The organism is Rhodococcoides fascians A25f, assembly GCF_000760935.2.
GTDB lineage: Bacteria > Actinomycetota > Actinomycetes > Mycobacteriales > Mycobacteriaceae > Rhodococcoides.
Genome location: NZ_CP049745.1, coordinates 57,672 through 115,342, shown reverse-complemented (window position 1 = coordinate 115,342; position 57,671 = coordinate 57,672). Strand labels below are relative to the sequence as shown.

The 57,671-nt window shown below is 61.1% G+C and carries 55 protein-coding genes and 1 pseudogene (1 of these 56 only partly in view); 16 read left to right on the top strand and 40 right to left on the bottom strand.

The window, feature by feature from the left end; translation table 11 throughout:
* Positions 1-215 precede the first annotated feature (215 nt).
* Both BH93_RS27355 and BH93_RS27350 read right to left on the bottom strand, forming a co-directional pair.
* Entirely contained in the window at positions 216-863 is a 648-nt protein-coding gene (locus BH93_RS27355; RefSeq protein ID WP_037174559.1) for a LysE family translocator, read from the bottom strand.
* Between the two features lie 189 nt (positions 864-1,052).
* Positions 1,053-2,516: an MFS transporter gene (locus tag BH93_RS27350; protein ID WP_155290986.1), complete on the bottom strand. Its 1,464-nt coding sequence runs from the start codon at positions 2,514-2,516 to the stop codon at positions 1,053-1,055.
* 56 nt (positions 2,517-2,572) lie between these two features.
* On the opposite strand from BH93_RS27350, the gene BH93_RS27345 reads away from it, so the two are divergent.
* Positions 2,573-2,935 carry an ArsR/SmtB family transcription factor gene (locus BH93_RS27345; protein WP_347402329.1) on the top strand — a complete coding sequence of 121 codons (363 nt, stop codon included), beginning with the start codon at positions 2,573-2,575 and terminating at the stop codon, positions 2,933-2,935.
* A gap of 372 nt (positions 2,936-3,307) precedes the next feature.
* On the opposite strand, the gene BH93_RS27340 is transcribed toward BH93_RS27345, so the two are convergent.
* The 23 genes from BH93_RS27340 to BH93_RS27225 form a co-directional block, all read right to left on the bottom strand.
* The gene (locus tag BH93_RS27340) at positions 3,308-4,483 is read right to left on the bottom strand and encodes a hypothetical protein (protein WP_155290985.1); all 1,176 of its coding nucleotides are present in this window, start codon (positions 4,481-4,483) and stop codon (positions 3,308-3,310) included.
* Positions 4,484-4,818: 335 nt separating this feature from the next.
* Positions 4,819-5,166 carry a helix-turn-helix domain-containing protein gene (locus BH93_RS27335; protein ID WP_037174557.1) on the bottom strand — a complete coding sequence of 116 codons (348 nt, stop codon included), beginning with the start codon at positions 5,164-5,166 and terminating at the stop codon, positions 4,819-4,821.
* Positions 5,163-6,293 (bottom strand): tyrosine-type recombinase/integrase, encoded by a 1,131-nt coding sequence (locus tag BH93_RS27330; RefSeq protein ID WP_037174556.1) that lies wholly within the window; start codon positions 6,291-6,293, stop codon positions 5,163-5,165. The genes BH93_RS27335 and BH93_RS27330 overlap by 4 nt, the downstream gene beginning before the upstream one ends.
* A 343-nt stretch (positions 6,294-6,636) precedes the next feature.
* Positions 6,637-7,839, bottom strand: a complete 1,203-nt coding sequence (locus BH93_RS27325; RefSeq protein WP_155290984.1) for a phthiocerol/phthiodiolone dimycocerosyl transferase family protein — start codon at positions 7,837-7,839, stop codon at positions 6,637-6,639.
* A 129-nt stretch (positions 7,840-7,968) separates the two neighbouring features.
* Positions 7,969-9,273 carry an NtaA/DmoA family FMN-dependent monooxygenase gene (locus BH93_RS27320; protein ID WP_037174553.1) on the bottom strand — a complete coding sequence of 435 codons (1,305 nt, stop codon included), beginning with the start codon at positions 9,271-9,273 and terminating at the stop codon, positions 7,969-7,971.
* Positions 9,274-9,378: 105 nt separating this feature from the next.
* Positions 9,379-9,960, bottom strand: a complete 582-nt coding sequence (locus BH93_RS27315) for a TIGR00730 family Rossman fold protein (RefSeq protein ID WP_277950850.1) — start codon at positions 9,958-9,960, stop codon at positions 9,379-9,381.
* Between the two features lie 14 nt (positions 9,961-9,974).
* Positions 9,975-11,291, bottom strand: a complete 1,317-nt coding sequence (locus BH93_RS27310) for an FAD-binding protein (RefSeq protein ID WP_037174552.1) — start codon at positions 11,289-11,291, stop codon at positions 9,975-9,977.
* Positions 11,288-12,055 (bottom strand): adenylate dimethylallyltransferase Fas4, encoded by a 768-nt coding sequence (gene fas4, locus BH93_RS27305; protein ID WP_037174551.1) that lies wholly within the window; start codon positions 12,053-12,055, stop codon positions 11,288-11,290. Before fas4 ends, BH93_RS27310 begins: the two co-directional genes overlap by 4 nt.
* A 28-nt stretch (positions 12,056-12,083) precedes the next feature.
* The gene (locus tag BH93_RS27300) at positions 12,084-13,022 is read right to left on the bottom strand and encodes a transketolase family protein (RefSeq protein WP_155290983.1); all 939 of its coding nucleotides are present in this window, start codon (positions 13,020-13,022) and stop codon (positions 12,084-12,086) included.
* A 6-nt stretch (positions 13,023-13,028) separates the two neighbouring features.
* Positions 13,029-13,943, bottom strand: coding sequence for a 4Fe-4S domain-containing protein (locus BH93_RS27295; RefSeq protein WP_080739086.1), 915 nt, complete (start codon positions 13,941-13,943; stop codon positions 13,029-13,031).
* 13 nt (positions 13,944-13,956) lie between these two features.
* On the bottom strand, positions 13,957-15,159 hold the full coding sequence (locus BH93_RS27285) for a cytochrome P450 (protein WP_037174550.1): 1,203 nt from the start codon (positions 15,157-15,159) through the stop codon (positions 13,957-13,959).
* A 95-nt stretch (positions 15,160-15,254) separates the two neighbouring features.
* Positions 15,255-16,106: an SAM-dependent methyltransferase gene (locus tag BH93_RS27280; RefSeq protein ID WP_037174549.1), complete on the bottom strand. Its 852-nt coding sequence runs from the start codon at positions 16,104-16,106 to the stop codon at positions 15,255-15,257.
* 39 nt (positions 16,107-16,145) lie between these two features.
* Positions 16,146-16,997 (bottom strand): SAM-dependent methyltransferase, encoded by an 852-nt coding sequence (locus BH93_RS27275; RefSeq protein ID WP_037174547.1) that lies wholly within the window; start codon positions 16,995-16,997, stop codon positions 16,146-16,148.
* 621 nt (positions 16,998-17,618) lie between these two features.
* Complete coding sequence (locus BH93_RS28345) at positions 17,619-17,927, bottom strand: helix-turn-helix transcriptional regulator (protein WP_165712989.1); 309 nt, start codon at positions 17,925-17,927, stop codon at positions 17,619-17,621.
* Between the two features lie 867 nt (positions 17,928-18,794).
* A complete protein-coding gene (gene argJ / locus BH93_RS27265) occupies positions 18,795-19,955 on the bottom strand; it encodes a bifunctional glutamate N-acetyltransferase/amino-acid acetyltransferase ArgJ (protein ID WP_037174545.1) in 1,161 nt (386 codons plus the stop codon).
* Between the two features lie 32 nt (positions 19,956-19,987).
* Complete coding sequence (locus BH93_RS27260) at positions 19,988-21,454, bottom strand: class I adenylate-forming enzyme family protein (RefSeq protein ID WP_037174544.1); 1,467 nt, start codon at positions 21,452-21,454, stop codon at positions 19,988-19,990.
* The gene (locus tag BH93_RS27255; RefSeq protein ID WP_037174543.1) at positions 21,447-22,190 is read right to left on the bottom strand and encodes a TauD/TfdA family dioxygenase; all 744 of its coding nucleotides are present in this window, start codon (positions 22,188-22,190) and stop codon (positions 21,447-21,449) included. The genes BH93_RS27260 and BH93_RS27255 overlap by 8 nt, the downstream gene beginning before the upstream one ends.
* Positions 22,187-23,242: an asparagine synthase C-terminal domain-containing protein gene (locus BH93_RS27250; protein ID WP_165712987.1), complete on the bottom strand. Its 1,056-nt coding sequence runs from the start codon at positions 23,240-23,242 to the stop codon at positions 22,187-22,189. Before BH93_RS27250 ends, BH93_RS27255 begins: the two co-directional genes overlap by 4 nt.
* A gap of 101 nt (positions 23,243-23,343) precedes the next feature.
* Positions 23,344-24,159, bottom strand: coding sequence for an enoyl-CoA hydratase/isomerase family protein (locus BH93_RS27245; RefSeq protein ID WP_165712986.1), 816 nt, complete (start codon positions 24,157-24,159; stop codon positions 23,344-23,346).
* Positions 24,156-24,734: a formyltransferase family protein gene (locus BH93_RS27240; RefSeq protein ID WP_037174540.1), complete on the bottom strand. Its 579-nt coding sequence runs from the start codon at positions 24,732-24,734 to the stop codon at positions 24,156-24,158. The genes BH93_RS27245 and BH93_RS27240 overlap by 4 nt, the downstream gene beginning before the upstream one ends.
* Positions 24,731-25,918, bottom strand: coding sequence for an argininosuccinate synthase (locus tag BH93_RS27235; RefSeq protein ID WP_037174538.1), 1,188 nt, complete (start codon positions 25,916-25,918; stop codon positions 24,731-24,733). The genes BH93_RS27240 and BH93_RS27235 overlap by 4 nt, the downstream gene beginning before the upstream one ends.
* The gene (gene argH, locus BH93_RS27230; RefSeq protein ID WP_052065188.1) at positions 25,915-27,432 is read right to left on the bottom strand and encodes an argininosuccinate lyase; all 1,518 of its coding nucleotides are present in this window, start codon (positions 27,430-27,432) and stop codon (positions 25,915-25,917) included. The genes BH93_RS27235 and argH overlap by 4 nt, the downstream gene beginning before the upstream one ends.
* A gap of 196 nt (positions 27,433-27,628) precedes the next feature.
* Positions 27,629-28,252 carry a LysE family translocator gene (locus tag BH93_RS27225; RefSeq protein WP_037174537.1) on the bottom strand — a complete coding sequence of 208 codons (624 nt, stop codon included), beginning with the start codon at positions 28,250-28,252 and terminating at the stop codon, positions 27,629-27,631.
* A gap of 75 nt (positions 28,253-28,327) precedes the next feature.
* Here BH93_RS27225 and BH93_RS27220 point away from each other — a divergent pair, with 75 nt between their 5' ends.
* Positions 28,328-29,290, top strand: a complete 963-nt coding sequence (locus BH93_RS27220) for a LysR family transcriptional regulator ArgP (RefSeq protein WP_037174536.1) — start codon at positions 28,328-28,330, stop codon at positions 29,288-29,290.
* A 396-nt stretch (positions 29,291-29,686) separates the two neighbouring features.
* Here BH93_RS27220 and BH93_RS27215 read toward each other — a convergent pair whose 3' ends face one another.
* Positions 29,687-30,355 (bottom strand): winged helix-turn-helix transcriptional regulator, encoded by a 669-nt coding sequence (locus BH93_RS27215; RefSeq protein WP_037174535.1) that lies wholly within the window; start codon positions 30,353-30,355, stop codon positions 29,687-29,689.
* Between the two features lie 104 nt (positions 30,356-30,459).
* Here BH93_RS27215 and BH93_RS27210 point away from each other — a divergent pair, with 104 nt between their 5' ends.
* From BH93_RS27210 to BH93_RS27200, 3 genes are read left to right on the top strand one after another with little or no spacing between them, the layout of a single operon-like run.
* Complete coding sequence (locus BH93_RS27210; protein WP_080739083.1) at positions 30,460-30,945, top strand: nuclear transport factor 2 family protein; 486 nt, start codon at positions 30,460-30,462, stop codon at positions 30,943-30,945.
* A complete protein-coding gene (locus BH93_RS27205; RefSeq protein ID WP_165712985.1) occupies positions 30,942-31,838 on the top strand; it encodes an SDR family oxidoreductase in 897 nt (298 codons plus the stop codon). Before BH93_RS27210 ends, BH93_RS27205 begins: the two co-directional genes overlap by 4 nt.
* A gap of 56 nt (positions 31,839-31,894) precedes the next feature.
* The gene (locus tag BH93_RS27200) at positions 31,895-32,368 is read left to right on the top strand and encodes a nuclear transport factor 2 family protein (protein WP_155290981.1); all 474 of its coding nucleotides are present in this window, start codon (positions 31,895-31,897) and stop codon (positions 32,366-32,368) included.
* A gap of 241 nt (positions 32,369-32,609) precedes the next feature.
* Here BH93_RS27200 and BH93_RS27195 read toward each other — a convergent pair whose 3' ends face one another.
* The 3 genes and pseudogenes from BH93_RS27195 to BH93_RS28080 all read right to left on the bottom strand — a co-directional run.
* Positions 32,610-33,737: an MFS transporter gene (locus BH93_RS27195; RefSeq protein WP_037174648.1), complete on the bottom strand. Its 1,128-nt coding sequence runs from the start codon at positions 33,735-33,737 to the stop codon at positions 32,610-32,612.
* Between the two features lie 250 nt (positions 33,738-33,987).
* Positions 33,988-34,380 (bottom strand): helix-turn-helix transcriptional regulator, encoded by a 393-nt coding sequence (locus tag BH93_RS28085; RefSeq protein ID WP_242459271.1) that lies wholly within the window; start codon positions 34,378-34,380, stop codon positions 33,988-33,990.
* A gap of 175 nt (positions 34,381-34,555) precedes the next feature.
* Positions 34,556-34,681: pseudogene (locus BH93_RS28080) on the bottom strand (HTH domain-containing protein); the annotation flags it as partial.
* Positions 34,682-34,731: 50 nt separating this feature from the next.
* Between BH93_RS28080 and BH93_RS27185 the strand changes: the two are divergent.
* The gene (locus BH93_RS27185) at positions 34,732-35,412 is read left to right on the top strand and encodes an alpha/beta fold hydrolase (RefSeq protein ID WP_165712984.1); all 681 of its coding nucleotides are present in this window, start codon (positions 34,732-34,734) and stop codon (positions 35,410-35,412) included.
* Between the two features lie 387 nt (positions 35,413-35,799).
* Here BH93_RS27185 and BH93_RS27180 read toward each other — a convergent pair whose 3' ends face one another.
* A complete protein-coding gene (locus BH93_RS27180; protein WP_052065184.1) occupies positions 35,800-36,369 on the bottom strand; it encodes a TetR/AcrR family transcriptional regulator in 570 nt (189 codons plus the stop codon).
* 164 nt (positions 36,370-36,533) lie between these two features.
* On the opposite strand from BH93_RS27180, the gene BH93_RS27175 reads away from it, so the two are divergent.
* The 7 genes from BH93_RS27175 (at position 36,534) to BH93_RS27145 (ending at position 46,121) form a co-directional block, all read left to right on the top strand.
* Positions 36,534-38,735 carry an MMPL family transporter gene (locus tag BH93_RS27175; RefSeq protein WP_037174532.1) on the top strand — a complete coding sequence of 734 codons (2,202 nt, stop codon included), beginning with the start codon at positions 36,534-36,536 and terminating at the stop codon, positions 38,733-38,735.
* Positions 38,736-38,790: 55 nt separating this feature from the next.
* Complete coding sequence (locus tag BH93_RS27170) at positions 38,791-39,876, top strand: alpha/beta hydrolase (RefSeq protein WP_037174531.1); 1,086 nt, start codon at positions 38,791-38,793, stop codon at positions 39,874-39,876.
* Positions 39,877-40,151: 275 nt separating this feature from the next.
* Complete coding sequence (locus tag BH93_RS27165; protein WP_052065183.1) at positions 40,152-41,123, top strand: ScbA/BarX family gamma-butyrolactone biosynthesis protein; 972 nt, start codon at positions 40,152-40,154, stop codon at positions 41,121-41,123.
* A gap of 3 nt (positions 41,124-41,126) precedes the next feature.
* The gene (locus BH93_RS27160) at positions 41,127-41,828 is read left to right on the top strand and encodes an HAD family hydrolase (RefSeq protein WP_052065182.1); all 702 of its coding nucleotides are present in this window, start codon (positions 41,127-41,129) and stop codon (positions 41,826-41,828) included.
* Positions 41,825-43,468, top strand: coding sequence for an MFS transporter (locus BH93_RS27155; RefSeq protein WP_052065181.1), 1,644 nt, complete (start codon positions 41,825-41,827; stop codon positions 43,466-43,468). Before BH93_RS27160 ends, BH93_RS27155 begins: the two co-directional genes overlap by 4 nt.
* Positions 43,465-45,126 (top strand): FAD-dependent monooxygenase, encoded by a 1,662-nt coding sequence (locus tag BH93_RS27150; RefSeq protein WP_052065180.1) that lies wholly within the window; start codon positions 43,465-43,467, stop codon positions 45,124-45,126. The genes BH93_RS27155 and BH93_RS27150 overlap by 4 nt, the downstream gene beginning before the upstream one ends.
* Positions 45,123-46,121, top strand: a complete 999-nt coding sequence (locus BH93_RS27145; RefSeq protein WP_037174528.1) for an aldo/keto reductase — start codon at positions 45,123-45,125, stop codon at positions 46,119-46,121. Before BH93_RS27150 ends, BH93_RS27145 begins: the two co-directional genes overlap by 4 nt.
* A gap of 45 nt (positions 46,122-46,166) precedes the next feature.
* Here the strand turns inward: BH93_RS27145 and BH93_RS27140 are convergent, their stop codons facing one another.
* The 10 genes from BH93_RS27140 to BH93_RS27095 all read right to left on the bottom strand — a co-directional run bounded on the left by BH93_RS27140 (position 46,167) and on the right by BH93_RS27095 (position 54,282).
* Positions 46,167-46,805 (bottom strand): DedA family protein, encoded by a 639-nt coding sequence (locus BH93_RS27140; RefSeq protein ID WP_052065179.1) that lies wholly within the window; start codon positions 46,803-46,805, stop codon positions 46,167-46,169.
* A 557-nt stretch (positions 46,806-47,362) separates the two neighbouring features.
* Positions 47,363-47,827 carry a GNAT family N-acetyltransferase gene (locus tag BH93_RS27135; protein WP_242459270.1) on the bottom strand — a complete coding sequence of 155 codons (465 nt, stop codon included), beginning with the start codon at positions 47,825-47,827 and terminating at the stop codon, positions 47,363-47,365.
* A 5-nt stretch (positions 47,828-47,832) separates the two neighbouring features.
* Positions 47,833-48,465: a DUF6461 domain-containing protein gene (locus BH93_RS27130; protein WP_037174527.1), complete on the bottom strand. Its 633-nt coding sequence runs from the start codon at positions 48,463-48,465 to the stop codon at positions 47,833-47,835.
* A complete protein-coding gene (locus BH93_RS27125; protein WP_165712983.1) occupies positions 48,462-49,580 on the bottom strand; it encodes a hypothetical protein in 1,119 nt (372 codons plus the stop codon). Before BH93_RS27125 ends, BH93_RS27130 begins: the two co-directional genes overlap by 4 nt.
* Positions 49,581-49,671: 91 nt before the next feature.
* Complete coding sequence (locus tag BH93_RS27120; protein WP_155290979.1) at positions 49,672-50,109, bottom strand: hypothetical protein; 438 nt, start codon at positions 50,107-50,109, stop codon at positions 49,672-49,674.
* A 374-nt stretch (positions 50,110-50,483) separates the two neighbouring features.
* Entirely contained in the window at positions 50,484-51,095 is a 612-nt protein-coding gene (locus tag BH93_RS27115; protein ID WP_155290978.1) for a hypothetical protein, read from the bottom strand.
* Between the two features lie 35 nt (positions 51,096-51,130).
* On the bottom strand, positions 51,131-51,325 hold the full coding sequence (locus tag BH93_RS27110) for a hypothetical protein (protein WP_037174523.1): 195 nt from the start codon (positions 51,323-51,325) through the stop codon (positions 51,131-51,133).
* A gap of 65 nt (positions 51,326-51,390) precedes the next feature.
* Positions 51,391-52,251 (bottom strand): hypothetical protein, encoded by an 861-nt coding sequence (locus BH93_RS27105; RefSeq protein WP_155290977.1) that lies wholly within the window; start codon positions 52,249-52,251, stop codon positions 51,391-51,393.
* Between the two features lie 77 nt (positions 52,252-52,328).
* A complete protein-coding gene (locus tag BH93_RS27100; protein ID WP_155290976.1) occupies positions 52,329-52,517 on the bottom strand; it encodes a hypothetical protein in 189 nt (62 codons plus the stop codon).
* Between the two features lie 778 nt (positions 52,518-53,295).
* Positions 53,296-54,282: a hypothetical protein gene (locus tag BH93_RS27095; protein WP_037174521.1), complete on the bottom strand. Its 987-nt coding sequence runs from the start codon at positions 54,280-54,282 to the stop codon at positions 53,296-53,298.
* A gap of 464 nt (positions 54,283-54,746) precedes the next feature.
* On the opposite strand from BH93_RS27095, the gene BH93_RS27090 reads away from it, so the two are divergent.
* The 3 genes from BH93_RS27090 to BH93_RS27080 form a co-directional block, all read left to right on the top strand.
* Positions 54,747-55,082: a hypothetical protein gene (locus tag BH93_RS27090; protein ID WP_155290975.1), complete on the top strand. Its 336-nt coding sequence runs from the start codon at positions 54,747-54,749 to the stop codon at positions 55,080-55,082.
* A 648-nt stretch (positions 55,083-55,730) separates the two neighbouring features.
* A complete protein-coding gene (locus BH93_RS27085) occupies positions 55,731-55,943 on the top strand; it encodes a hypothetical protein (protein ID WP_037174519.1) in 213 nt (70 codons plus the stop codon).
* A 208-nt stretch (positions 55,944-56,151) separates the two neighbouring features.
* Positions 56,152-57,671, top strand: the 5' portion of a protein-coding gene (locus BH93_RS27080; RefSeq protein WP_155290974.1) for a hypothetical protein. Its footprint extends 310 nt past the window's final position; only the first 1,520 of its 1,830 coding nucleotides appear in the window; it begins with the start codon at positions 56,152-56,154; its stop codon lies beyond the right edge, outside the window.

Here is a 57,671-nt window from a genome sequence, read left to right as displayed (position 1 = left end):
CAGATTTACTCGTCACTGTTACTGATAGTGCGACGTATCTGACGGTGACCGATTGGCGTCAATCTCCTCCGAGGCGCACTTGTCGATGACGTCGAGGAGAGCCGACCCAACATGGGATACGGCGTGAACGTGAACATGCGTCATTGCCGAAAACGAGCCGGACGACGACCGCACCACCGCGGAAACGTTGCGTCATGTTGGCGGTGCCGTCCGGCCTAATTCGTAATGGCGGGAGCTGGGGCGTCAAAGGCGAGTTTCACGCCGATCGCACCCAGTGCGGTGCCGGTGATCCATTTCTGCCAGCGTATCCATGTCGGCTTGCGGCTCAGGAACGCTGCGACTGAGCCTGCGGCGAGGATGATCGCACCGTTGACGGTCACGCCCACTGCGATCTGGATTGCGCCGAGTTGAAATCCTTGGGACACAACGTGACCGGCTCCAGGGTTGATGAACTGGGGGATGAGTGCGAGATAGAGGATCGCGACCTTCGGGTTGAGGAGGTTGGTGACGAGCCCCATCCGGAAGAGTTTACCGAAGGAGTCGCGAGGCAACGTGGTTGTCTCGAAGAGTGACCTGCCCCCTGGGCGCAGCGTCGTGTAGGCGAGCCACAGCAGGTAGGCGGCACCGACGACCTTGAGGGCGATGAACAGCCACGGGACCACGAAGAAGACTGCAGCCAGGCCCACGTTTGCCATCACGAGGTACACGACGAAGCCGGCTGCGGTGCCGGCCAGGGACATCATCCCGGCGCGCCATCCTTGGCTGATGCTGCGGGAGACGAGATAGAACATGTTGGGCCCGGGCGTGAGTGCCAATCCCAGCTCGACCAGGGCGATGCCGGTGGCGGCAGCCAGTGTGATCAACGATCTGTCCCCCGTTTCAGAGTGCGTCCGAATAGTCGTTCCCGGTAAGTGCTACAGGTTGTGGCGTTGCGGATTAATTAGAGGGTGGGGGCACGTGCGACTGTATCGCCGCCCCTGACGTCGGAGGTGTCCGCGTCATCTCCTGTCGTTGTGGTGTTCGGTAGGCGAGCGGTTCGACGGGCCTAACGGTCAGGGTGCGGGGTTGCGGTGGATTCGGACCAGCTCGGCAGTCAGTAGCGCGGCGAGCGCGGCGAGTGTGGTGCTGCAGATCGCGGCGGCGGCGAGGGCAGCGGCGTAGTGGTCGATGTCGGCGCTCTTGCCAAGGACGGAGAAGAACACGGTACCGATGCCGGCTATGCCGATAGCGCTGGAGAACTGTTGTGCGGTGGTGAGCACTCCGGCGGCGGCACCGGCGTGTTGTGGGGTGATTTTGGCGAGCACGGTGCCGATGAGTGCGGGTACGGAGATGCCGTTGCCGAGACCGATCAGGATCATGGGGCCGATCAACATCGGCGCGGACAGGTCGCTGCCGGCTCCGTAGAGGACGGCGATGAGGGCGAGGAGTCCGGCGACGACGACTCCTGCGCCAACACAGATCACGATGGGCCCGTATGTAGTGATCGATTTTCGGGCCAGGATGGAGGCGGCTGCGAATGTGACACCGAGTGGGGCAAAGGTCAACCCGGCGAGCAATGGCGTGAGTCCCAGCCCGTTCTGCAGCACCAGGGTGAGGGTGAAGACCACACTGAAGAACGCGGCGAACAGTGCAATGGATGCACCGAGGCCGACGTTGAACGCTTTCTCGGTGAACAGCTCGAGGGGAATGATGGGGCGTCCGTCGCGCTGCTCGAGGCGGCGTTCCCGCATCAGGGTGGTGACGAGAGCCGGTACGGATAGCGCGATGCACACCCAGATCCATGGCACCCAGTGTTGGCTGCGGCCTAGGACAAGCGGGATGAGGATCAGTGCGAGGGCTGTGGTGATGCCGAGGGCGCCGGGGAGGTCGAATGATGCTGGGGCGGTGCGTTCGTGCCGGGGCAGGGTGCGCAGCCCGACGGCGACGGTGACCAGTGCGATGGGGACGTTGATCAGGAAGATGACCCGCCACCCCAGTCCCAGGACGTCGGAGTTCAACAGCACACCGCCTAGTACCTGGCCGGCCACAGCGCCGACGCCCATGGTGACCCCGAACCAGGACAATGCCTTCGGTCGTTGCGCCGGTGGAAAGCTGCGGGTGATCAGGGCAAGGACCTGCGGCACGAGGACCGCTGCGGTGGCACCCTGGATCAGGCGGTATGCGACGAGTTGGGTCGATGTTTGCGCGATACCGCACAACAGAGAGGCGAGGCCGAACAGCACCATTCCGGTGAGGAAGACCCGGCGGTGCCCGAAGTGGTCGCCGAGGCGGCCGCCGGTGATCAACCCGGCGGCGTAGGTGAAGGCGTATCCGCCGACGAACAATTCCAGGGCCGCTTCGGAGGCGTCGAGGTCTCGTTGCAGCACTGGCAGTGCAACATTGACGACATACAGGTCGAACTGCGCCATGAACATCGCGACCAGGACGACGGGCAGCATGGACCACCGCAGCATTTGTTCGTTTGAACGTGGCGCGGTGACGCGGGAGTCGAATGCACGGGGGGTGGGCGTAGCCATGAACACTCCTATGTTCGTCGTATATCGAACTATCGAAGACGGTACAACGACGTACGATGAATGTCGAACGGTCGGGGATTCTGGAAAGGGGTTTCATGGTGCGAAGTAGTCAACGGGCACCCCTGCATCACCCTGCGGTCGACGAGCTCGACCTGCTCGAGGTGCTGCACGCGTTGGCTGATCCCACGCGGATGGAGATCGTGTTGACTTTGCTCGCCGATGTGGAGAGGCCGTGTGGGACATTCGATGTCGATGTCGCGCCCTCGACACTGACTCACCATTTCCGGGTTTTGCGGGAGTCTGGTGTCATTCATCAGCGCGAAGAGGGTCGCAGGAAATGGACCACCCTGCGACTCGCTGACCTCGACTCCCGGTTTCCTCACGTTATGACGGCTGTGACCAATGCTTATGCACGGTAGAGCCGTGCGTATCGGGCTCGTTGGCACGAGCATTGGTAGGTGTCGCACCAGCCGCCGCTACGTTGCCTTCGAGGTTGCCCTCGGCGATCTGTTCGCGTTGTGGACGGGTTATGGGGAGCATGCAGTTCCGAGTACCCCTCGCACGAGCGAGGTCGGACTGATGGTCTCCGGACCCTCGGAGCGGATCGACGGGATTTTCAGCAGCTGGGTCTCGAAGGGAGTGCCCGTCGTGCAGGAGCCGCACGACGCTGTGTGCGGCTGCAAGTCGTGGTGGCGGACCCCGAAGGCAACCTCGTCTGAGTTTCCCCACTCGACTGAGCAGCACGCCAGGACACTCTGTACGAGTTCGAGAAAGGCCACCACCAGCAGGCCTCAGTGGCGAGACGCCGTCTGACCTCGACAAGAGCTTTGTCTGACCGGCGCGTACCGGGTCCAGTCGGCACCGGAGCGCTCTGCGTGCTGCATCGCGGTTATGGCGCTGATTCCGAGTGCATCGGCGAGCACTCGTGGTGGTGCTTGGCGGACGAGTTGCTGCCAAGTGCTGTTGCGAACGGCGCGGGTGGGGATGCCGGCGTGGCGGAGTGCTTCGATGACGGTCTGCCTGTTGAGATGCTCGCCGGGCATCGCGCCGGGGAACAACCACCTCGAGGCCGCGTTGCTGGCGGTACTGGTGTTGGGTCTGTTCGTCAGATGATCGCGTAGGAGGTGCGAGATGGGTTCCGGTAGGTCGACCCAGGTATCGGCCAGCTTGACGCTGACAGCACTGATTGTGGCTCGGACGTCGTCCATGGTCAGGGCCACGATGCGTGCGATCGATTGGCCGTAGAGGGTAAGTAGGCATCCTGCGATGCGGTGGACGGCGGGGAGGTCGTCGTGCAACAACAAGGCGCGGATGATGTGCAGGCGCTCGTCTTCACCGACCAGCTCGTATTTGCCCGTTGTGTGGCGGGGAATCGATAGCTGGGGTGTGAGCTTGTTCGAGCGTGCCCAGTAGAGGAATCGTTCCGCGTGCTGGCGGGTGGAGGGGCCGGATGCGTACCAGGCGTCGACGTCATGCTGACTGCAGTCGGCCAGCGTAGTCCCACGCTCGTTCAGCCAGTTGAGGAACGAAATCGCCACAGTCGTCGATTGTTTCGCGCGCAGGAATGGTCCGGTATCCACTGGACCTGTCGCAGCGTGTTCGCGTAATTTCCGGAGATGGTGCCACCGGCCGAACCGTTCGATGATCTTCCTTGAGTCGTCGTCGACGGTAGTTGTGAGTTTGCCGTGAAGCCATTGTTCGTAGGTGGCGAGCAGTCGGTCCCGCGCGGGCAGGACGGAGTGTTCGACCATCAATGCTCGGAGATACTCCACGGTGCGTGTGCGGGGTAGCGCGTCGAGGGCGTCGTGTGTCGGATCCACTGACCCGTCTCCCAGTGCGCCCAGCAGTTCCCGGACCTTGGGGTTCGCACGAATCCAGGTGACGCCACTGTTCGCCCTGGGCATCGCGACGATGGCGGTTGCCAGCGGTTCCAACGACTCGCGGACAACCCCATCCGGGCCAGACAAGAGGCCGCGGACAATGTCGTCGAGCAGGCATCGCCAGCAGGTGTTAGCTTTCGCGAGCCACGTCTCGGTGCCGCACCGGTTGCACGTCAAATCCAGCGGTAATCCGCTGCAGCGCAGACACAAGGGCATGTGGTCCCCGTCCAGACCGGGGACCATTCCGATGTTCCCGCACGCCGTGCATGTGCCCTCGGAACGTTTGGCAGCCTGGTAGCAGTAGGTGCAGACCGGGCCGTCGGGCCAGTGCGCGGCAGTGGGGTAGTGATCCTTGCACCGTGCACAGGCGTGATGCTTGTCGGGATCCGGTGTTTGGCTGCGCCGACGGGGTTTGCGGGTGCTCACGAATCGGGATCCGTGATGCGGGCCCGTTCGGGTCGAAGATCGGGGTTCAGGCTGGTTACGTTCCGCGTAGACGTGTCGCCGGCTGCCTTGGCTCCGCGGGTGCTGATGACTTCGGGTGTGATCAGGTCGTTGGGTGTGCAATCGAAGATATCGCACAGCGCGACAAGCACTTTCATCGACAGGCGTTCCGGTTTGTCGGTGACGAGCCGGTAGATCTGTGCCGCGGAGAGGTCGATTCCGCGCTCACGCAGCAGCGGTGCAAGTTGGGTGGTCTTCCACATGTCGTGGGCGGCCATCTGTTGGCGGAGCTTCCAGTGGAAGTCGAGTCGGCGCCTGCGGGTCATGTGGCGGCTCCGGGATCGGGCAGTGCGAGTGCTCGCTCGATGCTGTTGTCGAGGACGGTACGCAGTGTGCGGGTGCGGAAGTCGGAGGAGACCGAGGTGTAGAGGGCGGTGGTCGATGCGTGGGAGTGCCCGACCTGCTGTTGGACGAAGAGTGGGTCGTACCCGTCTTCGATCAGGTGGGTGACGTACGAATGTCTCAGGCAGTGCAGGGTCAGCTCGTCGGGTAGACCGAGAGCACGGCGGTATCCGGCGAAGCGTGCGCCCAATTTCTCTTTCGACACCCGCGGGGATCGTTCGCTGGGCCACAGCGCGGTGCTGCGAGGTGTGCGGGTGTTCAGGTCGTGGCAGTGCTCGATCCACTGCGTCATCACCCGCACTGACCACGGGAAGACAGTGAGGACGCTGCGGCGCTTCGGTGTGCCTCCCTTGTTGGCTTTGCCCCAGCGCACGTAGAGGACTCCGTGGCCACCGAATTCGGCCGCGTGTGGGTTGGTGCCGAAGTCGGTTGTGTCGAGCATTGCGAGTTCTTGTCGTCGAAGTCCCCAGGCGTAGGCAGTCTTCATCGCGGTCGCATCACGCATCGCGGATAGCCAGCCCTTGTGACCGCTGTGACGAGCGATCTGGACCTGGTCGTCGGCGTAGTCGAAGAGGTCCTGCAGCTCGGTTTTGGTCAGTGCACGCCGCGCTGGCCGGCCCTCGTAGTCGCCGGAGTGGGTGGCGGTGTTCCATTCGAAGCAGGCTTGCGCTGGATGGGTATCGAACAGGTTCTCGCACACTGCAGTCCATTGATAGCGCGGATCTGCGGCGTAGTCGCAGAACAGTCGGAGCGCGTTCTGGTAGGAGCGCAATGTGGACCTTGCGCGGCCCTCACCGCGGAGGTCTGCGAAGAACTCATCGACGTCCAATGGCCGCCAATGCCAAGGGTATTCGTTGGTGAAGCGTTGAAAGCGGTGCACGAGTTCGAGTCGAATCTTGATGGTTTCCGTCGCGAGATTGCGGCTGAGCTGTTGGTCGCGCCATCCGGCCACCATGGCAGCGAAGACCTGCTCGTCGGGCCGCAGCAGCGGCGAGGTTCCTGCCAGGAACAACTCGGGTGCACCGCCGGGGACGTTCCATCGTTCGTCCACGCGATCGCCCCTTGCCTCGGAAATTATGCGCGAATCATGCATCAGATGATCGATGTGTGTCAACGTCCGAGGTCAGGGCCGCTTCGCCGCTCAGGGTTTTGCTACCGTTTCGGTGAGTTCGAGTCGGTACCGGCTGCGTCGTTGGGCCGCATGTCAGAGGCTAAATACGCAGACTGCGACGAGTTGTTGCACAAAATGAAATTCGTCATTCTTCATTGCCGATAATATAGATTATGTCAGGTCAAGTACTGCATGTTGCATCCGATGAATCATCCAGCGCCAGCAAACTGACTTTGTCGCTACCTTGCGTGGCGCGAACTCACGGAACCGGCGTTTGGGTCAATCACGCCAGGGAACGAAGGTGGGATTCGAGCGTTCTGATCCGTTCCCGGGCTCGGCCGATGTCGTGGCGGGAGGCTCCGTTCGGCAAAGCAAATTCGATGTTCAGTCGCCCGTCAAACCCATGGACGATGTAAACAGGAAAAGAAAATCCGGCTGGCGCGGGCCGGCAGTCCTCGAGTTCGAGTCCTGCGGGCGATCGCAATGGTGGAACCGTGCCTCCATTGGTGCAACGAACCTCGTTGGGGTCTGGCAGCAGCACTGCCATCTTCGCGGCTGTCAGGGCTTCTCGTTGGAGGCGGCCGTCGGCGAGGTTGACGTGCAATTCTTCATTTATATTGCGTGCCAGATCCACGAGTTCTATAGACTCGGTCGTAGCCCGGTAGATTGGGAAGCCGACAATATTTGTTCCCGCGGTGGAATCCACTATAGGAGTGACGTGAGGCCTGAGGTCCACAATAAAATGGTAGGCGATGTCGGCGAGCCGAACACTTCTCAGATCTGACTCGGTCCGCATGATAGCGGCAGATACTAGGCCGTTTACCGTTACTCCATGGTGACGTCCGAATTCGATTAGCCTGGTCGTGACTCGCCTGCTTAAACGACATCGCAGTTGGGTCATCGCACGATGCGGCTCGGTATAGCCAGCCGTCGGCGGCCTGTTCAATGCCGACTCTAGTGGTTCGGCATTGCCGTCATCGGGCGTGTCGATTCCTCGCTCGGAGAACAGCTCTTCCAGCGACTCGGGATAGCCATGAATAACCGCGTCAGGGGTACTTCCTTCCACGATGTCGGTGTAGAAAGACCACAGATCGCTGAGCAAATCTACAGAATGGCGACCGTCGGCTATGCAATGGTGGGTTAGTAAAGTCACACTCGCGGAGGCGGAATCGCCGACGACGTGTAGCCCGGAAAGGGCGCGGCCCGCACTGAGGTTCACCCCGCTCAGCGGCTGACCGGGATCCCCTGCGTGCACGCTGAGGCCGGGCAGCGGACCGGATGGTTTGACGATCATATGGTCTCCATCGATCGTCTCCACGTGCGCAGCCAGTACAGGATACGAGCGTCGCAATGTCTCAAAAGCCGCCGAGAGCCCCGGTATGTTCAACTCGCCGCGAGCCCGCACCGAATACCCAATGAAAACTCCCAAGTCGACGTAGAGCGCCTCACTGGGAGTGAGCCCCCGAATAGAGTAATCCACGGTCACCACAAATTCCTGCCACTTAAAGTGCTGTTTGATAGGGAAAGTGCAGCTCGATGATCACGAGTCCGGCACCACCAGGAGCGTTTCTGATCATGGGATGGCCTCGGGAGATGGCGCGAACGAGCACCAAATCTAGAACTCACGAAGGTTGTCACGTAGATACTCCGACGAATATCCCACACGCGTCCGACCAATTCTTTGTAAAGCTGGCACGAGGCCGTCGGTAATCTCAGCGATGAATCGGCGGGTGAGCGAGTTCGACCCGGTATAAATCAAGAATCCGTCACCGCCTACCTCGTCGACGATCTCCCCCATGCGCTCCGCTACGTGATCGGGCGTCCCCACCAATTCGATCGACGGAGCGAGGTAATCAATGGTCAGCTCGCGCAGAGTTTTACCGCTACCGTGCTGCAGGAAGCTCTCCAGTGATGACTGCTCGCCATTGGTTGTCAAGTCTTGCGGAGGTACTTCGTCGAGCGGAAACTGAGAGAAGTCGATGTCGGTGACGAAAGACAGTTGCAAAAGAATGTTTTCGATGGCCCGGTCGCTGGTCATTCTCCGTTCATTCGCGGCCTGAGCCTCCTCCATAGTGGCACCGAGTACTGGCATCGCGATGAAGAGAACCTTGATGTCGTCAGGGTCTCGACCGTGTGACTGCGCCCGGTTACGGACATCGTCACGAAACTCCCGCATCGTCTCCACGGTGTTGACGTTGGCAACAATCGAGTCGGCGTACTTCGCGGCGAAGTCGCGGCCCTTGGGGGATCCGCCAGCTTGGACGAAGACTGGTTGTCCATTGGGTGGGTGCACCGTGTTGAGCGGACCCGCCGAACGGAAATGCTCCCCGGTGTGGTTCACTGCCCGAACAGTGCCGGGCGCAACATAAGTCCCTGACTCGCGGTCACGGACGATGTTGTCTCGATCCCAGGAATTCCACAGATCTCGGACAAGGTCGACGTACTCATGTGCTACCTCGTAGCGCTTGTCGTGCGGCAGCAGACGATCCATGCCGAAGTTGCGCGCGGCCTGATCTTGACCGGTGGTGACAATGTTCCATCCAAAGCGCCCACCGGCGATGTGGTCGACCGTAGAGACAGTCCGTGCCAGCATGTATGGGGGATAGAAGGCCGTAGACATCGTAGCGATTACGCCTATGCGGTCGGTCGCGGCCGCGATCACCGACGCCAACGGCACTGGGTCGTGTTTCGGCACCCACAGGGCGTGTTTCAGGTACGCATCGAAGGATCGCCCGTATGCATCGGGTACCGATACCGTGTCCTCGAACATCATGTAGTCGAATCCCGCGCGCTCTAGTGACTTCGCCATCTCGACATAGAATCGGCCATCCCATGGCTCTTCAGGCGGCGAGAAGTCGCCGGTGAAATCGTTGGCAAAGAAACCGACGAACCAGCCTAGGTGAAATTTTCGTACAGACATCGAGGTGCCTCCAAATTTCGTATATGGACGAACTGGGTGGAACGTGAGCGTATAGAATGCACCGAGGACGGAGCAGATCTACCGGCCAGGCAGAAGTCCCATTAATTAGGGTGAGCGAATGGCCGCGATAGCCCCCTCGATGTCTTTGCAGACGATTACGCGAGCCCGGGTTGCGGGGGTGATAAATCCTTCGACGGCCGCGTGATCGATGTAGGCGAGCAAGGGGCGGTAGTACTCGTTGTCGTTCAGCAGTACACAGGGTTTGTTGTGAAGTCCTAGGTGTGACCACGTAAGGACCTCGAAGAACTCTTCTGCGGTTCCGACACCGCCGGGGAGGGCAATGAATGCGTCACCAAGTTCGGCCATGAGAGCTTTGCGTTGGTGCATGTCATGGACGACGTGTAGTTCTGTCAGTCCATGATGCGCAGCCTCGGGTATCGCAGTGAAGCTCTCAGGGATCACGCCAACGACGGTTCCGCCGGAGTCCAAGGCCGCGTTCGCGAGGGTGCCCATGAGGCCGACTTGGGCACCACCATAAACGAGGCGCAGCTTCGATCTCGCAATCGCACGCCCCATCCCCTCTGCGAGCTGTCCATATTTGGTCCCGCGCCCTGGCATAGCTCCGCAGAAGACCGTGACGCTCTTGAGGGTCGGGCGGGCCTGTGCCGAGACCGTAGTCGCGGGCATTGGTCGAAGGTTCATCAGTCGAATGACATTCTGTATCCAGGGGCGAGGATTCTGTGTGGGTCGAAGCGACGCTTAGCCTGTGCGATGGCCTGCCATCGCGAACCGAAGTGCGTACACCAATCTCCCGGTGACATGGGGACAGCATTGACTGCGTAGGCCACCCCGCCTACATCCCGAGCCTGTTCATAGAGAAGGCGGTTGCTGGCAATAATTCGGGCTTCGGCCCCTGGGGATGCTGTTCGAAGTACGGCCAACATGAAGAATGTGTCGCCGTGAGGAATCGGAATGAACGGTGCAGTGATCGGCCGTGTTGGAATCGGGTAAACCATGATCAGCCCGGAGTTTCCTAGGTCATCCGTCAATGAGGATCTGGTAGTTTCGATGAACTGCTCGATCTTGTCTGCCGGGATCAGCAGGCTGGCCCATGGATGTGGATAGAACCACTCACCTGAGTGCCGAAGATCAAGCTCCTGATCCGCCATACGGTTGACAAAGTCACCATAATCTACGTCCGAGTTGTATTCGATGCACGAATCGTATTGGAGCGATGACAACAGAGCGTCGTCGTCTGGCTTTCGTGGTGGGGTGAAGTACTTGGCTAGGTCCAGTCGATAACGTAAGTGGCCGTCGTCATCGACACGAATTCGTCCTTGTACATGGTCGAATAGTCTGTTGGACATGGCGCGGAGTTGGTCGTCGAGGAATACGCCGAGGTTGGTATACTGCAATTTGTACTGTCGAACCGACTCGTGAGCAGCGGTCAGACGGATTGTCGCGTTGACAATTACGCCGAATTGACCGAGGCCGCCGCGCACGGCGTCGAAAAGTTCACTGTTCGATGCGGCGGAACATTTCCGAAAATCTCCCGATCCGGTAACTACAGCAAGAGAGTCCACGTTGTCGGTTTGCAAGCCAAAGCCGTGACTCGATCCCCCGAAGCCGCCGACCGAAAGCGTTCCGCCGACGGTGGTCCCGAGATAGTCGGTGAGTACCGGAGGGGTTTGCTGGCGGTTGAGCGTGGCAGCGACCACGTCGCTCCATCGCACACCCGCATCGATCGTTGCCTGCCCCGATCGAACGTCGTGGACGGTGTTGAACTCTTTCATGTCCAGCACGACTCCGCCCTCGGCCTGGCATTGCCCGTAGGTCGAGTGTCCGGATCCGCGCACCGCGAGCGATAGTTTCCGCGCCGCAGCGTAGCGCAGGGCTTCCTGCACGTCGGCCACGGTCCGTGGCACGACAACGACGGACGGTTTCGCATGGATGCAGTTTCCGAAATCAGCCCCGGCGGATGTCAGGTGCATGTCGTCGGTGTGCCAGATCCCGCTCATCTGGCGGTCACACCTGGGGCACCGAAGGTTCTTAAAAATATTTCCTGCTGAAGGACGCCGTGCTCGACATACCGGCCACCCATTGATGCCGCCAGTTCGTCGAGCACCTCCATGGTGAGGTCTCGGTCGGCCAACTCCTTTGGTGTTACGGAATGCGTGGCGCACCAGTCGAGTACACAGTCCAGACCCGCAACCGAGGCTACGAAGTTGTGCTGATCGCCTACAGCCCACGCTTCCGCCAGTTCGGTGAGCAAATTCCTGCCCGTTGAATCTCCCCGCAACATTTGTCGTGCCCTTGCGCACTGCTGGGCAAAGTAGTGTTGCCTATCAGGAATAGGCATGACATTTACGACAGCTGGAAACGGTAGGTTGGATATCGTTTGCGCGAATCGAAGAATGAGCGATATCGAACCGCCCTCCAATACCACCGCTTCGCCGCGGTCAACGTACGAGGTCAGTACCTTTATCAGCCGGTCAAAGGCCTCGTCCGGATCGAAGTTGCCCTGATGTACGGTCCGGTTGTCGAGCCAAACGCGGGTGAGCCCTTCCACTTTCGCGTCGAACGCTCGACCACTGGTGACCAGGAGATCGGAGTAACACTGGATACGGTCGGCAACAACAATCGGAGCCGAGTGACTCAATGCCAACTTGCTCGCTTCGGCGCTTTTTCCAATTCCGGTGGCACCGACGATTGCGTATACGCCAGGTTCCCATTGCCGTCGATCGAGCCTAGCTTGCGTCTGTGCCATGGTTGATTCCTTCATCCCAATTCCGTTCTCTCGCGGGTCGTGCTCAGTCGAGGAAGGAACTGATCGAATTACTCAGGGAACGGGCGTCAAGTCCGTGAATGTGGTCGTGATCGTCGGGGGTGCCGTAGTGGCGATCTACCATCTCACGTCGAACGCCCAGGGAGAGCAGCCGATGGGGATGGCTGACGAGACTGGACGAGACTTGGTGCGCCGAGGTGCCTGCCAGATAGGGCTCGACCAACACGACGTTCGGTCGGTTCACGGCTCGCACCGCGGCACACAGACCGGTGGCGTCGAAGGGGCGAATAGTCGCCGCGTAGAGGATGGTTACGTCGAGCATGGAGGTTGCCGACAGCACCGCATCTAAACAGGGACCGACGGCGAGGACAACTCCGCGGGTGCCGTACTTGATAGGTGTGAACGATGTCCCTCGGACCGCATGAGGGTAACGGTTGACCTGACTCGACAGCCGTAGGTAGACCCGTCCATCGCCTGGTAGCGATTCGAGGAGAAGATCGGCGGCCTCCTGCGGATGGCCAGGCACGTGAACTGTCCAGTTGGGCATCGAATCGATGACGGCGATATCGCCCGGGGTGAAATGGGAGAAGGCGAACTCCGACAAGTCGTAGGAGGCTCCCCAACTGACCAGGACTGCGCCGACATCCTGCTGGGCGAAGTTCAGCTTTATTTGTTCAAGAGGCCGCTCGACGAGAAAGGCGGCGACTGTGTGTACCACGGGTCGCATGCCACACATGGCGAGCCCGCCGGCTACCCCCATCATCAGCTGTTCCCTGATCCCTACGTTGATCACGCGGTTGGCATCTGCGATCGCGGCCGCTTTGAAGAGGTGGGCTCCGATGTCGGCCAGCACAACTACGGCGCGGGGGTCTGTTTCCAATGCACCAGACATGGTCGTTCCGAATGCGGTCCACATGTCAGTGTGGTTGAAGGACTCTGGTTCTTGCGTGTCTGCGGAATTCATGGCGATTCATCTCTGCTGAATGGGCGAACGGGCCGATTGCCGAGTCACGGTGGCGACCACCGCGAGCGGTCTGTCGTTGTGATCTCGATTCAAAGCCGCAGCGATCTCCTCATGGTCCGCACCGTTGATGTTGATTGTGTCCCAACCCTCACCGTCGAACCGTTTATCGATTCCATGCGGCCAACCCATACTTGCCGTGCCGTTGTCCAGGACGATGACCGTCAGTTGGTTCAAGCGCGCGCGTCCTGCAAAAGCCATCGCCTCGTGGTTGCTGCCCTCATCGAACTCTCCATCGCCGATGAGCACGAAGACTCTCGGTGCGTGACGCTTTTGTATACGGAGTCCCATCGCGACGCCCACGGCGAGCGGCAAGCCATGGCCGAGCGAGCCACCCGACATTTCTACACCCGAGATTTTGGTTCGATCCGGCGCGAAGCCGAGTGGTGAGTTCTTTGTCGCCCAGGTATCGAGGAGCTCTGGTCGGAGGAACCCTTTGGCCGCAAGTACCGCGTAGTAGGCCATCGGGCCGTGACCTTTGGACAGCAAGAAGCGGTCCCGGTCGTCGTCGTCGGGGCTCTCGGGGGATATGTTGAGGATTTCGTCGTAGAGTACCCACAGCACGTCCATCGTCGATGAGGATGAGAACGAGTGCCTTTCGTCTCCCCGCATACGGGAAATCAGAGCAGGCAGATCGTCATAGCTGAATTCGGTTGGCTCTTGTCGCATCGCATTCTCTTCGAAGCGGATAGCAGTAGCTGGGCAGGAACGTGCAGCCGCGCGGACCAGCGGATGGTTGTCTGGGGAAGGTTTGTCCACGAGCAATGTGACTGTGCCGTCGTCACTCTGCTCGAAGACCTCGGGCGCGACGAGCACGCACTGACCGGAGCCGAAACACCTCCGCTCGTTCACGACGACTTTCATGACCGCTCGCTTCTCACCACGTCAGCTGTAGTTCTTCGAGGCCGAGAACAATGCTGGCGGAGCGGAGCCGAACGTCGTGCGAGGGTGAGAGGGCTAGGTCGGGAAAGCGCCTCAGTACCGCCGGCACGGCCGTGCGCAGGGTCATCCGAGCGAGTGAATGCCCAAGACAGAAATGGACGCCATGCCCGAAGGCGAGGTGACCGGCTACTCCCCTGGTGATATCGAGGTCGTCGGGTCTGTCCGTCAGATTGCTGTCGCGATTCGCGGCCAGTAGGGACGGGATGACGAAAGATCCTGCCGGAATGGTCACCCCGGCGATTTGCACCTCGGTTACTGCCATGCGCGGTGGCTGCGAATGGGCGACCGACAACCACCGCAATAATTCCTCAATTCCGGAATCGACGCAGTTCGGATCCTCGATCATCATGGCGGCTTGTTCCGGGTGATGCAAAAGGGCCAGTACACTGAGGCCGATCATGCTTGCCGTGGTCTCGTGTCCACCGAGCATGATCAGACTGATGATGCTGATAAGTTCGTCGGTGCTGAGGTTGTCGCCGATCTTGCGCGCCAGAATTCCCAACAAGTCGTCACCGGGTTGTTCCTGCGCACGGGTAACCAGGGTGGCCATGTATCGACGGTCTTCTCGCTGGGCAACCGCTCGTTGTTCTGCAGATGCCGACAGATCCAGGAGGCGTGCTGTTCGATCTCGCAATTCGTCGCGATCGGCATAGGGCACTCCCAACAGCTCACACAGTACGAGCAAAGAGACTGGTAGCGCGTAACGGTCCATAAGGTCGGCGGGTTGTCCGGCTTGCTCGAGACCATCCAAGGCACTGTCCACTATCTCGTCGATCCGCGGCTGCAGGCGACTGAGCCGGTGCACTGAGAACTCCGCAGCGAGGATATGACGCAAGCGGGTGTGGTCGGGGGGATCGAGTCCGATGAGGTTACCGGCGCGCATGGCGGCTAGTTCATCTTCAATCACATCGTCGCCGCCACTGGGTATTGCGAACATTGGCGTGTGGGCGTTGCTGAACCGGTTCGAGTCTGCGAAGATTCGCCGGACGTCTTCGTAACGGCAGACGAGAAAAGCCGGGGCCCCGTAGAGTTCTCCCACTGGGATAACACCGTCGCGGTCACGGACCTGGGCGAGCTCTTCGGTCGGGTTCAGGCCGTTGCGTCGCATTTCCAAAGGTAAATCAGCCGTTCCGGCCATACCGGAATCCCTTCGATTGTTTGTAGAAGGACGAAGTGGCGCGCCGATGCCGAGGATCGCTGGCGCGTGGATAACTCGGATATCTCAGATCACCGCTACAGACGCTCGCAAGCGATAACCAAGTAGTCGATGCTGCGTTCGCGGAAGCCCTGGAGGAATGGTTCCTCGACACCTGTGCGCAACGCTGCCTGGTTGCGCAGGTCCCAGTACGGGATGGCTTCGTCGGTGTATCGCTGAACGTGATACGGCACCAGACCATTTGCTGCCAGAGTTTGGAAATAAGTACTGCGCGTGTGCATAGCGCACAGATATTCTTCGTCGATCAACCGGGATGCCTCGGAACGCTCAGCAACTACGTCGTTGCGGCACCAGGTGACGGCGACATAGCGGCCGCCGGGGCGCAGCAACCGGGCGAACTCGGTGAACGCCTCCCCTAGGTCGACGCACATCGTGGTTTCGTTCGAGACAATGTAATCGAAGGTGTTGTCCTCGAAGGGGGTCTGAACCATGTTTGCGAAGTGGAATTGCACACGGTCCGAACTCCCGCGTTCACGGGCCAACTTCTCTGCGAACTCGACATGGTGAGCGCAGTAGTTCACCCCGTCTACCCGGCAGCCGAATCGATCAGCGATTGTGAAGGTCGTTCCGCCTCGCCCCGATCCCGCGTCCATGACACGAGAGCTCGGTGAGACCTCCCCTAATGCATCGACGATAAGGTTGATTTCCAGCGACTCCATCCGGTGAAGTTCGCGCAGGATCAGTGACTCCCGCAGCTCCGCAGGTGCCGCGAGTACAGAGTGATCGTAGTCACCGATTCCGTAGTGGTGGTGGTACAAGCCGTCTTCAGTGCCCAGCAGCAGATTGATATCGTCGGATTTTTTGGCATCCCAGTAGCGGCGCTGCTGTACGTCGTGCTGGCCGAGGTCTGCCACGTCGAGGTTCGGCATTTCAGGCTCCTTCAAGTTTGTGGTTTCCGGGTGGATGTCTCAGATGCGTTCGGCCGCAATCACCAGGTAGTTCAGTGACCCGTCGCTGTAGCCGCTGAGGAACGCATCCTCAACGCCGGTGCGGAGTTTGCTGTTGTTGCGTAGCTCCCAGTACGGCATAGCTTCGTGTGTGTACTGAGCCACGTGGTACGGAATCAGGCCGTTTGCCGCGAATGCCTCGAAGTAGGTGCTTCGGCGGTGCATTCGGCATACGTAGTGCTCATCGATCTGCCTTGTCGCGTCCGAGCGTGGGTCGACTGCGTCGTTGCGGCACCAGGTGGTCATTACGTAGCGACCGCCCCGTCGCAGTAGGCGGGAGAACTCGGCCATTGCTTCGTAAGCATCGGCGTACATCGTCGTCTCGTTGGAGACCACGAAATCGAAAGTGCGATCAGGAAATGGTGCCTGCAGCATGTTCCCTAGGTGGAATTGAACGCGGCTATCCCAACCGCGTTTGCGTGCGATCTGCTCGGCGAACGCAACGTGATGTTCGCAAAAATTGACGCCGTCGATTCGGCTCTCCGTCGCTCCAGCGAGACGAAAAGATGTTCCCCCGCGACCTGACCCGGCATCCATGCCGCGAGAGTTGGGCGGCAAAGGACCGAGGGCGTCGAGGATCAGTCCGACTTGATCATTCTCCATTCGATGCAACTCTCGCAAAATCGCGTTCTCTCGATCCTCACCTACGGAATCCAGAATAGAGCGGTCGAAATCGCCAATCGCGTAGTGATGGTGGTAAAGATCATCATCAGCGCCCAGTAGGAGATTGATGTCATCGGTTGTTTTAGCGTCCCAGTGAGCTTTCAACTCACGTTCATAGTCATCGCGCGCATATTGATCTGCCGAGATCATCACTGTCTCCTTCTTCGGTTCTCCCCAAAATTCCTGTATCTCAAGTCGACATGTCGAGTGAGCCATTGCGGCCTGTAAGGTCGGCGACTTGTTGGTGTCTTCGACGCTACTTATCGAAATTAATTGCGGAAATACCTCCACAGCTCTTCGTCGCGAAGCGACAAAAATTTGGCACCGTGCGACAAGTGGGTTCGATGTTTCCTTTCGGGGTCCAGTGCAGGTAGGCACCCATCTGGGCCGGGCCGTGAGGAGACTATGAAAGCCGCAACCGGTCAATGATCAAGTCCTCGGAGTCGGGCCCTCCAAAGTCGACAACGACTAGATGCCACGTCTACCGCGAGAACCCGCAGCTCAATCGTCTTATGCCGTGAAGGCGATGCACTGATCGGCGCGAGTGCACGCGGACGTGACGGAGTTGCGTGGGCGCGTGGTGGCTACCGTGGACGGATAGCCGGACCGTCACTACCTCGAGCAAGGTCAAGAATTTTATCTTGATGAATCCGTCACCCGGTCGTATGCTTGTTGGCCAGCGAGTTCGATCACGTCGACGCGGCGCGCCGGTACGAGAGTCTTCGTTCCGGTCTTGATCACTCGGAATTGATCGGTGGATGTGTTCTCGAACTAGCTGGGTTCCGCGTAAAATCTTCTGAATTCCGAAGGCGAGCAACCCTTTAACTCGCGAAATAGCCGAGAAAGTCTCGACTGGTCACTAAGCCCCCATCGCGCACTGATCTCGCCTATCGGTATCTGTTGTAAGCTTGGGTCGATCAAATCGGCAGCGCACCTTTCAATGCGCTCATATGCTATATAAGCGGACAGGGTTCGCTCCTCTCGCTCGAAAGCGCGATGCAGCTGACGAACCGATACATGTAGTTTGCGCGCGAGTAGGTCGGGATTGAGCGTGGGATCAGAAAGATTCTTCTCGATCATCAAGCGCGCCGTCGCTACGAGGCCGGATTGCTGGTCAGGCGGTGCGTGGCCATGTGGCGGGTGCATTCCTTCCCACGCCAGTAATCGAACGGCTGATATGACATTATGAGCCGTGAACGTGTTCAGCATTCCAATTTCTCTCGAAGTAGAATGTAATGTATCTGAGAGTATTTTCCCCGTACCTTCAGCGTTTGGCACGACGCGAAGACCTCGACCCGAGGCGGCGTCGAAGTCTTCTCTTGGGCCTACCCTCTGCCGTAACGTGACCACCGCTAAACAGCTGGGACGGGTTACAGTCATTGTATAGCTGTAATCGCTATAGTATAGGCCAATGCCTCCGCTCTTCAGCGATATTTGGACGCCGTTCTGCGACAGAATTACTTCGCCCGATAAGACGTATTGAATCCTCACGGCGAATCGTGGATCGGCTTCGAGATCAACCTGTCGACGAGTAATCTCTCCTGGTCCGCACCGAATCGACGCTACGCTGTCCCCATCGTCTATTCGCGCAGTGAGTCGTGTCATACACTGTCGTTCAGGCGCGTGACACGCGGTTCCGTACACGGTGTACAGCTCATGACTACGCTCCTCGCTAGATGCGTGGTCGGACGTTTTGATCAGAGTTGTGGCATTGCGGTCGTTATGGTCATTGTCTTGGAACCTTTTTGAAGGTTCTCTATCGGTTGCAGCCATTTTCGCCCCCCGGCGCGAATCGTGTTCGGTCTTCAATCTGCTCATGTCCAGAGTCCGGCAGAACCGGCAACATCAACGGCCACAGGCCGACGTGCTGTAGCGGCTTCGACAGGTCGGGGCAGGATGTCCGCTCCACGTTACTACGGCCTGTTGGTGAAGTGATTGGAGTGATCTCTATGTGGTGTAGTCCGCGTTTATTCGAATGTATTCATCGGTGAGGTCGCAACCGAACACTCTCCAGGTGTCGGTGCCGATTCCGAGGTCTACGTTGATCTCGACGGTGGCAGTTGCAAGGTGTTCACGAACCACCTCGACGGTGTCGTGCTGGTTGAGTGACGAGCTCGGATACACATCGATGTCCGCGAATGCGACTCGGATTCTGTCGGGTTCTATGTCCACCTCGTTGCTACATTTTCCGATGGCCATGAGAACTCGACCCCAGTTGGGGTCTTCACCGTGGATCATCGTCTTGACCAAGGGAGAGTTGATGATCGACTTCCCGACCACGCGCGCTTGGCGCTCGCTCGATGCACCCGAGACTGTGGTGACGATCAGCTTGGTCGCACCTTCGCCGTCGCTGGCAATCATTTTCACCAGATCCGTGCACACTTCCTCGAGAGCCTGTTCGAACTCGGTATCGGGTACCGGGCCGGCGGCACCATTGGCGAAGACCGCCGCTGTGTCGCTGGTGGAGGTGTCGGTGTCGATCGAGACCGAGTTGTAGGTGCGGTCGACAACGTCACGAAAGATTCGGTCGAGCGTGTCCTGGGGGACGTCGGCGTCGGTGAAGACAAACGACAGCATGGTCGCCATGTCCGGTTCTATCATCCCGACGCCCTTTGCGATTCCGACGATGGTGCTAGTGCCGACGGTTCGTTCGGAGACTTTGGCGCGAGTGTCGGTGGTCATGATCGCTCGGGCCACCGCGTGCGCGTCGAGTGGTGTTCCCTGGCCGAGCCCGTCGAGTCCGGTGCGGATGGTGTCCATCGGATATTGCACTCCGATGACTCCGGTGGAGGCCATGATCAGGGCTTCGGGTTCGATTCCTACGGTTCGTGCGACGGAGGCGCGTATCTCGCTGGCGTTGCGGAGCCCTTCCGTGCCGGTCGCGACGTTGGCGTTCTTGGCCAACACGAGGACCCCGCGCGGACTGGTCTGCTCGATCGAGGTCTTGCTCAAGGTGACGCAGGGGCCGGCGAACAGTGACTTTGTGAAGACGGCCGAGGAGGTGCACGGCCTGTCGGAGATGACCATGGAGAAGTCGTCTCTACCTTCGTCTGCGAGTCCCAAATGGGTTGTCCAGCAGTGAAACCCCTGTGGTGACGCGGCGCTCATGGCTGCCCTTTCTGATCCGTGTGATGTTGAAGTCAGGACGCTCTGGACCATGCCAGCAATGCGCGCCGGTCGGGCTTGCCGACAGACGTTTTCGGCCAGTCGGACATCAAAGTGATCTTTCCGATGAGACCGTAGCTGTTCATCACTTTGGTGACGCGAAGGTGGATTCGTCCGAGGTCTGCCCCGGTAGGTGCCAGGCGGCACAGTACCGTCGTCGGCTTGTCTGCTCCTGTGGCCGTCGGGGCGAACACGACGACCTCGTCCACCTCGTCGAGTGCGGTGATCTCGTCGACCAGAACGCCTGCCGAACAGAGTTGACCTTGGTTGTTTGTCCATACGTCATCGATGCGGCCCAGGACGTTGATGGCACCGTTGTCGTGGACCATCACCGCGTCCCCGCTTCGATACCAGCCGTCCGTGAATGCGCTCTGTGTACGGTCCGGGTCTCCCCAGTAGCCTTCGGCTCGGTGCGCTCGGCGGAATTCGGGCTCGCCCACTCGATAGGTATCTGCGTCGATTCCGTGGATGGGGCGCACTCGCATCTCCACCCCGGGTAGGGGTCGCAGTTCGGCCGCGCTCTGCAACTGTGGCCGCAGATCTGCGCACATGATGCCGCATTCGGTGGCCCCGTAGAGCCTGCGTAGGTTGACTCCGCACCGCTGGTGGATCAGCCGTGCAGTGGTCGGCGTCAGGAGAGCCCCGCCCGTCAGTGCGGTGGTCAGGTGTTCACCCATTCGCTCCGATGCCGCCGGTGACGCTGCGATCGCGTCGTAGTGCGAGGGAAGGGCGCTCATATAGGTACCGTTCCAGTCGCCGATCGCTTTCGCGAGGGCAGAGGCCGGGAGACCGGCGTCGAGGTGCACCGTGGGTGCTCCCGAGAGCAAGCCCGCGAGAACGTGAACGTCCATCCCGTGCGCGAAATCGAGGGGGTGGATGTTGATGATCACATCGTCGGCTGTCAGACCGAGCTGCTGGCACCAGTCGGTGCGGTCGGCGAACAGCGATTCCTCGGTCCAGTACACCCATTTCGGCTCACCACTCGATCCGGATGTTTCGAGGATTCTTCCTCGCATGGCGTTGTGCTCGGTCGCGTCGTGGTGGCGCGTTGGGTTGCAGTATCGGAGCTTTCGGGTTGCTGCATTGAACACAGAGCCCAGTTCGGGCAGGTCGGGGTCGATGTCGTGGTCGGTGATGGCGTGCCAGCGGCGGCCCAGTGCACTCAGTCGTTCCCATGCTGGATGCCGTGTCCGGCTCGCCAGGTGCACGCCGCCGGCGGCCATCGTTCCCAGTAGTGCTGCAACGAAGTCGGCGGCCCCGGGGTGGTGATCGACGACGACCACGTCGCCTTCGTCGATCACCGGTGCCAGTGCATCACGCCATGCCATCGCAGCGGCCGACAGCTCCCCGAACGTCGTATGGCGTCGTCCCTGGTGAAGTGCGTCCTGGTCCTGTTCGGGCATGCTGTTCAGTGCGGCGAGGAACCCTCGCGCGTCAGACATTGATCTGTCCTCGGAACAGGTGTCTGACGCTGCCCGGTTCGATCGTTGTCCGCCCGTGCAGAACCTGTTCGTTGTCGAGGACGAGAAGGTCGCCCGGGGCCCAGTCGTGCGAGTAGAAGCTGGTACTGCCCCGCAGGTAGGAATCGAGCCGCGCGAAGACGGCCCGGCTGTCTTCTTCGGTCGAGCCCGCCAGACGGACCGACCATCCTGCGGGGGTGGTCCGTTCCTCGGGGAACGGAAGTGCCACGTTCAACCGCGTTGTCCCCGTAGCTGATCGCACTGTAGGTGGAATCGACAGCCAGCGGTGCGCGACGTCGGGAAAGTGGGATTGGTCGGTGACGTAGTACTCCCAATCGACGTCGGTCACCGTGCTCAGGTCCGGTGGGAGTGTCGCATCGAGTAGTTCCGATTGCAGACAGAGTTCTGTGCGTCCGGATCCTGTGGGCTGATCGACTGCATTGCAATACAGCGCAATGTATTTGGGACAGGTCCCGACAAGTGTGCCGTCGGTGTGCAGAGGCAGGCCGCTGCGCCCGGTGACGACGCGGTCCGGTAGCGGGCTTGCGTCGAGATCGAGCAGACCTGCGCTTCCGGTGCCGAACCGATGCGTGGCGAGAGTCCCGAGCCCCTGCACGAAGACCTCGAAGTCGCTTCTGCCGAAGTCGACGGCGCCGACCAGAGCGAATCCATCCCGGGTGGCCACCGCCGCGAGATCTCCGGGATCGATTGCCGTCACCGCTGCTCACCGCCGACCGCAACATCGTGGTTTCCCAGTGGGACCTCATCGAGCGTCTGTGCCCGAATTCGGGCACAGACGGCAGCCAGTTGTTCTCCGAGGGCACCGTCCAACCCCGCTGACAAACCCGCCCCTTGGTGGATTGCTACTTTTCTCCCGAACGCAGTCTCACGGGGCAGTTGGTAGCCCGCGAGCTTGCGGAGGTAGTACTTTTCGATACCGTCGACGGTCTTCAGCTGAGCGGGGACACACTGTTGAATGTGCAGTAGAGCAGGACTCCAGTACGGGTGGTACATGCGCGGCCCTGGGGTGAATTGGCCGGTCACCATCATTCCTGATGCGCTGGCGTCGTCGATACGCTCGTTCAGATCGCCGGCGATTGCGCCCATACCGAAATCGCTTCCGGCGTTGAGCAGATCGCTGCCGAGTCCGGTCACGAGGTCGGCACCACATGCTCGCGCCAACTCGAAGGCCACTGTTACCAGCAGATGCACGGTGATGACTTCTGCATCATCGGATTGCGTGTGCTGCATGCACGGGTAGATCGCCGCTGTCGATTCCTGTGCGGTGACGTCGATGACGTCGAGCGGCAGACCGACGTGGCGCGCTGTTCGAGAGGCACCGTCGATTTCGTCACCCCAGGGTGTGCGGAGGGTCAGTGCACGGACGTCGGCACCGGCCCTCCACAAGTAGGAGGCGAGGAGTCCGGAGTCGACACCACCGGAGAGCAGCAAGCGAATAGGACGACCCGACGATGCAATTTCCGTTGCTGCGGTGCGTAATCCATGGTCGAGCCACCCCATGGCCTGTTCGAGCGAACACCTTGGGACACCGCCCGGCGGCGACGATCGGGGGGTTGCGCGGTGCACCGACAACTCGCCGTCGGTGGAGCAGACCAGGGTCGTCCCGGGGCGAAGTGCCGTGGTGGTTCCTACACGGTGACCGACACTCGCGGCAGTCGCCGCGAATTGCGATCCCACCGCCCATGTCCGTGCATCATCGGTGCGGGAGAGAAAGACTCGGCATTCGCCGTGCAGCGGCGTTGTGATCATGACTGTTCCGTCGTTGCGGTTCAGAACGGGGCCGGTATGTCCGCCAACACGGCGGATGCAGCCGCTGCGCGAAACGACGACCCACCCATGATCGGTTGGGGTCATGGGTTGTCTCCGACAATTGTGCGCATCTTCTGTTGGGCCGCATCGCCTGCAGCGAACCCCGCTCGGTGGCCGGCTATTGCTGCAATACGGGCTCGTTCCATGTCGAGCAGCAGATCGTGGTTGACGAACGCCTTGGTGCGGGCAAACGGTACCGATTGGTACTGGGCCAGTGCCTGTGCTCGGGTGCATCCTGCAGCGAGCGGGTCACTGTGGGCTGCAACGAGTTCATCGAGGAGGCCGTCGGAGAGTGCGGTGGCACCGAGCCATCGATCGCACCCGATGATCATTCGATTCGCCACGGCAGGCCCTACTCGGCGTTCCAAGAGCGGAGCTCCGAGTATGCAGGAGATACCCAACTTGAGCTCGGGCATACGGAGGTCCGACGTCGACGTTCCGATGCGCCAGTCGGCGCACAGTGCCAACTGAAGTCCGATGCCGATGCAGTATTTGTCGATGACTGCCACGGTCGGTTTCGAGATCGACAGAACTGCTCGATACATGTCCACGCAGGCGTCGATCCATCGGTTGACCTCGGAGCCTCCCGTGAAGTCCTTGACTTCGTTGAAGTCACCGCCGACACCGAAGGATCGACCGTCTCCCCCGTACAGAACCAGCCCCTCGACATCCGGGGTGTCCCCTAGCTGCCAGACCAACTCGGTGATGCCGCGCATCTTGTCCGTGGAGAACGTGTTGTGTCCTTCGCCGTCGAATTCGATGATCGCCAAGGGGCCGTTGCGAACTGCAGTACCGCCATGGGCTTCGGGCGACCTCGGCCGATCGTGGGTGGCGGAGGGCGAGTGCAGTGTTCTCACGCTTCGACCAGCTCCCCACGCTTTCGGCGGTCTGCGTCGAGGGCGCGGCGTGTGTAGAGACGTTGTCCCCATTGTTCGCTGTCGTCGGCGCTGATCGTGGTGCCGTTGCATATTGCAGTGACGATTCGATGGAATTGAGCCAGTGCGACGGCGGCGGTACGTTCGCTCAAGCTCGTCTCGGATTCGCCCGGGACTATGTCGAATCGGTCGACCGCGATTATCGGACCGCCATCCACCTTCGGGGTGATGATGTGGCAGGTGGCCCCGAATTGCGTCTGGTTGTCGTCGATCGCGTAGCGATATCCGCCGATCCCTCGGTAGTTCGGGGTCGCCGGGTGGAAGTTCACGGCCAGTTCCCGCACTCGATCGAGTGTGGCCTCGGACAGGATGAAGTCCGATTTGAAGGACAGAAGCAGGTCGCATCCGTGCCACTGATCGAACGATCGAGTCACTGGATCGCCGTAATCCCAGGCAAACCAGTCGACGTCGGCGAATCTGCGGCGGAGAAAGTCGTGGGCGAGTTCGCCCCACCGTGATCCGTCGGAGATGAGCAGAACAGAGCGGGTGTCTTTCATCGAGTGACAACTCCTTCGGTGAGTGGGAGAGCCCAGCAGTACGCGAATCCGGCTCCTGCTTCGTGTCGAAAGGTGTCTGCCTCTTCGTAATCGGCCAGTGCCGAGCTGTATCGGCCGTATTTCGGGGACGTCCGGCCGATGCATCGAGCGGAGCCCTTGTACAGCTCGACGGTCACTGTGCCCGTCACGCGGTGAGCCAGACGCGCGCAGTAGGCATCCAGTGCTGCGCGCAGATCAGTGAACCAGTAGCCGTAGTAGACCAACTCTGCGTACTGGTCGGCGATGGATCGCTTGTGGTGGAGCGTCTCTCGGTCCAGTACGAGCGCTTCGAGATCGGTTCGTGCAGCGAGAAGAACTGTTGCAGCGGGTGCTTCGTAGATTCCGCGGCTCTTGAAGCCGACGATGCGGCTCTCAAGGATTTCGGTACGCCCGATACCGTTCGCGGCCGCTGTGTCTCCGAGTTCGCTGACCAGGTCGATCAGGTCGAGCTTGCGGCCGTCGAGAGCGACGGGAATGCCTGCTTCGAACTCGATCGTGATCGTTGTTGCACGATCCGGTGCCTGCACCGGCGCGGTCGTGATCTGCCATGCATCGGGCGGTGGAGCGTGGTCGATGAGGTCGAGATCCCCGCACTCGATGCTGGTGCCCCAGATATTGGTGTCGATGCTGTACGGCGTCGTCTTGCTGACACCTACATCGATACCGTGGAGATCGGCGTAGGCGATTTCGCTACCGCGTGAGGTCATTTCCCAATCGATGACAGGTGCGAGAATGTCGAGCTCGGGAGCCAACGCCCGCACGGAGGTGTAGAACCGGACCTGATCGTTTCCCTTGCCTGTGGCACCGTGAGCGACTGCGGATGCACCGCGTTCGCGAGCGATGCTGACCAGCCGCTCGGCGATCAACGGTCGAGACAATGGTGCAGCTAGAAGATATTTTCCCTCGTATGCAGCGCCGGCGGCGAGAGCCGGGATTGCATAGTCGTGGAGGAAATGGTCTCGGACGTCTTCGACGATTACTTCCGACGCGCCGGCCGCGGTTGCGCGCTTCGAGACGGCCTCGAGGTCCTCGATTTGGCCGAGGTTCGCGCAGTACGCGATGACCTCGGTCTGATAGCGCTCTTTGAGCCAGTGCACGGCAACGGATGTGTCCAATCCGCCGGAATATGCCAGGACGATGCTCATACCCCGACCTCCATCGCGAGTTCGGGCACGCTCACGCCGCCGACGACGGATCGCGCTGCTCGTAGGCATTCCGCCTTCGCCTCCCAGAGGCGGGTTCTGGCTTGCCGGATTTTGGCGAGTCTGTCGGTCACGTCGGCCAGGCCTTGCTCCTGCTGTTCGGCGACCCGCGTCGGTCCGGTGGATCCGGCAGAGATGTAGCTGCGCAGTGTGTGGAGGGGATCGCATATCTGCTTCATGTCGACCTCATTGATGTCGATGTCGTGTTCCTCGCGGAGGAAAGTGGTGGTGAACGCGACGTTGCGCAGGGTATGACCGGCTGCGAGGGCGGCGTTGACGAGGTCACCGGTGATGCGGTGGGCTGTGCGGAAAGGAACGTCGAACCGAGAGACCAAGATGTTGGCGATCTCTGTCGCGGTCGAGAAGTTGTCCCAGCACAGGGCTCTGCCGCGAGCACCGTCGAACGCGGTGTGCAGGTTCTGGCGTCGGCACAGGCGAATGGTGTCGAGGTACGTATCGAGGGCACCCCAGTAAACCGGTTTGTCCTCCTGCAGGTCGCAGCTGTACCCGAGACCGACCGACTTCTCCATCACCAGCAGTTGCACCAGCGCACCCACCGCGCGACCGGACTTCCCTCGCGCCAGTTCCGCAACCACCGGATTCTTCTTCTGCGGCATGATCGAGCTACCGGTCGCGAACGAATCGTGCACTTCGGCGAGAGCGTATTCATTCGAGCTCCAGGTGACGATCTCTTCCTGCATGCGAGACAGATTCACAGCACCGCTGGCAGCTGCGCCCGCTACTTCGACTGTCCAGTCCCTCGTCGACGTCGCATCGAGCGCATTGACCATCGGTGCATCGAACCCGAGAAGCCGGGAGGTGTAATCGCGGTCCAAGGCGAATGTAGTTCCGGCGAGCGCACACGCGCCGAGCGGATTGATGTTGATGCGCTTCCAGGCATCCATCAGGCGGGAGGCATCACGCAGCAAGGCCTGTGCGTGCGCAGCCTTCCAAAATGCTACCGAAATCGGTTGCGCTGCCTGCGAATGCGTGTAGCCAGGTAGGACTGCTTCTCGTTCCGACTCGGGGCACCCGAGCAGATCCTGCGCGAACATGAGCAGTTCTTCGCTGGCATCGAGCAGCCACTCGCGGGTGACCATGCGTGCGTCGGTCTGCACCTGATCGTTTCGGGACCGTGCGGTGTGCATGCGGCCGCCGACGGGTCCGATCCGTTCGATGAGCATGAATTCGGTGTTGAGGTGCACATCTTCTTGTCGGACGTCGAGCTGCAATCCACCGTCGGCTCGGCTGCTCTCCATGTCGAGCAGCCCAGCGAGAAGCACTTTGGTGTCGGGTTCGGTGTTGATTCCCGCGCGACCGAGCATCAGAACATGAGCCATGTTCTGCCACAGGTCGTGTTCGAGCATTCTGCTGTCCACCGATGCTGTCTCCGTGTAGCAAAGTACATCGTCGGTGATATCGGTGGAGAATCTTCCACCCCAGAGCTTTTCGCTCATTGATCGGTACCCCTCTGTGTGCGTGATGTTCGGTTTCGGTACAGGAAAGTTCGGGTCAGGGCACGGCAAAGCCAAGACCTGGCGGGATTGGACTGCCCGCGGCGTGAACCCGACCGGGCGTCGTTACACGGTCAGGTCGAGCTCGGGTCAAGTAGTTGAAAGAGCGAAGGGAGAAGGGCTCGGACGGCGGGGGTGTCTACTCGAAGGCCAGCCGGACGCCGAAGCCCACCAGAACAACACCCAGTCCACGCTCGAGCCACGCCCCCACCCGACCCTTCTCCAAGAACCGGCGAGCGGACGAGGCGAGAAGTGCGTACGAGGACAGACATATCAGCGCCACCACGAACTCGATCGACATGAGCAGCATGGACCACACGAAGACGTTCCCGTCGCGCGGAATGAACTGAGGGAGCACCGCCAGATAGAACGCACCCATCTTCGGGTTCAACAGGTCTGCGACGAAACCGGTCACGAACGCGCGCGACCACTTCGGCTGGTGCGCACTGTAAGTCGCGGCATCGACGTCGGTGAAGCTGCCCTTCCGCTGCCAGATGCTCTCAATTCCCAGGTACACCAGGTAGGCAGCACCTGCGATACGTACCGCGTCGAATGCCCCGGGGACGCTGGTGAGCAAAGATGCCAGCCCCACGGCCGCAGCGATGCCCCACGCCATCGACCCCGTCGCCGCACCCAACGCGACGGCGACGCCGTGACGCACACCGCCGGACAGCGAGTGCTTGACCGCCAGCATGACGTCAGGGCCTGGAATTATTCCGAAGACAATAGCGACAGGGAGATAGGCCAGAACGGGGTTGTTCACGGCGAGAACGGTACGACCACCCCGGTGCCGATGCACGTTTCCTAAGTATCGCTGATCTAGGTTTAGTATTTGTGGATGTACAACCACGATCAGCTCGCCACACTCGCCGCGATCTGCGATTCAGGGTCGTTCGAGGGGGCCGCGATGGCGTTGCACATCTCGTCTTCTGCAGTCAGTCAACGTATTACCGCGCTCGAACGAGCGTCGGGGGCCGCGCTGCTGCAGCGAACCAGGCCGGTACTACCCACCAGAAACGGACAAGCTCTGCTCCGACTCGCGCGGCAAATCGAAGTCCTCACCGTCGACGCCGACGCTGAGCTACGCGGCGGCTCTAACTCGACGGATACCGCTGCGCCATTGCGTTTTTCGCTGGCCATCAATGCCGACTCGGTCTCGACGTGGTTCCAACCGGTAATGAAAGCGATCGCCGTCGACCGACGGATACTGCTGGACCTACACATCGAAGATCAGGACCATACAGACGCTCTACTGCGTCAAGGCGTGGTCATGGCCGCCGTGACGACTTCACGTACCGCAGCACCTGGCTGTACGGTCGAATCCCTCGGAGCCATGGTTTATTGGCCCGCGTGCGCGCCGTCACTCATTCGCGACACCGACGCCGACTTTTGCGATCCCAGCCGCCTCCCGATGCTGCGATTCGACAAAAAGGACGACCTACAACACGCCTATCTACGCAAGATCAAAGCGCACCGTGAACCCCCGATCCATTACCTCCCATCGAACCGCGAATTCCTGACTGCAGCTCGACTCGGGCTCGGGTGGGGCGTGCTACCGGAAGGACAAATCGCGCGCGACCTCGCCGACGGGACACTCGTTCACCTCGACCCCGACCACAACGTCACCATTCCCCTGTATTGGCAACGATGGCACCTGCCGTCCGAAACCCTCGACAGAATCACAGCCTGGGTACGCGACGCCGCCCATCACGCATTGATCGCCACACCCAAAGAACGAAAAATAGCAAATCGTGCCCCAAGTCGTTCGGTGCCCGGCGCGGCAACACCGGCACCTGCGTGAGTGAGTCCGGCGGCTATCGGACCAGCTGTGACGGGGTATGGGGCGGGGTCGACCACTACGGAGCTCGACGTCACGATCGGACAGAGAATAGTCCGTCTGAGCTGTTGTGGAACCTGTCGGGGGATCACGGTGCATACGTTGCGGGTCCTTGGCGGCCATGGCCACGACTGCACGAGGAGCCACCTAGAAGTCCACCCATTCATAGTGCCCATTGTTCGGCGGCCACGCTTTGACTGCCGCTCAAGGGTGCGGAGCAATACGGCCAATCTTGATATGCAAGGTTACCAGTAAACCTCTGCATATTGTTCTGTTGCAATGCTTTTCGCCTGTAGTCGTCAAGGACGACGTCTCCGAACAGCCACGAATCGTCACAGTTAACCTGGTGACGGCTATCGGTCAGTTCGGGCGATCAGCCGCAGGAGGTAGTGCTGCGACGAGAGTGTGCAACGCAGTGTCGGTTCCGTCGATTGCGAGACTGCCGGTGGCCAATGCGTCAGCTATAGCAAGGCGGCCGGCGACCAGAGCAGCGACGATTCCCGAATCGCCGATGACCGCGGCGTCGGCACCACCGGGCGCGAGGCCTCGGGTCACTGTGGTCGATGTGCCGACGTGGGTGATGTGGACACTTTCCCCGTCGATCGTGAAGTCGTACACCCCACGCCCTTGCGGCTCACTGGTTGCGATGAGCCTGGCGAACACGGTCAGACTCCACTCCGGCTGAAAGCGTCGGTCCGGGGTTCGTTCCGATTCGAGCTGGTGGCGGGCTCCCCAGATTGCCAGCGGCACCAGGGCATCGGCGAGTTCCCACCCCACTGCGGTGAGTTCGTAGACCGTCGACGCGGCCGGAGGTGGAAGATCCCGCCGCGTGATCACCCCGTCTGCTTCGAGTTGTTTGACGCGCTCCGCGAGCAGGCTCGTACCGATGCCGTGCAGCGATGCCGCCAGGTCGGTGTAGCGCATCGGCCCTGCCATCAGGTCCCGGACGATCAGCAGAGTCCATCGCTCTCCGACGGCATCCAGCGCACCGGCCAACCCGCAGAACTGTTGATAGCTGCGCCGCGTCATACACCCAGCGTACATAACCGAAGTGGTAAGAACGGATTTGGTATTGCGTACTTCTAAATCTTATGTAACAGTCGTCCACGGATCCCCTGCCGAAAGGACATCTGATGGCAACTACCGAAGCGCGGAACTTCGTCGACACGTTCATCGACTTCTGGGCTGCTCCGTCGTCCGCGCGGCTGACCGAAATCTTGCATGACGATGTCGTCCTCGTTCAGCCACTCAGCAGGCGCTTGGACGGAATCCGTTCTGCTCAATGCGAGTTCGACAGTTTATGGGGGTGGATGCCCGACCTGCGGGCCGAGGTCGTCCGCTGGCACGGGGACGCCGAGGTGGTGTTCATCGAGCTGCGGCTGCATGCGAACTGGGGTGGACAACGCGTCGAGTGGCCGTGTGTGGACCGGCTGCTTCTACGCGATGGAAAAGCCGTGGAACGTCATGCCTTCTTCGACCCGCTACCGTTGGTGTTGACGCTGCTTCGACACCCGTCGGTGTGGCGGTCGTGGTGGCGATCGGGCGGTTCCCGCCCTTGGAGGTACGGGCACACATCGCCGTACGCGGTCACCCGGTCAGCGCGTGGGAACGCATCGTGAGAGTTCTCGTTGTAGGTGCCAGTGGATACAACGGCAGCCGCATCGCGGCCCACCTACGAGAGCAAGGTCATTGGGTGCGTGGGTTCGTCCGCGACCCCGCCCGCGCTCCAACTGGCTTGGACCAGGTCGTTGTCGGAGACGTCGCGACCGGAGTTGGCTTGTCGGAGGCGCTCGCTGGTATCGATGTCGCCTACTACTTCGTGCATTCGTTGGATTCAACCGACCAGGACAATCGGGATCTCACCGCGGCCCGCCACTTCACGGCAGCCGCGGACTCGGCGGCGTTACCTCGCTGCGTCTTCTTCAGCACGCTCCCCGCCCCCAACGGCGCGCCCGCACCGCTCTACCAACGCAACCGCCTCGCCGTCGAGCAGGAACTCCTCACCCTGCCCGGGACGGTCGTCGTTCGCGCCGGAATGGTCCTCGGCGACCAGTCACGAGGACTACGGCCCTACCTGCAACTCATCCGCCGCGCTCCCCTGATCCCGATGGGCCCGTGGCGCAGACATCGCATGGCTGTCGTCGACATCGCCACCACCACCGAGTGTCTGATCCACGCCGGCACCACCCCCGAACACATCGGCCGCATCGTCGACATCCCAGCATCGGGCGAACCCACACATGAGCAGCTCGTGCGCGCAATCATGGAGTCCCTGAACCTGCACAGACCGATCGTTCGAGTCCCGTGGAGTACGCCCACGCTCGACGCGTTCCTCACCTCGCGCTTTACCGACGACTCGTTTCACTTCAGCCGACATCTCGCCAGCATCAACCGATTCGACTATGTCGTCGACCCCATGCGCACACAGCCGTTCGCGCACATCACACCCCGCCCCCTGCATGCGGCCCTCGAGATGCTAGTCGAGAGCCCCTCCGGCCCTGGCAGCCGGTGATGACAACCAGCGCCGCGATCCACAGCAGCGGAACCCAACCGAACGAAGGAACACCGATGACCAACACCGGACTGCAACCTCTCGATGGACATGCGTTCGCCACCAACGCCGAACGCATCACCAACACCGCATCGATTCACGAGTGGACAGCCCTGTACGCCCCAGACGCCACCGCCGAATGGATCATCGACGGAGCCCGACAACACCTAGTCGGCCGAACCGCTATCACCGCCGCAGCAACCGAACTCGCCACCCTCTGGCGAACGCAACACTTACGCGTAGCGAAAACTGTGCAGTGCGCGGATGCCGCCACGATCGCGCTCACATGGACCGGGGGCTTTCGCAACGAACTGAACCAAGTCGGCACCGAAATATGGACCTTCCGAGACGGATTCGTCACCCACCACACGATGCACGCCCATCTCGACGTCCGCGACCATACCTCTATCCGTGCCCGCCTACGCCTCGCCGTAACCGCACCGCGCATCGTCCTCGCCCTCACCTGGCAGCGAGCCCGAAGTCCGCGATAGCGGGCTGACCGTCCGGCAGTCTAAACCTCACGGTTACCAGTCTTCTTCACGCGGGAGCCCAGGGGCAATACTACGAGTCTTGATATGCAGATTGCCAGTAACTCTGAATATTGTGTGGCTGCAGTACTTTTCGTGCAAAACTGCCATGACCGTCAGCTCTGTTTTGGTAGCTCTTGGCTTCTGTGCGCTCATCAACTTGTTGGTGTTCACCGTTGTGAAACCGCCCGCCGTGGGCGGGGTCTTAGCGTCTCCTTCTGGAGATGGCGGTGATCGCTGCGGCGATCAGTATTGCTCCGGCAGCTATGGACGTAGTCGCTGTCCATCCCCACCAGTGGACTGCTGAGGCACCGAATGCGGTGCCGACGCTGCCGCCGATGAAGTAGACGACCATGTAGGCGCTATTGAGCTGGGCTGGCGCGGTGGGGTTGATGGCAAGGACCGTGCTCTGGTTAGCCACCTGGGCGGCGAACAGTCCAGCGTCGAACAATCCCAAGCAGATGAGTGTGACCGCTGTGTTCGAGAGGAACAGCGATAGCGCTGCGGCGGCGAGGACTGCCAGGACGAGCCCAACCAAAATCACCGCGTTCGCGCCAACGCGGTCAGTCCAGACGCCGGCAATCCTGGTGGCGAGGATGCCCAGCAAACCGGCGAACGCGTAGAGCCCGATTCGCTCTGCGGAGTAGGAGAATGGTGGTTGCGACAGTGCAACTGCAAGACCGGCCCACACCGTGCAGAAAGCGAAGAACCACAACGCTCCGCGGCCCGCAGCTAACCGGAGCAGTGGGTGACGAACGAATAGACCAGGTAGTGCACGGACCGTGGCGAGATAGCCGGTCGTGACGCGGACCGTGGCGGCGGGAAGGGCAAATCGCGCTGCCACGGCGATCACCACGCACGTTGCGGCGAAAGTGAGAAGCATCCCGCGCCAACCGATGACGTCGGTCAGCCAGCCGCCGACAATGCGGCCCGTAAGTATGCCGGCGGAGATCCCGGCAGTGACGATGCCCAGGACTGTGGCGCGCCGGAGCGGATCAGCGAACCGGCCCGCTACCGAACTCAGCTGCGCGCCCACTGAAGAACCAGCCCCGACGACACCCACAACGAGACCCAAAGGCCACGGGTCTACGACCGCGGCGTTGAGGGCCAAAACTGCTGCTAATGCGGCGAATTGGACAGACAGCACGTGTCGGGGTGCGAATCGGTCGACCAGCGGCACCAGCAGAATCAACCCCAGCAGGTAGCCAACGGGCCCACACGCGAGGGCAACGCCGATCTCGGTGACCGAGACATCCATCGAGGTGGCCACCTCAGCCACACCCGGCTGGAGCGGATAGATGGTTGCAGTACCAATCGCGGCGGCAAGCGACATGAACCACACGACAGGCGATTTCAAAACTGTTGAGCGGTCCAGCGACTCTGGAGAAGTGGTCATAACCGAGAAGTGTTGTCGGCAAGACAACCCGTCGCTGGCGGGAATCCGACATCACCATCGGACCATCCAATGATCAGCAGGAATCGGTACTTGGGAGGTTCGACTGAGCTTGGCTAACTACAGCTACGACAGGGCCAACCGCATCGCGCATTGCCCTTAACCTGCAGAGGAGCAACTGCTTCTGTAGTCAGAAGTCGTTCAGCGACCGTGCTGTGGGCGGCGGTTGGCCCGCAGATTCGACTGGGACACAGCCCGCTTTCTCGTTCGTGAGGTTCGCGCTCTGCACGCGATCGAGACGAAACCACCGAATTGCTTGTGCGGTCCGGCAATGGGCGACGAGGTACCAGTGGCCAGCGGTGTGAGCCAGGAGTGCTGGGTCCACCCGTCGTTGCGTCTCGGCTCCGTAATTGTCGCAGTAACGGAGTGCGAGCACGCGTTGCTCGGCCAGGCCCTGCTCGATCTTCCTGAGGTTCCGGTTGCTCCGCCCATCGTGCGCGGCATCGATCCAGACTCGGTCTGCAAGCAATGCCGCACGCGCCCGGGTATGGGCGTCCATCGCGTCGAGAACCTTCGCGAACACCGTCCGAAGTTCCCTCGAACGGTTGCCCGTGACTCGCGGCTACGGCAGCAGCGAGTCCGACGACTTCCGACTCGGTGAAGTTGACGGGCGGAAGGGTGGCACTGCGATCGACAACATAACCACCACCCGGTCCGGGCCGGGCACGCACCGGAAAGCCCGCGTGCTGGAGGGCACTAACATCCCGCTTCACCGTGCGGACGCTGACCTCGAACAGCTGAGCCAGTTGCTCGGCCGTTCGGCCTTGAGAACCCGCACGTCGCAGCTCCTCCCGAGTGGCGAACAGCCTGCCGGTTCGGTTCACCCCAAGATGGTGACATACAGGTGACACGACCACCGACCACGATGGGTGACATGACCGATCCGCACCTTCCGATTCTGATACTCAGCGGCGCTGGGCTCCCCCCGTGGATCTGGGACGAGGTGCAAAAGCGGATCGTCGCCGATTCCGTTGTTGCTCCCCGGCCTGCCGGACACGCGGATGCGCCACTTTCTGCATATGTCGATGCTGCCATCGAGGCCGCGCCCGCCGGCAGGTTCGCAGTCGTGGCGCATTCTTCGGGCGGTGTGGTCGGCTCCGAAGTGGCACGCCTTCTCGCGGATCGGGTGGAGTCGTTCATTGCCATCTCCGCTGTGATCCCAGTTGGCCACGCCTCGTTCGTGACTGCGATGCCAGCCCCTCGCCGATGGGTTCTGGCAGCAGGGATACGCCTCGGGGGCACCCGTCCCCCTACCAGTTCGCTTCGGCGCGGACTCAGTGGAGGATTGAGCGATGAGATGGCAACCCGAATCGTCGACGAGTTCGTGCCCGAATCCAAAGGTCTCTACCTAGATTCAACAGTTGACCGCGCGTGGTCAGGTCGCCGGGGCTACCTGGTCACGACCCAGGATCGACAGATCTCGCCCGCTCTCCAGCGCCGGTTCGCACAGAGGCTGGACGGAACATGGTCGGAAGAGATCCTGACGGGCCATCTGCCGATGCTTCAGGACCCGCACACAACAGCCACAAAGATCGATGACTTCCTGTCCGCCTGAATTACTCCAGTCGTCGCCAGCTTGCGCGCCCTGCTCCACCGGAATGCCTTTCGGACACAATGCGATCGCCTACTGGTGGACCGGTCGTCTCCGATCCCGCCGAGGGTGAAACTGCCTGTCAGCATCAACCGGTTTCGACGGCCGTCGAAAAGAACGTGGAAGGGGGCAATGGAACTCGCCGAATAGGGTGGTAACTGTGAGATTACGACCAGTCTTGATATGCAGGGTTGCCAGTAAAGTGCTGCATGTCCTGTGTGCCAGCACTTTTCGTTCGTGCATTGCCGCTGAACCGTCAGTGATCGCGGGAATCATTCTACTTTCTTGACCGTTGCGCACCGGGCCCTTTCATCCCCAGTACAACGTCGGGGTTCCAGTAGGGACTTGAGGTCAAGAGGCCAGTGCCTCGGACAGGTATCGGATCAGTGCTGTCTTGAGCTCGGTCACGAGCTGCGCCTTTTTGCTGGTCTTTTCTGCAGCGATGACGGGCATCATTCCGCGGGTGATCTGCAAGGCCACCAGGGAGTGCAGGGCGATGCGATCGCCGGACAGGGCCGGTGCCAGTGCGGCCAGGGTCGCTGACACCCTCGTGGATAGTTCGTTCTGCAGCGGTACGACCGCTGCGTAGAGAGCCGGTTGGGTGTCCGCCCGCGAGAACAGCTGCAGGAAGGCAGGATTGGCCGCGTTGAAAGCAACCATATTGTCGACGGCGCGGTCGATGAACTGCGGCAGGGTTTCCGGTGCCCCGTCGGGCCGGGGATCGACCGCGGCGGATTGGGCAGCGGTCAGCTCGGTGACGTAGCGCTCAGCCAAGGCGGAAGCGATCTCTTCCTTGTTTCTGAAGAACTGATACAGCGATCCCGGTGACATACCTGACCTGCTCGCGATCGCATTCGTCGTCGCTGCGTCGAACCCGACTTCTCCGAACAACTCCTCCGCGCCGTCGAGTATCTCGGCCATGCGCTTGAGGCCTCGATCCTGACGCTTCGGCGTCGGCGGGTCAGTTGGCGTACGGGTTTTCTGCATATGAACTCCAGGTTCTCCGGTAGACAAGGCGAGCGTCTACTCGTATTCTCCCAAACTACGAGCAATCGCTCGTATCCACGGTAGCAGGGGGACCTACGATGCCCACCCGATTCGCCACAACCCGACCCGGACTCACCCTCGCAGTGGCCGGCGTCCTCTTTCTCGTGCTCGCGGCGGTCGCTGCCGGTGCGATGAACGCACTGTCCCTGAACAGGTTCGAGGCAACCAATGCCCCCTCGGCGGCAGCCGAAACGCTGCTCAAAGACACCTTCGAGACCGGCACACCGAACATCACCGTCCTCGTCACCGCGAATAACGGCGACGTCGACAGCTCGGCAGTGACCGAGGAGGGGTTGCGCCTGACCGAGCTCGTCGACACCTTCCCCGGTGTCGACGATGCATGGTCCTACTGGACTGAAAAGGTCCCGACGCTCTCCGCCGGAGACGGCAGCTCAGCGCTTATCCAAGCGTGGGCACCGGGCGACGCCACCGAAGTCCGACAAGAGATCCTTCCCGCCCTCGACGAGGCGCTCAGTCGAACGGAAAGCTCGACCATCGAAGTCACCCTCGGTGGCAGCGACGAAGTGTTCAGATCGGTCGCAGAGCAGTCGAGAACCGATTTCCTCCGCGCAGAACTGATCATCGTCCCACTGGTGATCGCACTGTTGTGGGCCGTGCTACGACGACTTCGCCTCGCCGCAGTGGTCTTTGCGACCGGACTGTTCTCGGTCGTCGGCACCCTGGCCATCATGCGGGTGGTGGCAGCGTTCACCGAGGTGTCGACCTTCGCGGCGAACATCGCGCTGGTGATGGGCATCGCGCTCGGCGTCGATTACGGACTGTTCCTGATTTACCGCTTCCGAGAAGAGGCCCGCCGCACCGCCGATCTGCCGCTGGCCGTGCAACGAGCGACGCAGGCAGCCGGGCGAACCATCGTGTTCTCCGGTGCCACAGTCGCTGCGTCCCTGGCCGTTCTGTTGGTCTTCCCGTTCCCCTTCCTGGCCTCGTTCGCCTATGCCGGGGTCGCCGTCGTAGTCACCGCTGTTCTCGCAGCGACATTCGTGCTCCCCGCAGCGTTGGTGCTGCTCGGGCGTCGAGCCCTGCGACGTGGGGAACCCGCTACCGACGGAAGCGCGCTGTGGCGGCGCATCACCGTGGCCACGACCGGGCGACCTGCGGTGTTCGCAATCGCCGGTGTGGTGATCTTGATACTGCTCGGTGCGCCCGTCCTCGGTGTTCGTTTCGGTGCACCCGACGATCGAATCCTCCCGCAATCGGTGCCGGTGCGCGCCCTCTACGACACCATCCGCGACGACTACGACAGCGAGGACGCCGATGCCATCCTGATCGTCGCCCAGACCATCACCCCGGACCAACTCGGTCGGTACGCATCCGAACTCGCCGCACTGCCCGACGTGCTCCGTGTCGACAGTGCGGTGGGCAGTGTCGCCGCGGGCGGAGCACTCATACCTCCGGCGGACAGCGCCGTCCGCTTCACTCCCGGCGCTGCAGGCAGCTACCTCTCGGTGGTACCCACTCGCGAATCACTCCACGACAGAGCGGGATTCGTCTCCGCGGTACGGTCGGTCGAGCCTCCCGCGGAGGTGCTGATCGGCGGCTCACCAGCCATGCTCGACGACTACACCGCCGGCGTCACCGCCCGGCTACCACTGGTGGCCGTGCTCATCGCACTGATCACCTTCGCCATTCTGTTCGTGATGACCGGATCCGTCATCGCACCGATCAAAGCCACCATCTTGAACTTGTTGTCACTGACGGTGATGTTCGGTGTGCTGGTGTGGGGCTTTCAGAACGGTAATCTCGCAGGGCTGCTGGGCTTCACACCTACCGGAGCGATCGAACCGAGTATCCCGATCCTGATGTTCTGCATTGCCTACGGCCTGTCGATGGACTACGAAGTCTTCCTGCTCTCGAGAATCAAGGAAGAGTTCGATCGCACCGGAGACAATCGACGATCCATCGTCGACGGCATCTCCCGCTCCGCGCCCGTCGTGACCGCAGCAGCTCTCATCCTGGCTGCCTCCTTCGCCACCTATGCCACATCCGGGGTGACATTCCTGCAGCAACTCGGGATCGGCATGGCCCTGGCGGTTCTCGTCGATGCCACCATCATCCGAGCGATCCTCGTCCCGTCCATCATGGCCCTGACCGGACGCTGGAACTGGTGGGCACCGCGCCCACTGGCACGCCTGCATCAGCGCATCGGCATCACCGACGCGCACACCACCGACACAACACAGGCCGAAGACAGCCACCGAGAGCCGAAAACATATGCGTAGCAAACTCATTCGAAGTATCCCGTTCCTTCATCGCCGCCTCGATCGGAGTCACGCAATGTTCGAAACAAGACGACATCACCCACTCTCACGGCTCATCGCCGCAATCGTGATAGTCGTGGCCTCCACCACCGTTTTTCTCGGTGGTACGGCGATCGCTGCCGCACAACCGGCCCCGTCGGGCGTGATCGATGTACCGGTGTCGTTCACGGTCCACAACATCAACGACACGGCAGTTCCCTGCGCTGCAGACGGTCGCGCGTACACGATACGGGGTCATCTCACCGCTCCTGCAGGGGGTTTCGGGAACGCCATCACGCTCTACGAACACGGTATCGCGGCAGGTGAGTGGTATTGGCGTCTGCCGGTTCAGGGATACCACCACACCTACGAAATGGCCGCCCGGGGCCAGACCTCGCTGACCATCGACAGGCTGGGATACGACTCGAGCGATGCTCCGCCCGGGGGCGCGATGTGTGTGGGATCCCAAGCAACCATGGCGCATCAGATCGTCCAGGCACTGCGCACCGGCAACTATCAATGGGATGCATCCGGAACCGCCCCCACCTTCGAGCACATCACCCTCGCAGGCCAATCGAACGGTGGGCAGATCGTCCAGATCGAGGCATACACCTTCGACGACATCGACGCGCTGGTGGTCATGGACTGGGCCGATCGCGGTCTGACGCCGGAGGCCTACGTCAGATTCTTCGCCGCCACACCGCGCTGCCTCACCGGAGGTTCCGCATCGGAAAACAATCCCGCCGTGAACGGGTACACATTCTACGATCAGGGAACCGAGGAATTCGTCACAGGAAATTACGCCGATACGGAACAAGAGGTAATCGACGAAGCCGCCCCCTACCAGAACCAACACCCGTGCGGCGACATGCTCTCGCAAGGTCCTGGAATTCTCCTCGATCTGGTCAAAATGTCGAGCATCGACATTCCGGTTCTCGGCCTGTACGGGCAGAACGATGCCCGCGTGCAATTCGGTAACGAACACATCGAATCGTTCACCGGAACCTCCGACAAAAAGGCCGTCACGATTCCCGACGCGGGCCACTACATGGGACACGCACGGAACGCTGCACTCGTCTTCGACTCGCTCGACCAGTGGCTCGATGCCAGGCAGCCTCACTGACCCCACGCTCGGGCCACGACAATAACTGAACAGACATTACGAGCCCGTGCATTTATTGGTGCATGCACGGGCTCGTAATTCTGCATTCTTTCTGCCCTCTCGAAAATGGGAAATGGATCAATCGATTTCTGTTGCCGGTATCACTTTCGGTAAATCCAGAATTAACCTACGAAGAATTGACTTATCGGAAATGCGGCGCTGTACTTGAAGGCACGTACCGATCGGTGCGGTTAGCACAGAGCAGAGAATCTGCGACCACATTCCTGGGGGAAGAAATGACTGTCACCACACCACCGTTCGACGTCGCCAGTGAACTGACATTCGACCGCACTGTGCCGCGAAGCCTCGTCCACCGCGCAGCTGTCAGCGAGGTCTTCCTCACCGACGCTGCAGCAACGGGCGAGAATCGATTCGTCGTGGCCGCGCAGCTGCCGCGCGGCCACGCCCTCTACAGCGACCGACTCGACGACCGGTACGACCCGATGATTCTCGTGGAGGCGTGCAGGCAAGCCTCCATCCTGATCAGCCACCAGTTCTACGGAGTCCCCAAAGACTGGGCGTTCGTGTTCCGCAAGGCCTCCGTGTCGGTGACCGACCTTGCCGCCCTGCAGGTCGGTGAAACACCGGGCCGATTGGTGATCCGAGTCGAGTTCGAGCGTCGGTTCCACGTCGAGGGGTACCTGACGGGAGCGGTCGGCAGGTATCAAACCGTTCTCGACGGCGTGCCTGTCGGCGAGTTCGTCGGATCTCTGAGCTTCATGCCCAAGCAGATGTTCGCCGAGATGCGCGCGGCCGGGCGGGCAGCGAAGAACACCCCCGATCAGCCGTATTCCTCTGCCGCCGTGCCGCTTCCGCCTGCACGCGTGGCTCGCCGGGACTCGAAGAACGTCGTGATCGCCTCCACCGGATCGGACCACCCCGACACGACGTACGAGGTCGTCGTCGACAACAACCACCCGTCGCTCTCCGATCACAAGGTCGACCACGTTTCGGGGATGCTCTTGACGGAAGCGTGCAGGCAGGCATCGGTGTGCGCTGTCCTGGACACCCAGTCGCTTCCGGAATCGTCGGTGGGCTCACCGGTGCGCTACGACATCCAGTTCCTCGACTTCGCCGAACACGAGCTCCCTGTCTACTGCCGTCTGATCGAGACCGCACCCACCGAGTCCGGGACCGGGATCGTCGCATCCTTCGAACTCGTTCAGGGCGATGTCGTCATCGTCCGCTCGCAGGTCGAGGTGGGATGAGCGATGGCCGACAACGCAACCGACACCGGTCCCCTCGTTCTCGTCGTCGACTACGGCGGTGTCCTGACCAACCCCATCGCCGACACCATCGCGGCGTTCACCGAGTACATGTCCGTGCAACCGGCGGACCTGATGGGTGCCCTGTTCACCGCGCACGATGATCCGGACGAAACGATCATGGCCCCGCTCGAACGCGGCGAAATCACCGAAGGGGCCTTCCTCGACCGAGTCGGAGCGGCACTGGAAACCATGACCGGACGCGCTATCGACCTCTCGCAGTTCCGGCCGGCATGGTTTTCCGGCCGGGTCCCGAACACCGAACTCCTCGACTACCTGCACACCTTGAAGTCCGAAGGACGAACGCTAGGACTGTTGACCAACAACGTCCGAGAATGGGAACCCGAGTGGCGAGGAATCGTCCCCGCAGGCCTGTTCAGCGTCGAGGTCGTCTCCGCGAACGAAGGTGTCCGCAAACCCGAAGCCGAGATCTACCGGCGTACGACCGACCGGCTCGGCGTCCCCGCGGCCCGATGCCTGTTCGTCGACGACGACCTACGTAACTGCCAGGCCGCCCGAGCGCACGGAATGCAGGTACATCACTTCACCGACACCGCCGGAACCATCGCGGCAATCGACGCCTGGTTCGGACGTCAGCAACCGGCCGCGCAACCCACCGCAGACACGCTCCTCGAGGAGTCCGCATGAGCACCCCCGAATCGACACAGTCGGCCCCCGAACGCTGGTGGACACTGACAGCGGTGTGTCTGGGAACTTTCATGCTGTTCTTGGACCTCACCGTCGTCAACGTCGCGCTGCCCGCAATGCAACGAGACCTCTCGGCGAGCTTCGAGCAGTTGCAATGGGTGATCGACGCCTACGCCTTGGCTCTGGCCGCATTTCTGCTCACCGCCGGCTCGATAGCGGACAGGCTGGGCCGAACACGTCTCTTCGTCATCGGCGCACTGGCGTTCACACTCGCGTCCGTGGCCTGCGGCCTCGCCGGATCGGCAACGCTGCTCAACGCAGCACGTGGAGTTCAAGGTCTCGGCGCGGCCGTCATGTACGCCGTCGGGCCTGCGATGATCGCAGCCACCTTCCACGGACGCCAACGAGGAACAGCCTTCGGCATCTTCGGAGCCACCTCGGGCATCGCCATCGCTGCGGGACCTCTGATCGGAGGAATCCTCACCGAAGTGGACTGGCGATGGGTGTTCTACCTCAACATCCCTGTGGGACTGATCATTCTGGCCGTCGTCGCTCTGAAAGTCCGGGACCACCAGACATCGACCGCGCGCCGCGGCCTCGACCCCCTCGGTCTGGCGCTGTTCTCCGCAGGTCTGTTCGCGTTGATCTTCGGAATCATCCGAGCCCCCGTCGTGGGATGGACCGACCCCCGTACCGCGATAGCGCTCGCTGTCGGTGTGCTCGCCCTCTTCGGCTTCGCTGCGGTCGAGCGCCGCGTCCGCAACCCCATGCTCGATACGGTCCTGTTCAAAAACCGCTCCTTCAACGGCCTGTCCGCAGCAACGTTCGCCATCAACTTCGCAGTCACGGCCACCATCTTGTTCTCCGTGCTGTGGATGCAAGGAGTGCTGGGCTACTCGGCGATCGAGACCGGATTGAGGTTCCTGCCGCTCACCGGTGTTCTGCTCATTTCCGGGGCGGTAGGCGGAATACTGAGCGCCCGCATCTCGACATCGATCCTCATCGGAATCTCACTGCTGTGCACAGGGATAGGGTTTCTACTGTTCCGTGTCGCTGATGTCGGAGACAGCTGGACCGCGCTACTACCGGGATTCGTGATCGCGGGACTCGGTATGGGACTGCACAATCCACCCCGTGCGAGCGCGGCAGTGGCTCTCGTGCGGGCCGAAGACTCCGGGATGGGAGCTGGGATCAACGAGACCTTCCAGCAGGTCGGTGCGGCATTGGGCGTTGCGGTACTCGGAGCGCTGGCTCACCGGACCATCGAATCCGAACTCGACACCGTGTACGGATCCGCCCTGTCCCCGGACCAACTCGACGCCACCGTCGACGCAGTCGCGTCAGGGGCCGTCGCGTCGCTGCAAGAGACCGGACAGGACGTTGCCGGAGCCGCAGAAATCGCGTTCGTCTCGGCGCTGCATCAAGTAACGACGATCGCCGGAATCGTCACCCTCATCGGTGCGATCGCGGCATTCACCCTCATCAGACGCAAAGACTTCCTGGTCGACCCCGCAGCAGCAGACCCACACGCGGCGGCCTCCCCGCTACCCCGCGACGCGCCGTCGACCGGACACGAGGACGTGATCTCGGCCGAACAATCCAGTCTCACCCCGCCACGCCCGTCAGGAGTCCGGACATGACCGAGCACACCGTCCTCATCGTCGGCGCGGGACCCACCGGTCTGACGCTCGCCTGCGAACTCGCACGCAGAAACGTCGACCACCTGATCATCGACAACAAGTCAGGGCCGTCTACAGAACCGAAAGCGCTCGTACTCTGGAGCGCCGCACAGGAAAGCCTGCGCATGCTCGGTGTCGATCCCGCAGTATTCGATGCAGGCGTCACCCTCGACCGAGCGTCGTACTGGTCGAAGGGGGCGCGAGTGGGCCACGTCGACTTCAGCGGCCTCGAACGGCCCGGACTGCACAAACCACTGTCCCTCCCCCAGCCCCTCGTCGAGGCAGCGCTCCTCGAGCTCTACCAGGCGCTGGGCGGCACTGTCCGCTGGCGCCACAAGTTCCTCGGGGCCCTCGATCCAGAACCTACTGGACCCGGCGAAGAGGCGAAGGCGTCACTGGTCGGCCCGAGTGGAATTCGCTTCACCACAACGGCCAACTGGATCGTGGGCACCGACGGCGCGCACAGCACCGTACGGAAAACGGCGGCCATCGACTTCGACGGCGACAGCTATGACGAAGCGTTCCTCCTGGTGGACGGCACCCTGGGAACCGACGGGCCCGTCGGTGAGGCCCAGTATCACCTCCACCCCGACGGGGTGACGGTCGTCGTGCCGCTGCCCGGCGGAGGGCACCGGGTCTTCCTCGGGCACCGCCAGTCCACGTCCACGGCCCCCATTCCGCCGACCCAGATCACCGATCGAGCCAACACCCTCCTCGACCAACGCGGCCTCGACCGCTTCCGCGTCAGTAATGTGCTCTGGCAAAGCGACTTTCGAGTCCACCGGCGACTGTCATCGCGCTACGTGTCGGGCCGTTTCGTACTTGCCGGCGACGCTGCACATATTCACAGTCCCGCGGGCGGTCAAGGTATGAACACCGGAATACAAGACGCGACGAACCTCGCGTGGAAACTGGCGGCAATAGCGCTCGACCGGGCCGATGCAGCACTACTCGAAACATACGAACTCGAACGACGACCCGTCGCGCAATCGGTCGCAGCAATGACCGATCTCCAGACGAAACTGTGGACCACCCGGGCCGCTGTGCCGCGGTGGATCCGCGACAGGATCCTGGGATTCCTCTCGGCAACAGGGTTACTGGCCAGACGTGCCGTCCCTCAACTGGCGCAGATCGACACGAACTACAGTCCGTCGGCGGCCCGCGCCGGCGGATCCGGCCGAACGATTTCCCCGGGCAAGTTCCTCCCCGCGCACCCCGTCCAGTTCGACGGTCACGACGACAAATTGTTGCCTGATCTCCTGCAGGACCGACGAATGTTGGTCCTGGCCACCATCACCAGCTTCGACGAACTCCGGGCGCTACACGCCATTCTCGACTCGTGGGGATCGCGTATCCACGTCGTGGTCGTAGTCCACTCCCCCACAACGCTTCTCAGCGCAACTCCCACCGTGATCGACACCCGCGAGATCATTTCGAGCGAGCTCGGGCAGGGCGGTGTCGCCGTCGTGCGGCCGGACCGAATCGTGGGTATGACAGGTTCGCTTCGGGACCCCTCCGCGCTGCGGAACTATCTTACTGCTGTTGCCGGCCCTGCCGCCGCACCACCAGTCGAACGTCGTCACCCCGAGCCGCACGCCCCGAAGGAGACAGCGTCATGACCGAATTTCCCCACGTGAGAATCGGAACAGGACTCGAGGTATCCGCAATCGGATTCGGCGGCATGGCACTGACGTCGATGTACGGTGAGTCGGATCCCGATCAGGCCTTGAAGACCCTGCATCACGCCGTGGACCTGGGCATCGACTTCATCGACACCGCAGATGTGTACGGCCTCGGAACCAACGAGGAACTGATCGGCAGACTCCTCACCGACCGTCGCAACGAGGTCACCGTCGCCACCAAGTTCGGTATCGATTCATCCGGAACCGAGCCCGGTCGCAGAAGCCGCGGAGATAGGGCTTACGTCCGCCAGTGCATCGACAACAGTTTGCGGCGTTTGAACATCGACGTGGTCGATCTCTACTACCTTCACCGGGTCGACCCGCACATACCGATCGAAGAGACCATCGGAGCGATGGCAGAACTCGTCGACGACGGCAAAGTCCGCCATATCGGCGTGTCGGAAGTGACCGCCCCCGAACTCGAACGTGCGCACCGGACCCATCCGCTCGCAGCGGTCCAGTCCGAGTGGAGCCTGTTCAGCCGCGACGTGGAGAACAACATCGTCCCGACCGCAGCCCGACTCGGCATCGGATTCGTCCCCTATTCACCCCTGGGCCGGGGAATGCTGACCGCATCGATACAGCAGGAGGCATTCGGCGAGAACGATTTTCGTCGGTTCCTTCCGCGATTTCAACCCGAAGCTTTCGTGACGAATACCGCCGCGCTCGCCCCGTTGGTGGACATCGCGGCACAGCAGGTACGCACACCCGCACAGATTGCGTTGGCCTGGCTTCGAGCGAAGGGCACCCAGTTCTCGCTGCCCGTCGTTCCGATCCCTGGCACGAAACAGCCGGATCGAGTCACGGAGAACGCCGACTCGCTGTGCATCGAACTCACGCCGAACCAGGTCACGGCCCTCGACGCCGTGGCCGACTCCGTCACTGGAACACGGGCACCGGACATGAGTTGGGTATCCGCAGGCCGCGAGTAGGCACAGGCGTCAAATGTTTGCGTAGCCGCATTCCCGCCTCGTCGATCAGATCGACGGGGCGGGAATTGTGCTGTCGGGAACCGTAGCGTCACTGCGTCGAAGAGCTCGGATTGTGATGAGTCCAACTGCCGCCACGACGAAAGCGCAAGTGACCCAGGGGATCCACGCTGGGTTGGCCCCCAGCACACTTCCCGTGGTGACCAGAAGAGTGACCCATACGGTTGCGGCGGCGATATTCAGCACCGCGAACCTGGGGAACGACAACGAGGAACCCGCAGCGAGCCGTGGCCCCAAGGTCCTCGCGCCCCCGACGAAATGCGTGGTCACGGTTCCGACACTCGCATCTCCGGAGAACAACCGACGTGCCCGAGCGAGCACCCCGTTGATCAAGCGCGCAAAGCGGTTCGAGCCGGCGATATCGGCGCGACACGATCCCCGCCTGATGGACCGAAAGGCCAGCTGAGCCCCTGCAGTCGAGGAAGCGATCAGGATGATCGACGTGACGACGGGATCGAGTTCGCCCAGTCCTACGAGAGCACCGACCGCCAGAACCGTGCCAGTGCCGGGAAGGAGAAACCCGACAAGCAACCCGGATTCCACCAAGAGGATGGCAGCGGCAACGACCAGTACCGCTGGTGCGCACCATGATGCCAACATCGCCAAAGCATCGATGATCAGATTCATCAGATCCCCACGTCTGTCGGTGGAATTGCGCTGCCCTCAAATACGAGCGATAGCTCGTACAATATCAGGCTTCCGGATTCAGTGCTTCTCCGGAGGGACGCACTTCTCCGAACTCTGGTTGCAAAGATTGATTGACCAGGGTGGCAGAGTCAATGTGGTCACGTTGGCGGTCGCGATCCTCTACCTGGCCCTGATTCCGCAGTTCATCGACCCCGGGGCCGGGCAGGTGATAGCGCGCGGGTTTCAACTAGGCGCTGCATGTGCAGATCCAAGAGCTCGCGGTGTCCAGAACCGACAACGCCGTCAAGATCGTACTTTGCTGGGGAGATATTGAATCCGGATTACCAGCGAACTTCTCGTAGGCGGAGCATAGTCGGTGACTCGGTGACCGCCGGGCGATGACGTGATGCAAGACGACCAGTCTTGATATGCAGCGTCACCGGTGTTGACTTGAAACTGTTGTTGGACAAAGTATGTGGAACGCGAGGCAAGAACCTGCCCCCGCGAGACAGCGACTGAGAGGCCGTGTCGGACGGTCCGATGGACTGGCAGGTCGGCTACCTCCGTTGAATAAACAGCGGCCGATGGAACTGCTCGCCTTCTGGGTGGTCGAACCGTTGCCAGCCGAGCGACACCCAGAACTCATGGGCCTCTTCGGAGTACGCAAACAGTCGCCGATGTGGGTGCCTTTCCATTAGCGCCTGTACGACTCGGGTGCCTATGCCGCGCTCCCGCGAGGATGCGGCGACCTCCAAGGTTTGGATCTCCAACCGTTCCGGCCCCAATTCCGGTGCGTTCGTGTAATCGTGGTTGATGTCACCTGGATCGTCGAGTTCGATGCGCGCGATCTCGGCACCGCCTGACTGGACCTGGACGTACCATGGGTCGTCAAAATGGTACGGGACGTAGTCCCACCAGTGCTCTTGCTCGTATTTGATCTCCAGGTCGAACGGCGGTTGCCAGGAGTACCGGCTTTCTCCTCCGCGGCGCATATCTAGGAGTTCGATAGGCACCGTGGTCATACCGGTCATTCTATCGTCACGTTAGTAACGGTGAAAGGACTTGTTTCAAGTAGGTTGTTTGTTATTCGTACCCCTGTAAGTCGTTCTGCGAGCGCAAATGATCCCGCAACGTGGTGGAATTCTCGTCCTGGCGTTTCGTCGAGGTCTATCCCGCCGACTTCGGCGATGAGGGCGACGATGTGGGCGCGTGATTCCGGTGGCTGGCGGTCGGCAAGTACTCCTGCCAGGTCTGCTTGTGGCAGGAGGGGCTCGAATGAGGTTTTCTTGACACCTCCCGACCACCACACGAATCTGTCGGCACCGTGCGAAACAACATTATGCGTCATGATTATTTCGGCCATCGCCGTATCTGAGATGCCGAGAAATCCGGGTGCCTGCAGCAGCATCGTCCACCCGTTTGCGACCTCGGCAATTGCGACCGGCTGGACTCGCACTCCATCGACGTCGTGTTGCACACCCAGGCTATGACTCTCGCGAAGTGCGGCTTTAGCGCCGACTACCGAGAGCCTGTCATCGGATGTTCTGAGGCTGGTCAGAATATCTCCTGTAGTACTCGCGTCAACGAGTGCCAAACAGTAACCGTCGGAGGTGAAGAACTCGAACTCTTCGACCCAAAGGTAATCACGATAGTTCGTCACGTCCCCTCCGTCTCGCTGTGCGTACCTGCACGGCCGGGCTTGCGTCGGCCATCCCCACGGCCGCATAGCTGGCGTCGCCGATCGCCCGTCGACCTTCGATCCTGATGCTTCACGAGTAACCCCCATTTCGTAGGTCCATGCGCCGAGCGCCAGATTTCGGCGATCAATGAATAGGGGCGTTCGTCGAACGAGTACGGCGGCTGAGCGTCGAACGAATCGGGACCGGCCCAAACCCGGGTTGCCGCATCATGCAAGCACCGCACGAGCACCCCGGTATTTCGGAAATGTGCCGTCCACGCCACTGGGTCGTCGCCTGTTGGTGCGGTATTAATATCCAGGATCTCGATGATCCGGTCTGTGACATCGTTGAACTCGAACAGCACAAGACCTGGAGAGTATCTCGATTCCGTTGCGGTTGTGTCAGTCGCAGCCTCTACGGCTTCGACGAGCCACCGAAGTGCGTCGCCGTCATCAGCGAATCGAGGCTCCGATTCCAGCGCTAAAGCGTGGTCCACCTGGCGAACGGCGACCACTTCGCGGCCGACGATGGTTGCCACGCAGGGCACCTCCAAGATTGCATCGAGAAAGTCGTAGGCCGTGTCGATCTGTCCGTCGCCGTCGACCGAATATCCCACCACAGTCAGGTCCGTATCCAGAGTCAGCAAGAAGGAGGCGTAACTCGCGCCAGCCATCTCTTCTCCCTCGGTACCGAGTTCCGAATCGACGACGATGTGGGCGATGGATACGAGCATGGCATACGGGTTTGCATCGACGCTGGTAACGGTGTCCATGCCGGATCCTCGCTCGTAAACGCGAGATATGTCGATGTCGGACACCAATTCGGTGACCCACGACTCCGACGCGCCATTGAGGTCCGAATCGAGCTCCGTTGCGGCGGCCGAGAAGTGAGCGTGGAGGATCTGCTGTACGTACATGGGCGCAGGCGTGAGACGCGACACGACCTCGAACAGCGCCCGCTCGTTCGGGAAGATACGCACCTTGTCTGCCAGCTCCAGCTCGACCAACGTCGGCTCGAAGTCTTTCCTATTGGCTGTCAGAAACACCAGCTTGTCGGCGTTGCCTGGACCGATATGACGCACGGCATCACGAGCCATTGCCGAGTCCGACGCACCCGTCCGCACGTGCTGCTGCTTCTAACCCGTTCCGAACGTTTTCCTGGTGCCAGCTCCGATAGCCAGGATCTGGTCACGCAGCCCCTCGATAGCGGATTCGCCGTGTGGGGGGGACTCTGACGACGTTGGGCATACGGTCCAGATGTGCCGATATCGCCTCGGCGACTCGGATCGGGTCCTCCAGTAGAGCTTCGAAGGCCTTTTCCATCCCCGGTAGGCCGGTGGCGGCGAGTCTTCGCATGTTCGCCCTAACCTCTTTGGCCTGATCCACCGCGTGTGCGGACCACTCCCAGATGACCTGTTGGGGGACCCACAGTTGGATTCCATGGACGCCCAGACGCAGGGCGAGACCCTCGACCGACTCGGCTATGAAGTTGCCGCGGTGGATGTTGGTGTCCAACACCACCGCCTGGATCAGGGCCGGCTCCTTCTCGACCTCCCCGACGTCCTCGGCGATACGGAGGGCATCGGCGGCCGGGTCTTCGGTCTGGTCAGACTCTTCATCCGTCAAGGGAAACAACTCTCAGAAAGCCCAGTGGCCACGTCGTCAATCGCGACGAATTGACCACGGTCGACCTCGGCCATTCCGAGGTCTCATGGACGGGTTCAGTAGCTTCGGCCATGGACAGAGCCTAGCGTTTCCAAGGGTGCCGCCGCGATGCTCGACTGCTGCCCGGGTACACCGCCATGGCACGTCCCGCTGGCCCGTCATCTGATATCTAAAATCATTACCGATAACAGATATTTGTCAAGTAAAAGCTGGAATCCGTTCCTATGCAACATGTTTTGACGATGTGTACTGCGGTGCGCTCTGAGTGCCGAAGTCACGTTGGGCCGAGATGTGCAAGCCTCTCGGTTCGCTGATCGACTTGACCGGTGAAGCGTCTATTGAGCGGCCCGCATTTCGCCCACGGTCAGCTCGACCGTGCCCCGGTCTCCCCAATCGTCGAACCACCACGGTAAGTACTTCACGCCGCCAGGCATCGGGGCGTAATCGGGGTATTTGTCGAGGATTTGTCCCACGTGCTCGAGCGCCCGTACGCAGTCCATCAACCACTTCGTTGCAGCCAGCGCCTCGCGCAGCTTGTCCTCTGTGACCGTGACGCGTCGGCGCTTCTGTGCTGACCATTTCTTGTCTGCGAACTCCATTCCGTCGACTCGAACATAGTTGACGGTTCGATGCGGGGGCTCGCCATCGATCTCTTCCAAATAGACCATGTGCGCCAGGTCATTTCGCACGTCCCGAACCATTACAGCAGCGGACTTCATCTCTGCACCGGGCGCCCGAATCCCTGCGTCGCGCGCAATGTTCTTCATGGTCTTGCCGAGTTGGTCCGCGTTCGGGTGCACGAATTCGTTCTGGTTCTCGATCCCTGCCGCGTGATACCGGTGCCACCGCACCTGTTCGACCAGATTCGACCAACCGCCGAGCACTTGAATGATCAAGCGCTCGATCGTCCAGGACGGTATGAACGCCTCGTTCTCGAAGTGCTGCATCTGCTTGAAATGTGCGCGTGTCTGGTCCGGGCTGCTCACAGGTCGAGGTGGATGCGGCCGGTGTCGTTCAGTTCGTGCGCGTCACACAACCAGGCTGCCACACGGATGGTCGCCTTCGGGAGCTCGACATGTGCGATCCGCAGATGCTTGCCGACCACCTCGTCCTGTCGTGTGGCCTTCGCCGTGCAGCCGCTGACCGCGCACTCGTGCTGTTTCGGAGTTTCGTCCATACAGCGGAACGTACGTGCCGTCCTGTTCAGTGGTCTGTCGAACGACACATTTTGGTCGCGGACTGTCAGTCTTCAGAGACGCTGTGGCCGCGCGACTCGACGCGCAGGTCCTTCGCGGCGTCAGCGTGTTGCCGGCCGATTTCGGCGGCGACTTCGGCGAGCTCGTCGATCGCATCGCTGTCCTGATCGCGGTAGAGCATCACCCCGCAGGCGCCCGCCGTCATTGACACCATCTGGACGAGGTCATCCCCGAACCCGATTGTTCGCGTGACCACGGTGGGTTGCACCTCGCCCTGCCAGATCAGTAGCAGGTGCACAGGCAGGCCAACGTCTGCTTGGACTGCGTTGACTGGCTGGTAGACGTTTGTCCCAATCTGCTCAAGTTCCTCGGCGGGAAAGGCGACGATCGTGTGTGTCTGTGTGCCGACCACGATGAGGAGCGGATCGTTCATTACGTAACCGTGCATATGATAAATGGTGGGGAGCAATGTGACGGCGGTGGTGTTGCTGCGCAACACATCTAGGTGCACCGTGGGCGGTTCGATTCCCGAGGCGTGAATGATTCTCTCGGCGAGCATCTTCCGACCTGAAGCAGACCAGCGGCGTACGGTGCGTGTTGCTACGAAGCCGTCCTCTTCATCGCTTCGTGGACGTGGGCTCGGGAACTGCTTGGCGAAGTCGTTCAGCCGGGCCTCGGTGTTGTCACCGGCGTGCCCGAAGCCTCCTATGTGGGCGAATGCGGCCGCGACGTCGCGGGATTCGTTGCGCTGCCGGATCCCGTCGATTACTAGATAAGCCTGTTCTGCGTCACCGTGTGCCAGGAGGGCAACGATGGTCGGGCAGTGGACGAGATTATCGACGGTCAGGCCGCCGGGACGATCAACCAGGTCGTTGAACTCGTCGGTTATGGACTCAATGATGCCCAAGGTTCCCCCCATGTCAATTTGGTGTCACGACATCGGACTGCGCAGCAGCAACAGTACGAGCTATCGAGACGGGCTGACTAGGGAGTGGACATGGGTAAGTCGAAGTCGAGGTGCGCGGCGTGGCCTCGCCGATCGTCATTCTGGGATGCGGTGATGTCGGCGACGGCCGCCGGGTGGGCGGCGACGGCTCGTCTTTGTACAGTGCTGGTTGTCATCTGCTCGGCCACTGCGATCTGCATGAGGCTGCTCGATGCACGAGCGGCCACCGCGTTGATGTCCTTACTCCCAAATCTATGAGCTTCACTGCCGCTGGACCGCATAGTATGCCGGCAGTGGGCGTTGACGGAAGACGCAAATCTGTCGTGTCGCGAGTTCTGGTCGTGTACCTGTGTACGCGCGATCGGCATCCGGGGATTGTGATGCGAGTCGTTCCACGCCCAAACTGCCGGTGGGGGACAGCCTGGCGGCCGTCAGGACATCCTGACCGTGAATGCGCACGCGGGCACCGCTGGCGAAGGGCCGAGCAATACGAACTAGTCTTGATATGCAGGGTTGTGGCTGGAAAGGGTTCTAGGGCAGAGCCGTTCGGAGATCTTGGACTTAAGTATCGGATGGCAACGTAGGTGGGCTCTGCCACCTGATCTGGGAGTTGGTGACAGCGATCTTGGACAACCTGCATCGTCACCTTGGTAAACGTCGGGTGGCAACCTGCTTCTACTGTCACTCGGACAGGTGTGTGCGTTGATTCGGTGGATCTCTCGGTTTCAATGTCACCGAGCGCCAGTAGATGTCGGATATCTACGCAGGACGTGCACTCTCAACTGCCTGTCACTAGTCCCAGGTCGTCTGCCGCTCGAAAGTATGCATCTGCAGTGTTCAGAGAAGGCTATGGCTGGGCGGTCGAGAAGGAGATGCTGACTGGCGCAGAAGAAAGGTTGGCGGCGAGACCTACGCCGGTGCGCCCGGACTGACGATCAAGTTGGGCAGTTAGATCCCTGCCCCTGGTCACTAATCTAATCTCAGGTTTGCTGTCACCCGACGTTCCTACCCAGCGTTCGCAGCCTTCTGGTCTGCGGCATCCTTTTTCTTCGAGATCAGTTCAACGACGTCGTGTAATGGCTTCGTTCCTGCTCCGATAATGAGACCCGTGGCCAGAACTTCAACCCAGACGGCTCCACTGCTGATGCCGACCGTATGCAGAAAGTACAGGTTGAGCTTCGCGGCCGCGAACATCGAAATGATAGTAGCGAGGGTCCAAAATAGAACTGCACCACCGAAACTGGCGGTCTTCTCTTTTGCCGCCGCCTCCGCGGCCGGGTCAGCCTTGGTGTTGGCCATCTCCGTCGCGGTGTTGACTTTTTTCGCTGCGTCGTTTGCTTTCGAGACAGCGTTGGCGGCAGCGGTCTCTAGCGCGTTGTTGGTGGGGTCGTTCGCGGCGGTAACCGTCGCGTGATCGACCGCTCTGACGGCCATGGCCCAACGCTCTTGAGTAATTGCGACTCCGTCAATCGCATGTTGCCACGTCCTTGCCGCAGCTTTGGCTTGGACTTGTTTCGCCTCTTTGGCCGGAGCGACGATGGCCCGCGAGATGGGTTCTAGGAGGCGTTCGATACCCAGTGCTGCGACGAAGAACACCGCGAAAATCGTTAAACCCTCGACAGGCTTCCCTGCGGCTGTCCCGAGAAGAGTGCCAATGTCTTCTTTTGCAAACCATTCTGTGGTCGCCCAGCATGCAGCGGCGACGGCGACTAACGCCGCTCCTGCGTAGCAGATTTTCCGTTTGACGCTGTAGCTTGCGGTCGCGACCCCCGCCTTGACCACGCTGTCCGGAGGTGGAGGGTCTTCCCCGGCGGCTGCGAGCGACGTGGGCAGCTGCAGTTGCTCGTCGGCGGCTGCGATCTCGATTGCTTCGGCAACGGAGCCCGTCTCATCGACAGTGGCGGTGAAGAAGTTCGCAAAGGCCGGTTGCCCCGATCCGCTTCGAGGCTCTGGTGGAAGGACAGTGAGCTTGAAGCTATCGCTGAATGACATTGCTGTGCGTCCTTACCGTCAGAAAGTCGCTGCTGATGGACCAATGGTGCAGGACTGACGCGGGCGGTGCGAGCATAAACGAAGAATAACTCGCTGAACCCCTATTAAAATTAGTCTAACTAGCGAACAACATTCGCTAGTTACGGCTGCGAACCAGTTAATCCCAGGCATGTCCGCGGTCGTCTCACTTTGACTGGCCTTCTCGGCGTGATCAGGCCGGTGTTTGCGATGACTCATCTCCCTATTTTGGCATCATTCACCTCGAGCCGGGAAGGAAAGCGGCTCGCCGCTAAAGCAGTGGAGACAAGTCTAAGCAGGGCAGTGTTGGAGGCGGAGCAACTGTGATATTGGCGTTGAGGGGCGGGCCTCATTGAAAAGAAAACGGGTACCCGCCGTTGTTGATCTCGCCGCACTTGTGACGGCAAATGTCGATTTCGTCGGTGCCCAGCTCTACAGTGTCGCGTGTGAGTGAGAACGAGTCCGTCGGCGTTATTCAGGTGCCCGATCGTGTGCTCGAAGACCTCGCCGAGGTTCTGATCGACAGGCTCGATCAACTTCTCGATCGATTGACCGACCGGGCGTTGGATGCGCCGACAGCGGGATCGGCTGTCTGGGAATCGGAATGGAGCGATCGCGAATCGTCGATCGGCCGAGCTCGCTCTGTCGAGCGGTCTCGGGTTCGAGCGGAATTGCTGCGACGCGCAAGTGCCGGCCTCGGGATGGCCGACGTCGCTCCCCCGCTGCGGAGAGTGCGGTCCGGTCGTGTTCGTGTCGACGAGGCTCAACTGACTTTCTTCTGAAAGCGAGTATTTTGGTTCATGTTCGCTCTTTAGTGCAGCGAGCCAGTGGTCGTGGTTGTCGATACTGCCTGATTGTCCGCGAGACACCCTAGCCGCCATCTCCTGGCCACGGTTGGCGCACGGGCACATGGTCATTCGGACTGTATGCCGACAGCGTGAGCTCCAACGGGATTGTTCCTACTCGATCCCGGGTTCTGCGCTGAAGCCGCTCAGCGGTTGGTGGCGGTAAGGCGGTAGTTCGAGACTTCCAGCCGTCGTCCGTTCGGTCGAGGTCGACGGTTCCGGCATACCCGGTGAACGGGGTGATTTCACCGCTGCTGTGTTGGACGACGCGGTCGATGGTGACGGCAACGGTGGCCTGGTTGCCGCTGTCATCTCGGTGGCCGTGCCGTCGATGTAGATGCTCGTGTCTGGTCGGGCGACGGCGGTGACGATGGTGGCCCGCGAGTGGTCGACGGCGACGGCGAGCCCGCTGCCGGGCCTACCGGGCTGAGACCACTGTCGGTTCGTACTTACGGGGTCGCGCGACTGAACGACATGGATGTAATTCCTAGAGATGCCTTCGGCGTGTCTGAAGCAATCTAACGTGATTCTGCATCAGGATGATGCCTGGTTGGGACCGATGATGCAGATGAAGGAGGCCACGCTATGCCGATGCCCAGTAAGGGTGACCGGAAGCCGTTGACTGTCCGAATCCCGCTAGAGCTGATCAAGACGCTCGAAGAACAACAGAGTTCAGCAGGTGTGACGTCTTTGGGTCAATACCTGGCCGACCTCATCGCGATCGTGAACGACCGCGAGGACCTCGCACTTGAACTCAACCGACCGCAGAACCAAGGGGTGTTGCCCCTGACTGCGTGATCGTTCAGTTCCGAACCGACATTCGGGACACTCATTCAACTGAATTAGCGCAGCACAGATAACGAAAAACCCCCGGCGGGCGGGCCGAGGGTTCTCGAAATCAGAGAAGCGAGTGACTAGCTCGCGACTCGGGTGTTGCTACTCCCCGAAGGGACTTGTCTTGCGTGACATGTCTCAGGGTACATCGTGCCCTGAAGTAGGTACAAGATTGATCGCTCGTGTCGTCCATCCGGATGCGACTGCAGACCGGTTGTGGCGACGATTCGCATCGGCTATTGCTGCGCGCCGATCGATGAGGCTGTACGACCCGACGACGCGTAAATACGTGTCCGCGGGACCGTTGACGATCAAAAGACCAGCACTGCCAGCGGCTGTGCCGCTGTTCTCCCGCGGGCGCGCCGGCATCGTTGCCCTGGACTTCGACACCAAACACCACGGCTACGCCGCCGTTGTCGCCGACGTAACGCGTCTGCTGGCGTGGCTGACCGAATGCGGTGGCCGCGCCGTCGTCGACGAATCGACCAGCGGCGGCCGACACGTGCTGATACCGCTGGCACCGGGAAGAACAGTCACCGCCCACGAGGTACGACCGTTGTTGCGCCTTCTCGCAGCGCGACTTCCCACGTTGGACATCACACCGATGACCAACGACGCAACCGGCTGCATCACCGTGCCGGGCTCGCAGTGCAAAGAAGGTGGCTACCGCACCCTCGTCGACCTCGACCCGGCGGTAGCATCCGACATCCTGACCGTCGGGTCCGATGCCGGCACACTCCAACGCCTCGAAGCCCTGCTCGGAGGAACGGGCCGCGCGATCACCAGCCCGATCGACGCCCACATCCGCGCCGAGACGTCCGCCGAACGCGTCCTCGGCGGTAGCGATGATGCCCGGTTGCATCCGCGTTTCTGCCGCTCCACCCCTCCGCCGCGCTGCGTCCTCGACTTCGCCAGCACCGGCCGCATCGACACCCGGCGTTGGCCTTCACGCTCGGAAGCACGCCAGTCGGTTATCACCCACGCCGTCCTAGCCGGTGCCAGCGCCGCCGACATCCTCACCCGCGTCACTGAACCTGCATGGGCGGGTGTACGTGCCGCGTACGGCCGTTACGCCGAACCCGAACGTGCCATCCGCCGCGACACTGCCCGCGCCCTCGACTGGGCCGCATCGACACTCCCGGACCCAGTCCGGGATATCGGGCACAAGCAAAGGCACACAGGGGGTACCAACGATCCGGTATTTCGTTCATGGCTTACCCACGCTCAAACCTGGGTCGCTTCCGAGTTTCTTCATCGGCGAGATCGATGGACTACCCATGCAGTCGTTCAAGCCTTGGCGTGGGCTGCCGCAGTGTCCGATCAAATAGTTGAAGGTGTTCCCACTGTCGGTGTCGGTGGGCGGTCATTGTCCATCGCCGCTGGCATGCTCCCTGAATCGACGGTGTGGTCAGTTCTGGAGCGGCTGCGGGACATGGAAGGCTCACCGCTGTTGCTGATCGAACGCGGAGTGGGCCAGAACCCGGATCGGTACGCGCTGGTGCCCACACATGCGGGACGAGCGGCGGTAACCGACACCGTGGCGGGGGCAGCAGAGGTCGAATCAGTACACCCGGCATGGAGTGTCATCGGATGGCGTCACCGCATCGTCTACGACGCCGTCCTCGCCGCAGCAGAACCCCTTACCCCGGACGAGTTGTTCACCGCCACCGGGATGGGACGCACCAGCGGGTA

Bases quoted from the DNA above. Each gene is read 5' to 3' on its own strand.
- BH93_RS27275 (WP_037174547.1), bottom strand. From the start codon at position 16,997: ATGATCTCGGCAGATCAATATGCGCGCGATGACTATGAACGTGAGTTG.
- BH93_RS27315 (WP_277950850.1), bottom strand. From the start codon at position 9,960: ATGCCCGCGACTACGGTCTCGGCACAGGCCCGCCCGACCCTCAAGAGC.
- BH93_RS28345 (WP_165712989.1), bottom strand. From the start codon at position 17,927: ATGATCGAGAAGAATCTTTCTGATCCCACGCTCAATCCCGACCTACTC.
- BH93_RS27175 (WP_037174532.1), top strand. From the start codon at position 36,534: ATGCCCACCCGATTCGCCACAACCCGACCCGGACTCACCCTCGCAGTG.
- BH93_RS27350 (WP_155290986.1), bottom strand. From the start codon at position 2,516: ATGGCTACGCCCACCCCCCGTGCATTCGACTCCCGCGTCACCGCGCCA.
- BH93_RS27310 (WP_037174552.1), bottom strand. From the start codon at position 11,291: ATGAGCGGGATCTGGCACACCGACGACATGCACCTGACATCCGCCGGG.
- BH93_RS27200 (WP_155290981.1), top strand. From the start codon at position 31,895: ATGACCAACACCGGACTGCAACCTCTCGATGGACATGCGTTCGCCACC.
- argJ (WP_037174545.1), bottom strand. From the start codon at position 19,955: ATGAGCGCCGCGTCACCACAGGGGTTTCACTGCTGGACAACCCATTTG.
- BH93_RS27285 (WP_037174550.1), bottom strand. From the start codon at position 15,159: ATGGCCGGAACGGCTGATTTACCTTTGGAAATGCGACGCAACGGCCTG.
- BH93_RS27170 (WP_037174531.1), top strand. From the start codon at position 38,791: ATGTTCGAAACAAGACGACATCACCCACTCTCACGGCTCATCGCCGCA.
- BH93_RS27195 (WP_037174648.1), bottom strand. From the start codon at position 33,737: ATGTCGCTTGCCGCCGCGATTGGTACTGCAACCATCTATCCGCTCCAG.
- BH93_RS27240 (WP_037174540.1), bottom strand. From the start codon at position 24,734: ATGAAAGACACCCGCTCTGTTCTGCTCATCTCCGACGGATCACGGTGG.
- BH93_RS27165 (WP_052065183.1), top strand. From the start codon at position 40,152: ATGACTGTCACCACACCACCGTTCGACGTCGCCAGTGAACTGACATTC.
- BH93_RS27135 (WP_242459270.1), bottom strand. From the start codon at position 47,827: ATGACCACGGTGCCTATCGAACTCCTAGATATGCGCCGCGGAGGAGAA.
- BH93_RS27160 (WP_052065182.1), top strand. From the start codon at position 41,127: ATGGCCGACAACGCAACCGACACCGGTCCCCTCGTTCTCGTCGTCGAC.
- BH93_RS27125 (WP_165712983.1), bottom strand. From the start codon at position 49,580: ATGGCTCGTGATGCCGTGCGTCATATCGGTCCAGGCAACGCCGACAAG.
- BH93_RS27145 (WP_037174528.1), top strand. From the start codon at position 45,123: ATGACCGAATTTCCCCACGTGAGAATCGGAACAGGACTCGAGGTATCC.
- BH93_RS27215 (WP_037174535.1), bottom strand. From the start codon at position 30,355: ATGACGCGGCGCAGCTATCAACAGTTCTGCGGGTTGGCCGGTGCGCTG.
- BH93_RS27185 (WP_165712984.1), top strand. From the start codon at position 34,732: ATGACCGATCCGCACCTTCCGATTCTGATACTCAGCGGCGCTGGGCTC.
- BH93_RS27280 (WP_037174549.1), bottom strand. From the start codon at position 16,106: ATGCCGAACCTCGACGTGGCAGACCTCGGCCAGCACGACGTACAGCAG.
- BH93_RS27110 (WP_037174523.1), bottom strand. From the start codon at position 51,325: ATGGACGAAACTCCGAAACAGCACGAGTGCGCGGTCAGCGGCTGCACG.
- BH93_RS27345 (WP_347402329.1), top strand. From the start codon at position 2,573: ATGAATGTCGAACGGTCGGGGATTCTGGAAAGGGGTTTCATGGTGCGA.
- BH93_RS27095 (WP_037174521.1), bottom strand. From the start codon at position 54,282: ATGTCATTCAGCGATAGCTTCAAGCTCACTGTCCTTCCACCAGAGCCT.
- BH93_RS27235 (WP_037174538.1), bottom strand. From the start codon at position 25,918: ATGAGCATCGTCCTGGCATATTCCGGCGGATTGGACACATCCGTTGCC.
- BH93_RS27210 (WP_080739083.1), top strand. From the start codon at position 30,460: ATGGCAACTACCGAAGCGCGGAACTTCGTCGACACGTTCATCGACTTC.
- BH93_RS27140 (WP_052065179.1), bottom strand. From the start codon at position 46,805: ATGAATCTGATCATCGATGCTTTGGCGATGTTGGCATCATGGTGCGCA.
- BH93_RS27155 (WP_052065181.1), top strand. From the start codon at position 41,825: ATGAGCACCCCCGAATCGACACAGTCGGCCCCCGAACGCTGGTGGACA.
- BH93_RS27180 (WP_052065184.1), bottom strand. From the start codon at position 36,369: ATGGCCGAGATACTCGACGGCGCGGAGGAGTTGTTCGGAGAAGTCGGG.
- argH (WP_052065188.1), bottom strand. From the start codon at position 27,432: ATGAGCGAAAAGCTCTGGGGTGGAAGATTCTCCACCGATATCACCGAC.
- BH93_RS27300 (WP_155290983.1), bottom strand. From the start codon at position 13,022: ATGAATTCCGCAGACACGCAAGAACCAGAGTCCTTCAACCACACTGAC.
- BH93_RS27320 (WP_037174553.1), bottom strand. From the start codon at position 9,273: ATGTCTGTACGAAAATTTCACCTAGGCTGGTTCGTCGGTTTCTTTGCC.
- BH93_RS27260 (WP_037174544.1), bottom strand. From the start codon at position 21,454: ATGTCTGACGCGCGAGGGTTCCTCGCCGCACTGAACAGCATGCCCGAA.
- BH93_RS27150 (WP_052065180.1), top strand. From the start codon at position 43,465: ATGACCGAGCACACCGTCCTCATCGTCGGCGCGGGACCCACCGGTCTG.
- fas4 (WP_037174551.1), bottom strand. From the start codon at position 12,055: ATGAAGGAATCAACCATGGCACAGACGCAAGCTAGGCTCGATCGACGG.
- BH93_RS27250 (WP_165712987.1), bottom strand. From the start codon at position 23,242: ATGATCACAACGCCGCTGCACGGCGAATGCCGAGTCTTTCTCTCCCGC.
- BH93_RS27115 (WP_155290978.1), bottom strand. From the start codon at position 51,095: ATGCAGCACTTCGAGAACGAGGCGTTCATACCGTCCTGGACGATCGAG.
- BH93_RS27295 (WP_080739086.1), bottom strand. From the start codon at position 13,943: ATGAAAGTCGTCGTGAACGAGCGGAGGTGTTTCGGCTCCGGTCAGTGC.
- BH93_RS27085 (WP_037174519.1), top strand. From the start codon at position 55,731: ATGCCGATGCCCAGTAAGGGTGACCGGAAGCCGTTGACTGTCCGAATC.
- BH93_RS27335 (WP_037174557.1), bottom strand. From the start codon at position 5,166: ATGACCCGCAGGCGCCGACTCGACTTCCACTGGAAGCTCCGCCAACAG.
- BH93_RS27220 (WP_037174536.1), top strand. From the start codon at position 28,328: ATGTACAACCACGATCAGCTCGCCACACTCGCCGCGATCTGCGATTCA.